The sequence below is a fragment of the Ralstonia insidiosa genome, from assembly GCF_008801405.1.
In the GTDB taxonomy this organism is placed as follows: Bacteria; Pseudomonadota; Gammaproteobacteria; order Burkholderiales; family Burkholderiaceae; genus Ralstonia; species Ralstonia insidiosa.
The window spans coordinates 968,065-1,024,269 of record NZ_VZPV01000002.1; the positions used below are offsets into that span (position 1 = coordinate 968,065).

The window sequence follows — 56,205 nt, forward strand, 5'->3', positions numbered from 1 at the left end:
TTCAGCGAGCGCCTGCGCAATGACACCATCCTGCGTATCGCCACGCTCGATGGCATTCAGCCCAGCGCACTGCGTGAGCTGAACGACGTGCTGACCAAGCTGCTGCAGGGCAACGACCACCGCAAGAAGAACGCGATGGGCGGCGTGCTCACGGCGGCAGAGATTCTCAACCTGGTGCCGAGCGCCGTGGAATCCGCTGTCATCGAAGGCGTGCGCTCGCGCGATCCGGAACTGGCCGACGCCATCGTCGAGAAGATGTTCGTGTTCGACAACCTGATCGACCTGGATGGCCGCGCCCTGCAAACGCTGCTGCGCGAAGTCAGCCAGGAAGTGCTGGTGGTGGCGCTCAAGGGTGCCAAGCAGGAATTCCGCGACAAGGTGTTCGCCAACATGTCGCAGCGTGCCGGCACGATGCTCAAGGAAGAGCTGGAGGTTCTGGGCCCGGTCAAGGTGTCGGAAGTCGAAGCGCAGCAGAAGGAAATCCTGATGATCGCGCGCCGTCTGGCCGACGAGGGCGAGATCAGCATCGGCCGCAAGGCAGAGGACGCGTATGTCTGATCGCGCGCGCTTGGCCGCCTTGTTCGTGATGGAGCGCTGACATGCCGCGCCCGCCGATCATTCCGCGCGATACGCTGGTCGAATACCAGCCGTGGGAGCCGACCGACTTCGAGCGTGAGGCCGAGCGGGCCGCCGCTGAGGCCGCGCCGCCGCCCCCGCCGCCGGAAGCCGAACCCGAAGAGCCGCCGATGTCCGAAGAGGAATGGCAGGCGATGCTGGATGCCGAACTGGCCACTGCCCGCGACGAAGGCCGTCGCGATGGGTTTGCCCAAGGCTTCCAGGATGGTTTCGAGCAAGGTCGTCGCCAGGGCGAGGAAGACTCCAAGCAGATCGCCGCGCTGATGCAATCCGTGCGCGACGCGATCGATCAACTGAACGGCAACGTTGCTGATGAACTGGTGGACTTGGCACTGCAGCTTGCGCAGCAGTTTCTGCGTGGTGCGTTGCATGCGCAGCCCGAGCGTGTGTTGCCGCTCATTCGCGAGGTACTCGGCGATGCGCCCACCGCACCGGCACCCGCCATGCTGCGCGTGCACGCCGAGGATGCCGAGCTGATCCGCCAGATGCTGGGTGCCGAGTTGGCTGCCGCCGGTTGGACCATCATCGTTGACGCCGCCATCGAGCGCGGCGGCTGCCGTGTGCAAACCCGCTTTGGCGAGACCGATGCCACGCTGCAGACCCGCTGGGCAGAACTGACCCGTGCGCTGGGCCGCGATACCGCATGGATCGCCAGCGAGCGCTCTGAAGCTGAACGCGTGGCCGGAGGGGCGCTCCATGTCGCCTGAGACCGTGCAAACGGCCGGCCAATCTGCCGCCAACAACCCCAACGTGCGCGTGTGGCAGGCGCACCTGCGCCAGACTGCGCAGCGTGCCCGCCTGGCCCGCCCGGTGGTGACGTGCGGCAAGCTCACGCGCGTGGCCGGCCTGGTCATGGAGGCCGTGGGTCTGAAGCTGCCCGTGGGCAGCGCCTGCCGTGTGGAATTGCCGAACGGGAGCGGGGCAGCCCGCTACGTGTTGGCCGAAGTGGTGGGCTTTGCCGAAGAGCGCGCCTTCCTGATGCCGCAGACGGATCTGGTGGGCGTGGTGCCCGGTGCGCGCGTGTTCCCGCTGGAGCCGCAGCACGTGCCGACCGACGCGGCTGACCCGACCATCGCGCACAGCAAGTTTCTGCCCGTGGGCCCGCGCCTGCTGGGCCGCGTGGTGGATGCCAACGGCGAGCCGCTGGATGGCAAGGGGCCGCTGGGCCCGCAAGAAGACCTGGCCTGGGGCACGCTGGCCCCGGCACCGTTGAACCCGCTCAAGCGCAAGCCGATCGAGCACGTGCTCGATGTGGGCGTGCGCGCCATCAATGGCTTGCTGACCGTGGGCCAAGGCCAGCGCCTGGGCCTGTTTGCCGGCTCTGGCGTCGGTAAGAGCGTGCTGCTGGGCATGATGGCCCGCTACACGCAGGCCGATGTGGTGGTGGTCGGCCTGATCGGCGAGCGCGGCCGCGAAGTGAAGGAATTCGTTGACGAGATCCTCGGTGAGGAAGGGCTCGCCCGCTCGGCCGTGGTGGCCGCGCCGGCTGACAACTCGCCGCTCATGCGCCTGCAGGGCGCCGCTTACGCACACACCATTGCCGAGTACTTCCGCGACCGTGGCTGCAATGTACTGCTGATCGTTGATTCGCTCACGCGCTATGCGATGGCGCAGCGCGAGATCGCCCTGGCCATTGGCGAGCCGCCGGCCACCAAGGGGTATCCGCCCTCGGCATTTGCCAAGCTGCCGGCGCTGGTGGAGCGTGCCGGCAACGGCATGGTGGATGCCAGCGGCCGCGGCGGCTCGATTACCGCGTTCTACACGGTGCTGGCTGAAGGCGATGACCAGCAAGACCCGATTGCCGACGCCGCGCGCGCGATTCTGGACGGCCACTTTGTGCTCTCGCGCAAGCTGGCCGAGCAGGGGCATTACCCGGCCATCGACATTGAGCAGTCGATCAGCCGCGTGATGTCGGCCATCGTGCCGCGCGAGCAGCTCGATACCGCCCGCCGTTTCAAGCAGTTGTACGCCCGCTACCAGCGCAACCGCGACCTGATTGCCGTGGGTGCCTATGCGCGCGGCAGCGACCCGATGACCGACCAGGCCATCGCCCGCTACCCCGACATGGAGGCGTTTCTGCAGCAAGGCATGTTTGAGAACGAAAGCCGTGAGCACACGCTGGAGAAGATGAACGCGGTGCTTGCTTGACAGTGTGAAGACGTAAGCCTGGCAAAAGCCTCGGGCTAAAGCCGGGCAGCTTGTAACCGATGGGTTGATGTAGTGGAAATCTGGAGGTTCGACCATGACCACCATGAGTAAGCCGTTCCGCCTCAGTACGGTGCTGGAACTGGCCCAGAAGGACACCGAAAAAGCCACGCAGGAAGTCGGCCGCCTGATGAACACGCGCGAGGCTGCCACGCAAAAGCTGGCCCTGTTGTCCGACTACCGCAACAACTATCACCAGCAGATGCTGAACACGGCCAACGCCGAGGGTGGCATCGACATCACGCGCCTGCGCAACTACACCGCGTTCATTGACCGGCTGGGCGCCGCCGTGGACCAGCAGAAGGGCACGATCAACGCACTGGAGAGCCAGCTCGAAGCGAGCCGCGCCAACTGGATCGAGAAGCAGCGCCGCGAGCAGTCGTTCGACATCCTGCGCCAGCGGCACATGGAAGAACTGCGCCTGGATCAGGAGCGCCGCGACCAGCGCGAGAACGACGAACACGCCGCCAAGGTGATCCGCATGCGTGCGGCACAGGGCGGCAACTGAACACGCGTACACGTACGCAGATGGAAGACGGAGCCAACGTGGGTTTGAGTGCTACCCCCAACACCGCCGCGCAAGACCTGAGCGGCATGCTGTCTGCCAGCAACAATGCTGCCGCCGACAAGTCGCAGAGTGCATCGTCGTCCAACGGCGATACGTTCGGCAACCTGCTGTCAGATCGCATGGCGCAGGATGCAGCACGCCGTCGTGCCGATGCACAGTCGGCGGCTGACGACGCGGCCAGCCGCCGCGCAGATATCGCTCGCAAGGACGCTGCAAACGCCGGCGCGCGCAATAGCCAAGACATCAAACCGGCTGCGACGGCGCTTCCTCAAACCGTGTCGGCATCCGGCACGCAGGACGCTGCCCGCGCCAAGCCGACGCAACCTGCCGATGCCAAGGACCTGGATGCCGCTGCGGCGCAAGCCGTTGTGGATCCTGCCGCGCAACTGGCTGCCCAGATTGAGGCCGCCCGCCAGGCGGCTCAACAGGCGGCGCAGCAAGTTGCCCAGCAGACTGCTGCCGCATCGGCAACAACCCAGCCAGCGACACAGCCCGGCACACAGTCGAATACCAATGCCAATACCAATACCGGCACCACGGCCGTACAAGGCGCCGGTAATCCAACTGCAACCGATGCCGCCGCGCTGGCCGCACTGAGCGCTGCCGGCAATGGCGCGCAGGGTGGTGCCGATGCTGCTGCAGATGCCGCCGCAACCACGCCGGCTGGTCAGGCAGCGCTGCAGGCGGCCAAGGGCGCCAAGACGGCCCAGGCCGCTGGTGCCGCTGCCAACGGCAGCACGCCAACGCCACCCGCAACGCCGCTGCCCGATGGCAACACGCTGGCCCAGACTCTGGCGCGCACGCGTGCCGTGTCTGACAATACGCCGCCAGCAGTGCGCCAGCTTGGAAGTGCTGCGTCAACGCAAAACGCCAACGGCGAGCATGGCTTGCCCAAGCGTGCGGAATCCAGCACGCAAAACAACGTCTCGCAAACCGCCGCGGCTGCCGTGGCCGATGCCAACAGCCGCACGGGCAATGGTGGCAACACCGGCACGCAGGCGGATGCACAGGGCAGCGGCACGCAGTTCCAGGGCGTTCTGGCGCGTGCGGATGGCAATGCCATCGCTGCGGCACCGACCTTTGCGGTTGGCACCGCGGGCGCGGCGGGCAATATTGCCGGCGCCGCCATTACGCCGGCGCAGGTTCACACGCTGCCCACGTTTGGCGATGCCGCCTGGCCACAAAGCATGGCGAGCCAGCTTGCCTTCATGCAGGTACACCGTCAGTCGTCGGCCGAACTGCAGTTGAATCCGGCGGAACTGGGCGGGCTGCACGTCAAGCTGGATGTCGACAACGGTGCCGTCAATGCCAGCTTCGTATGCCAGCACCAGGCCGTGGCCGAACTCGTGCAGGACTCCATGCCGCGTCTGCGTGATGCCATGCAGCAAGGCGGCATGCAGCTTGCGCAAACGACCGTCAGCACGGGCGATTTCAGCCAGCAGCAGGGCGCCTGGCAGGGTGCCTCCGCACAGGGCAATGGCTCGGGCAACGGTGGCAACGGCAGCCGCTTTGGCGGCAACGCACAGGGTCGGGCCGATACCACCAGCACCGTGGCCGCTGCACCGCAGCGCGTCTCCAGCCACGACGGTGCCATCGACACGTTTGCATGACAGCAGCGGGGCAACTCCTAAAGTTTTATGAGGACCCGCCGTTACTCCTCAGGAGTGCCATGACAATGGCCAGCCTGAGTGACGAAAGTTAAGGCGACGAAAGCAGAGAAGGACGGGAAATAACAACGCGAATGCCCCAGCAGCAACGGCGGCTTTGCGATGAATAACAAGGGGGTCAAGTCCGACCGGCGAAGACGGGATCAAACGGGGATCACTTCGCCACATCCGCCTTCGGGTGGATGCAGACGGACCGATGCGGCGTGTCCGAGCCGGGGGGCTGGCGCACCGCATGTTTGCCGTACTTACGGGAGAGCGCACTGCAAGGTGCGCTTTTTGTTTTTGTGGCGCCCGAATGTGTGGCGCCACAAGAGGCGCGCACTCAGGTACACACTCAGGCGCGCGCCTCAGCCGCAGTGAGTGTGTCCGGCGATACGGAGACCACGTGCTCCACGCCGTAGCCGCGTTCCACCCACGCATCGATGCCGCCGTGCAGCGGCCGCACGTGCTTGAAGCCCCGGCCGATCAGCGTGCGCGCCACCATGATGGCGGAGGCCTCGTTGGGGCAGGCGCAGTAGATGATGACCTCGCGGTCGGGGCCATCGATCTCGATGGCGTTGTGCTTGCTCGACATGTCGTACAGCATTGCGCCCGGAATGCGCTGCGGCTGCAGTTGCCGCGAGCTGTCGCTGCGTACATCGATGATGACCGGCGCTGAGCCCGATTCGATCAGTGCGTGCAGCTCGTCGGGCGAGATGCGCACCATCTCCAGCATCTTGCGAAAACGCCAGCGCTGCAGCCAGCGCCCGGCCACGTAGAGCGCCGCCAGCACCACGATCAGCAGGATGGCGCGGCTGCCAAGCTGGTCGAGCAACCGCAGCGCCTGGTCGATGCTGTCATGCGCCATGCGCCCGAGCATCAGCCAGATTGCCGCCCAGAGTGCCGAGCCGGCCAGGTTGTACCCTGCGAACACGCTGAATGGCGTGCGCATCGTGCCCAGCAGCGCGGACGACACCGTCGACAGCCCCGGCACAAATTTCGAAATCAGCAGCAGCGGTGCACCCCAGCGCTCGAACTGCGTGCGCGTGCGCCGCACGCACGAGTCAGGCGACAACGACACGCGGCACAGCAGGGCCATCACGTGCCGACCGTAGCGCTTGCCCGCCACGTACCACAGCGCATCACCCAGCAGTGCGCCGGTGATGGCGGCGGGCAGCAACTCCATGAAGTGCAGCGGGCCGATCATGGTAAGCGCGCCGCCCACCAGCAGCGTTGGCACGGCGGGCAGCGGCGCGCCGGCCTGTGTGAGCAGCACGTTCAGGAACACGGCAAACGCACCGTATTCGGCAAGGAGGGGAAACAGGTCGTGCATAGGAGGAAAGCGGAAGGCGCGCGGCAGGCAGATGCGCTTGCCAAGTTACCGCATTCTGGCGTCGTCCGATAGGCATACCTGTATGGACTATTGGGCGGCGTGTCGGGCATGTGAAATTGGCATGACAATAACGCTTTCTCGCACGTATTTGTCGCTATGTCCTCCGCATCCCCCACGAATGCTTCTGACGTTGCCTCCGGCGTTGATGCCGTCAGCATCCGCCCGGCCACGCTGGCAGACCTGCCGGTCATCGTCACCATCTACACGCAGCACGTGCTGTTCGGCTCAGCCAGCTTTGAGGTCGACCCGCCCGATCTGACCGAGATGACGCGACGCTTCCAGGCGCTGCACGACGTCGGCATGCCCTACATCGTGGCCGAGGCCGGCGGCCAACTGCTCGGCTACGCCTACGCAGGCCCACACCGCGCGCGGCCCGCGTATCGCAATACGGTGGAAGACTCGATCTACCTGGACGCGGCCGCGCAAGGGCGGGGCGTCGGTACGTTGCTGCTGCAGACGCTCATTGCGGAATGCCAGGCGCGCGGGTTCAAGCAGATGGTGGCCGTGGTGGGCGGCGGGCGTGAGAACCCTGGGTCTGCCAAGCTGCACGCGCGCTGCGGGTTTCGCGAGGTGGGCGTGCTGGAGAAGGTGGGCTACAAGTTCGGGCGTTGGCTGGATTGCTTGCTGATGCAGCGAGCGTTGTGAGGCACATAGGGCGGCGGCGGGTTGCGTCGCTCGGTGGTGAGGCCCCATGCGTTGCGGGTTGTGCGAAGAATACGGATCAGTGCTTCGTTCATGCAGAAATGTGTGTGTGAGTCGGAGTGTTCAGGCGCCCGCGCGCAGCATTACGGCCAGATATATCACGGCCCCGGCAAGCGTGCCCACGCCGATGACGAGCAGCCAGTCGACAAGGGCGGCATGCTCATCTACCCATTGGGGGGTGTCCTGCCTCATGCCGTGCTTCATTCGGATCTCCATGTCAGAGCAGGTGCCCGAGCGCGCGTAGCGCAACACCAAATAGCGCGATGACGATCAGCAGATCGATGCGCCGATGTTCCAGCCAACCGTGGCGAGCACGCCGCCGCATCACGCCGCCAGTGCGAGTGCGCCGTTGCGGTGCCACGCACGCTCGCCGATGTTGGCTGTGTTGATAGCCGCATCGGCCAGCGCCGCTTCTTCCGCCGCAGCCTGCTTGATGTCGCGCAGGAACTGCTGCAACAGTTCGCGCCCCAGTGAGGCCATGGCCAGGTCGCCCAGGTCCTTGCGCAGCAAGGTGGCGGCAGTCGGCGCCATGTAGATGTGCGTGTCGTCCAGGCCGCGGTCAGCGCAAACCATGTCGTCGGTAATCAGGGTCTGGCAGACCAGGCGCTCCATCGGCGTGCCCGCGTTGACCATTGTGCTCCCCTCGCGCTGTTGGTCTTGATATTTTAGATGTTTCTAATTTAATGTCAAGACAAATCTAACCAATGGCGTTTAGAACGTTGCGAGAGCGCATAAGAAAACCCGCCGAAGCGGGTTTGCAGGTGTTGGGTAAGGGGGTGGGCGCGCTCAAAAATCGCCCATGCCTGACCGGTACTTGACCCGGCCAACGATGTCGATGTGCTCAAGCTGCTCAGGGGGCACCATGAACGGATCGTGCTTCTCCTTGTTGTCGCTCACCACGCGGATCGACCCGTCAGGCAGGCGGAACAAGCGCTTGACCAGCATCTCTCCGCAGTAGACTAGGGCAAACACGCCACCCCCGGTGGGGATGCGTCTGTCGGCCTTGTCGACCACCACGGTGTCGTCGTCAAACAGGCGCGGTTCCATGCTGTCGCCCCGCACCTTGACGGCAACCAGGTTCTTGGGGCTCGCGTCCAGCCGGCGGATGTAGTCGGCCTGGAAGGGCAGCGGCTCTTTCTCTTCGATGTGCCAGGTTTCGCGGCCATTGCCGGCGGACAGCGTCACATCCACGTGCGTGATCAGGATGGTCGACTCGGTGGGCAGTTCATCCAGGCTGTCGTACGTGGTGATGGGGCGGGCAGGAAAGCCCTTGCTCTGCGCCGATACGGGGGCGCCGTCATCCACACCACCCACGGTTTGCGCGGCAGTCTCGGAGAACGGTGCATCCATCGTGCGGTCCGGAAACCCCAGCTTCTTCTCCAGCCGGCGCGCAGCGATATCACCAATGCTGCGGCCGTCCTGGTAGGTGCGCGACAGGAACTGCGCCACCTGCGAGCGGGAGTACCCGTATTGGCGCTCGAACTCGGCGCGATCGCCGTTGACGAGGGTTTGGATCCAGTGGGCAAGCCACTGGCGGCGGTTGTCGTAGATGTCCATGGGGCGCATTAGAGCAAGAAATTTCTAAGCCATGGGTTAGAAGTGTCTTGACATCGTAGTTTAGAATAATCTAAATTACAACCCATCGGCCTGTCTCCCGCCCCTCACCCACTGCGTTACCGGGCCGCCAACGCCCGCACCCGGGCCGATCCGAATCTTGTTCAATCCGCGCGCCGATGTGCGCCGACTGGAGCCTCTTCCCATGACCGTCACCGAAACTTCGATGGATGCCTTTCGACGTGGCCGCACCACGTCAACGGCCAAGCTGCAGTGCGATCGCATTGCCGACTACGTGGCCCGCGTTGGCACCGCCACGATTGCTGAAATTGCGCTGGCGCTGCGCATTGAGAAGTCCAGCGTCTCTGCGCGCCGCAGCGAGCTGATCGCCGCCAAGCGGCTGGAGTTGGCCGAGGAACGCAAATGCAACGCCACGGGCCGCTGGGTGCAATCCGTGCGCATGGCGCCTGCACAGGTGCGCCTGTTCCAGTAGGCGCGAAGCACGTCTTTGCGCTGGCCGTTGCAAACAGCGGCGGCCAAGGCGCACAACGCCCAGCGATATCGACACCAGCAATGGGCACCGCCGCTACCGCGGCAATCAACACACACTGAACAAACGAGGAACAGGGATATGGGAATTGAAGACCGTCTGGAGAATTGGGGCCGCGTGGTGCGTGATCCGAGTTGGCAACCACAGTACTGCGCATCGTGGGCACGCTTGGCCGTCGCCATGCGCGATGCTGACAGCGGTGCACCGCAAGCCATCATCACGATCGACGTGAACGACGGCTGGCTGGTGGAGCGTGCCTGGCAGAAGATTGCCGACCCCGTTGCGAAGCGCTTGCTGCAGTATCACTACGTGCATCGCATGCCGGCGGAGATGGTGTGCCGCATCCTTGTGCGCAAGTACGGCGCCTCGCCGCACACGCTCAGGCACTGGAAGGTACGCCTTGCGAAGGCGCAGTCGATCATGTCGCACGTCATCGATTCAGAGGTTGCGCGCGTGCAGATGGTGAAGGCCGTACGTGCTGCTGCAGCGGCGCCGATGTTCGCCTGAAAATTTTTTTCGCAGACCCCTTGCACCGTTTATATCCCCTTCGTATTCTGTTTCCCAGATGTTCGATTGCCCTCGCGGCGTAACCGGTTCAAACCGAGACATGCACCCCACTGGGGTGCATTGACTTACCCAAACGAAGCGAAGATGCAGTGAAGAAGACAGCCCGCCATGCAGCGGGCTTTTTCGTTTCTGCGCTTCGTTCCTGCACACGCAACACCTGCCTCGATGTCACTGCAAGGTGACGATCCGATTGAGGCGACTCACTCCTTGATGCAACTCACTCGATCGATCGCGCCTCGCTTTGCGCATCGATGAAGGCGCTCGTCTTATGGCAGATCTCTCCGATGTTTCCAACGCACTCGTCACGCTTGTCACGGGTGTGGTCTATCCGAACGGCAGCAGCCAACCGTCGATCACGGGCAACCCCGTGCTGGTGTACAGCGGCTGGCCCAACATGACGCAGCTGAAGACCGACCTGCAGGCCAACAAGGCACATGTGTCGATCTTCCCGACGACGAGCCACCAGCGGCACAGGAGCACGGCGTTCTCAGACTGGACGGTGTCTGTGCCGCCGGCCAATACGCTCGCGCTGAGCCTGGCGGGGCAGACCGTCATGGTGAACGGCACGGTCAGCACGCCGCAGAACGTGGTGTTGCTGGTCGATGGGCGCGCCTATGTGTACGCGGTGCAGGCCAGCGATACGCCCGCGAGCATCGCAACGGCGCTGGCGACGCTGGTGGCAGTGGACCAACCGGCCACTGCGACTGGCGTGTCGATCACCATTCCGGGCGCGACCTATATCTCGCCGCGCGTGGGCGGTATCGGCACCGTGCAGCGCGAGACGCGCCGGCAGGAGCGCACGTTCCTCCTCTCGACGTGGGCGAATGCCGCCGCGCCACGTGACCTGATCGCTGGCAAGGTCGACGCGGTGCTCTCGGGCCTGGTGCGCCTGACGTTGCCGGACCAAGGCGCCGCGCTGCGCTACAAGCGCGGGCTACAGCACGATGACCCGACCAATCTCATCTACCGGCGTGACCTGCGCTATGCCGTCGAGTACTCGACCATCGTGACTGACACGGCCTACCAGATCGCGACGGGTGTGGAGAACGTGACGGCGGGCGCGTCGATGGGCGCGCAGTTTCCTGTACGCACCCTTGTTGAGTAAGTGATGGGCTGAAACAGCCTAGCGTATTTGCAGTAGCAGTTCACCAACCCGTGCCGCCCTTTGGGCGGCTTTTTCATGTGCGGCCGCCTTTGAGCGGTCATTTTTGTTTTCTTTGGAGGCAAGCATGCCGATCGTTCAGCAGGGCAGCATCAATACGACTGCTCTCATCGTTCCGGACCTGTACGTCCAGATTGTTCCGCCGCAGGTCACCCTGCTCAATGGTGTGCCGACCAACGTGCTCGGCGTGGTGGGTACCGCCACGTGGGGCCCGGTCAACTCGCCGACTCTCATCGGCAACATGGCCATGTACGCCCAGGCATTCGGCGCGATCCAGAACCGCACCTATGACATGGGTACCGCCGTGGCTGTGGTGGTCCAGCAAGGCGCCAACAACTTCCGCTGCGTGCGCGTGACCGATGGCACGGATACCGCGGCGACCGTGATTGCGCAGACCAACGGCATCACGTTCACCGCCAAGTACACGGGCTCGCTCGGCAACACCGTCACGGTGGCGCTGTCGGCTGGCTCGGCGGCCAACACGTGGAAGGTGACCGTGGCCGCGCCCGCGCTGGCACCAGAAGTGTTCGACAACATCGGCGCAGGCCAGACCGGCAATGCGCTGTGGGGCGCCATCGCCAACGCCATCAATAACGGCGTGAGCGTCATGCGCGGTGCCTCGCAAATCATCACCGCCAGCGCGGGTGCCGGCACGACTGCACCAACGGCAGCCACGCTCACCCTGACCGGCGGCACTGACGGCGCGGCCACCATCAACGGTGCTGTGCTGCTGGGCCAGGACACCGTGCCGCGCAAGGGTATGTACGCGCTGCGCAACCAGGGCGTGTCGATCGCCATGCTGGCCGACTGCGCCGACGCGACGACCTGGCCGACGCAGGTTGCGTTTGGTCTGTCGGAAGGCACCTACATGATCGGCGTAGGCCCGAGCGGCGACACCATCGCCAACGCCGTCACCGCCAAGAGCACCGCCGGCATCGATTCGTACGCCTTCAAGCTGCTGTTTGGCGATTGGGTGTACTGGCTCGATACCGTGAACGGCGTGACGCGCCTGGTGTCGCCGCAAGGTTTCGTGGCGGGCCTGCTGGCCAACCTGTCGCCGCAGAACAGCAGCCTGAACAAGCCGATCTACGGTGTGGTCGGCACGCAGAAGACGTTCGCCAACCAGAGCTACAGCTCGGCCGAACTGCAGGCGCTGATTCAGGCCGGCATTGACGTGGTGACCAACCCGGTGCCGGGCGGTGCGTACTTCGGCTGCCGCGCGGGCCACAACACCAGCTCGAACGCGCTCACGCAGGGCGACAACTACACGCGCATGACCAACTACATCGCCAGCACCATCAATGCCGGCATGGGCAAGTACGTTGGCCAACTGCAGTCGGCCACGGTGCGTGCGCAGGCGGCGGCCACGCTGTCGAACTTCCTGAGCTCGATGGAGCAGCAGGGCATGATCGGCGCGGTCAACGGCGGCCCGGCGTTCTCGGTACAGATCGATGCGAACAACAACCCGATGAACCGCGTGGCGCTCGGCTACATGCAGGCCGACGTGAAGGTGGTCTACCTGTCGGTCATCGAGAAGTTCCTGGTGAACGTGGAAGGCTCGCAGGCCACGGTGATCCGCACTTCGACCAACAACCAGTAACGCAGCATTCAACCCATCCTCTGGCTCCGCAGTGCGCGGGGCCTTTTCTTTTTGGAGAACAACACCATGCCGATTCAAGGCTACTCCGTCGGTCGCGACTACACGCTGGTCATCCAGACCGCAAACGGCACGCTGCAACCGAACAAGATCACGGCATTCAAGAGCAAGCAGGATGTGACCGACGTGCGCGTCAAGCGCCTGGACGGCATCACTGACCACGTGCGCTTCTTCGACGGCTGGTCGGGCTCGTTTGACGTGGAGCGCCAGGACGCCACGCTCGACAACTACTTCGCCCAGCTCGAAGCTGGCTACTACGCCGGCGTGAACGAAACGCCCGCGCAGATCTACGAAACCATTCAGGAAGCCAACGGCTCGGTTTCGCAGTTCCGCTACGACGGCGTGCTCATGACGCTGGCCGACGCCGGCAACCGTGCGGGCGACGCCACCATCAAGCAATCCGTCAACTTCGTGGCTTCGCGCCGCATCAAGGTGTCCTGATGACGCATGTGACCATCACCCCATCCGAACAGATCATCAAGGCCGCCGCGAAAGAAGTGGTGGTCGACGATGCACTGGGCCGCAAGATCACGCTGCGCAAACCGAGCCCGCTGGCCAACCTGGACTTTGCCAAGGCCGCAGGCGGCAGCGAGCTGAACATGCTCTACCTGGCCGAGGTCGCGCACCTGAAGTTCGTGTCCGCCATTGATGGCGAACCGGTGCCGACGCCGGCCTCCGAAGCGCAACTACGTGCGCTGTATCAGCGTCTGGGTGAGGAGGGCAACGAAGCTGCACAGCGCGGCGTGGCTGCCAGCTTCATCAACGTTGCCACGCCGGAGTCTGAGCTAAAAAACTCCTGACGAACGGCCCGTTTCACGAGGCGATGTGGCTCGTGCATAACGGTGTTCCGTTCGACGTGGCGTTTTCACTGGACGACACCATGCGGCAGGCGATGGCCATCAAATGCAGTGAGTTTCATGGCGCTGAGTTTGATCTGAGGACGATGTCTTTCAAGGAGCGCGAATGAATCTATCGCTTGCAGAGATGGTGCGTCGTTTGGGCGAGCTGGAGGCGCGGGTGCCGGCTGCGTTGTCGCAGGGGCTGGAAGCAGCCGCTGTGGCTATGGAGCAGGCAGCCCGCGCCAAGGCAGTGGAAAGCGCGGCGGCCGCAGGCATCTCCAGTGCCGCACATGTGGCCGCGTTGCTTGACTCGATCAGCCACGAGGTCAAGGCATTGGAGGCGGCCATCGGCTCCAACTCGGATCAGGCGGTTGTCCAGGAGCTCGGCAGTGCGCAGGCGCCACCGCATCCGTTTCTGGGTGCGGTGGCGCTCGAGCGTGCCGACGATGTGCAAAAGAGCGTGGGTGACGCAGTGACGGCGGTGCTGGCGGGCCGCCCCATTGCAACGACCCACTCGTGAGATCGGTGGCCTCAACAGACGAATAAGGATTCCCTATGAGCCTCGATGCTTACAAGATCGGGATACAGATTGCGCTAGTGGATAACGTTTCGCGCGGGTTGATGACCCTGGCGGGACACTTCAATCGCCTCAATCTGGACGCGGACGCGCTGAAAGCGCGGCTCGACAAGATCGGCAAGATGATTGACGCCGGAGGCGTGCTCTCTGGTGCGGGCGCCAAGGGCTTCAAGATGCTTGAAGGTCCGTTGGATGCGGCCAAACAGTACCAGACCGAGCTTCAGCGTTTCAGCCAAGTCATGCCGGGTGACGCGATGGCATCCCAGGCTGACAAATTCGCCAAGAGCATGAATGTCATGGGGCAATCGTCCCTCGACAACTTGAAGCTCTTGCGTGAGACCACGGCGGTGCTTGGTAGCTTTGACCAAGCAAAGCTGGTGATGCCGCAGCTTGCGCAGGCGAAGTCCGGCGTGATGGCGGTCATGAGTGCCGAAGCTGGCGGCAAGTTTGAAGAGAGCGCGCTGTCCGCACTGAAGACCCAGCAGTTGCGTGGCGCCATAACGAACCCGAATACCGGGTTGATCGCCCCGCAGAGGGTGACGGATGTGCTGGACTCGATGCGTCAGACCTACGTCGCTACGAATGGAACGGCGACGTCGGACGACTACATCAAGTCGATCGCATCGCCTAGAACCGCGGCGAGCGCGTCCGGCGCGGGAAAGCCGAGCATGCAGGCCTTGGAATTTGAGTATCAAGCGAAGCTTGCCAACCTTCAGTTGACGCTGGGTGAGCACATCCTTCCGGTGGCGATTGCCGGCTTGGAGAAGCTCAATGCATTGCTTCAGAGCGTGACGCAGTTTGCGAAAGAGCATCCGACTTTGACCAAAGTCTTTCTGGGGTTGGCAGGCTTGCTTTCCGGCATGGCGGTGGTGGCGGGTGTTGCTCTGCAATTTGGCGCGGCAATCAGCGCGTTAAGGGTGATCTTCCCAGCGACTATGTCCGTGATGGGCATGGTGATGAATACGATGGGTACCGTCATCAGTGCAGCACTTAGTGCGGCGCTCCGTGCGGCGCTTAGCGCTGCAATGACTGCGGTAGTGGGCGTGATCGGCGTAATGACGTTACCGGTGACGCTGGCGCTTGCTGCCATCGCCGGCCTCGCGTTCGTGGTCTACAAAAACTGGGACGAGATCAAACCAAGATTGCTCGGCGCTTTCGAGCTATTGAAGGACGGAGCCAAGTGGCTCTGGACGCATCTTCTCTCGCTCTTCGAGAGGGTCAAAACTGTCGCTGCGGGAATCTGGGAGTACGTGCAGCCAGTTCTAGACAGGATCAAATCCGTCGTTGCGATGCTCTGGGAGCATGTGGCGCCGATCTTCGACAAGATCAAAGCTGGAGTGCAAGAGGCGTGGGATTCCATGAGCCGAATCGCAGCGATTCCACTCACCCTCGTCCAGACGTTCATACAGTACGTTGTCGACGCGGTTCGCTCCTTCGCGCAACGATTCAATCTTGGGGGCGTTGTTGATCAGATCGACAATAAGCTTAAGGGTGCCTACACAGACTCCGTCGCTCGTGATCATGCTGCCTCCTATTCAAACGAGGGCCACAACCGCAATCCGGTCGGTAGCGCTGTCAAGGTCCCAGATGCGAAGCCTGTTGTTCTAAAAGGGGATGTGACCATGGACGGACGCTCAGTCGGGCAGGTGGTCTGGAAACAGATGGATGTTCAACTGGCACGTCCTCTTGCAGGGTCCAGCGATTTCAACAACGGCATGCATGTGTCGCCGTCGGGATATAACTATGTCTGACTTCGCTCTCAAGCTTGACAGCTTCCAGTTCAAGGATTTGGAGGTGCCTGAAACGATCCCGTTTGGCGGGACGCAGAAGCTCGCCATGCATGACTTGGTGGGTGGTACGCGCGTAGTCGACTCGATGGGCGCTTTCGGCAGACCCGTTGAATGGTCCGGCTGGCTGCTGGGTGAAGACGCGTTGGCGCGTGCTCGCCAACTCGACGATCTGCGCATCGGTGGCCGGAAGTTGCTGTTGCAGTGGTCCGAGTTGTACTACTGGGTTGTTGTGCGCGAGTTCAATGCGGATTTCCAGCGCTTCTACAAGATCCCGTACAAGATTGCATGCGAGGTTGTGAGTGCGGCACCCAAACCACAGAACGATGACCAAAGTATCGATAGCCAGATCAAGGCCGACGCCGCCACCGCATCCGACTTGGTCAGTTCCATCGGCGACAGCACGCTCACCAGCTTGATGGGCTCGGTCAACTCGGCGATTGACAGCGTGGCAAGCTTTGCCAATGCGGCACAGTCGACGCTCAGCAACGTGGTGCAGCAGATCACAGCGGTTCGGGATCGTGTGCAGAAGCTGGTGGCCTCCACCAACAGCGATCTGATGAAGGTGGCAACGCTGGGCGGCATCTTGCCGAACAACCCGGTCGCGCAGCAGGTGACGAAGCTCAACAACCAGATCAACTCGGCGTTGAGTCTGCCGGTTCTGGTGCAGCTTGATCGGCTCGCGGGCCGCATGCAGACGAATATCGCGTCCGTTTACAAGAGTGCCAAGCATGTGGTCGTAGCGGGTGGCGATCTGATGAAGATGGCGGCCAAGGAGTACGACGACGCAATGGCTTGGACAGCGTTGGTCAAGGCCAATCCAGAGCTTGCGTGGGACCCGTTGGTGCAAGGCATCAAGACGCTGATCGTTCCGCCAAACAAGGACAACGCCGGCGGTTTGCCGAACAAGTAATTCGCTCCACCGTCTTTATCAATCCTACAGCCCCGCATTGCGGGGCTTTTATATATGAGCCTGAACACGCTACCTGTAGTACCCGAGGTGCGCCAGCCGTGCACTGTCGTGAAGGTGGGTGGGGAACGCGCACCCGCCTGTGTGAGTTGGTCGATCCAGAGCAACTCGTACGAGCAGGCGGATACGTTCCAGGTCACCTTCGCGGCCAGTGCCTTGCCGCCTGATCGCGACGCGAACTGGTTCTCCAGTCAGCTGGACTTGCTGGTGGAGATCTTCGCCGGCTTTCCAAAGAACCCGCTTCAGTACGACGAAAGCAACCTGCAAAGCCGGATCTACGGCCGCGTGGATAGCGTCGAGTTTGATCCAGTGTCAGCCCAGCTCACACTGAGCGGCCGAGACCTGACTGCATTGTTCATTGATGAGCAGGTGACATTGCTATTTCAGAACATGACGGCATCGAAGGTTGCTGCAGCACTGGCAACGGCACATGGTTTGCAAACCGTCGGCCCGGAAACGAAGCGACTGATCGGCAAGCAGTACGCGCATGACAACGTGAGCCTCACGACGCAACGCACGGAGTGGGACTTGCTTGCAGCGTTGGCACGTGAAGAGGGATTCGTCTGTTCCGTGAGTGGCAAGACGCTGTACTTCGGTCCGCGACTACAGGGCCCCGTGCTGCCTTACGAGTTGCGTTGGGGGCGCGATGAGAGGGGCAATCCTGCCGCCAATGTGTCAAGCCTGCAGTTGTCACGTGACCTGACCGTGGCGAAGGGCGTAACGGTCGAGGCGAAATCCTGGCACGCGAAGCAAGGGAAATCGTTCGTGGCCCGCTACAGCAACGCACCGGACGGTGGCAAAGGGAAAAAGCCGACGCACACGGTCCAACGCAATGGTCTGGACCAGGCCGGCGTGCAGCGGCTGGCCAAGCAAAAGCACGACGAGGTTGCACAGCACGAGATGAAGCTGCGTGCCCGCCTGCCTGCGGACGAGCTCCTTTCGCCCACCGACATCATCCGCCTGACCGGCACCGGCACGAACTTCGACCAGGACTACCTGATCGACAGCATCACGCGCAGCATGAGCTTGGGCGAGGGTTACGTGATGGACGTTTCCGCCAAGAACATCAACAAGGACACGAGCCAATGATTCAACAACTACGCAATCAGATGGTGCTCGCCGCGATGATGGCGCAGTCGAACCGCGCGGAGAACCGCATGGGCATCGTCACCAGCTACGACGCGGGTACGGCCTCGGCGCGCGTACGCCTTCAACCTGAAGATCCTACCGACCCAGCGCGCTCGCTGACCGGCTGGATGCCTGTTGCCTCTGCCTGGGTCGGCAATGGCTGGGGCATCGATGCGCCGGTCAGTCCGGGCGATCAGGTGGCGGTGCAGTTTCTGGGCGGCGACATCGAGAACGGCTACATCTGCGCGCGCCTGTTCAGTGACCAGGCGCGGCCGACCGGTGCGCAGTCAGGCGAGTTCTTCCTCTCGCATGCATCGGGCTCGAAGCTGCAGTTCCACAACGACGGCACGGTCACGCTCATCAGCGCGGGGACGCTCACCAGCCAGGCGCCGCAGTGGAACCACAGCGGCCCGATGCAGATCGACGGCACGCTACTGGTGACGCAGACCATCACCGGCCAGGCGGGGATGGCAGTGTCCGGCAACAACGGCTCCGGCAACTCGATGAGCATCAGTGGCAATACGCAGTTCAGCGGGCAGGTGTCGGCCAATGGCCACCGCATTGACGACACGCACCGTCACACCGGCGTGCAGTCCGGTTCCAGTAACACGGGGAGCGTGGCATGACACAGCAACTTCTGAACGACGTGAACCATTGGGTGGGGGACGACATCGGTGTCTCACCCACGGGCGATCTCGGCCTTGCCAGCGCGGATCTTCGCACGCAGCAGCGCATCGTGCGGCGTCTGGTGACCAACCCCGGTGACTACATCTTCCACACCGATTACGGCGCGGGCCTGCCGAAAAAGATTGGCGAGACGCTCGACATCCCCGCGCTGCGCGGCCTGATCCGCACGCAGTTGGTGCTGGAAGCCGGTGTTGCACAGTCGCCCGAGCCTCAGGTGGATGTGAGCGCCATCACTGGCGGCGTCAGCGTGCGAATTCTGTACACCAGCTCCGTCACGCGTGAGCCGGTGTCTCTTCAATTCAATGTGAGCAAATGATCCATATGTCCATTCAGACGCAAGACTGGGTAACGCTCGTGCGCAACCAGGTGGCGGCCATCCAGGGCTATGCCAAGGTGCTGGTCGACCTGACGGTCGGCTCCGTGCTGCGCGCTGTCGTTGAAGCCAACGCAGCGGTCACGGTGTGGCTGCAGGGGTTGATCCTGCAAGTCATGGCAATTACGCGGGCCTCTACCTCAAGCGGGGCCCATCTCGATTCGTGGATGGCCGACTTTGGCCTGAGCCGCCTCGCTGCAGTGCCCGCCACCGGCAACGTGACGTTCTCACGTTTCACGACCACGCAGCAGGTACTGGTGCCGCTCACGGCCGTCGTGCAAACCGGTGACGGCACGCAGCAGTTCAACGTGGTGATCGACACAAAAAACCCGGCCTACAACGCTACGCTAGGCGGCTACGTGATTGCAGCAGGCGCGGCCGGCGTGACGGTACCGGTGCGGGCATTGGTGGCGGGCGTGGCCGGCAATGCTGTGGCGGGCGCGGTCTCCACCATCGTGGGTGCCATCTCCGGTGTCGATACGGTCATCAACGCGGCCGCGTTCGTCAACGGTGCCGATGCGGAATCGGACGGTGCGCTGCGCACGCGATTCATCGCGTATGTGGCCAGCTTGTCGAAGGCGACCAAGACCGCCATCGGCGCGGCCATCGCCAGCGTCAAGCAAGGGCTGACGTACGCGATTCTAGAGAACCAGACGTATGCAGGGCTGCAGCAGAACGGTACGTTCATCGTGATCGTGGATGACGGCACGGGCTCACCCCCGTCTACGCTGTTGTCGAGTGTGAGCAATGCAGTGGATGCCGTGCGGCCGTTGACCAGCACGTTCTATGTGTACGGGCCGGTGGTGATTAACGCCACGGTGGCTATGACGATTGCGACCGCGCCGGGATACACGCACCAGACCATCACGGCCCAGGTGCAAACAGCCTTGCTGAACTACATCAACACGCTGCCGTTGGGTACCACGCTCACGTATTCCCGCCTGGTGCAGGTGGCGTATGACGCGTCGCCTGCGGTCATCAACGTCACAGGCACGCTGCTCAACGGCGGTACGTCGGATCTGCCGGCCAGCAGCTTGCAGGTGATCAAGACCACCCTCAACTCCATCACGGTGTCGTAATGGCAACAGGTGACCAACAAGACATCTTCACGCGCCTGCGTGGCTATCTGCCGCGCTGGTTTGGCGACACCGCGCAGTCGCCCGTCATCAATGCCCTGCTGCAAGGGCTGGCGTACAGCGGCGCGTACGTCTACGGCTTGTATGCCTATGCCAAACAGCAGACGCGCATCCTGACGTCGTCGGACGGCTGGCTCGACATGATCGCGGCGGACTTCTTCGGCTTGTCGGTCCAGCGCAAGAGCGGGCAGTCCGATGCGTCGTTTCGCGCCAACATCGTCGCCAACCTGTTCCGCGAACGCGGTACGCGCAATGCCATCGTGCGGGTGCTGGCAGACCTGACAGGCCGTCCTCCGACGATCATCGAGCCGAACCGCCCTGCAGATTGCGGTGCCTACGATGCCCCCAACTGCGGCTATGACCGGGCGGGTGCGTACGGCCAGGTGTCGTTGACCTACCAGGCGTTCGTGCTGGCGTATCGGCCGTTCGGCAGCGGCATCCCCAATGTGGCGGGTTACGACAAGGTTCCGGCTGGCTACAGCGTGCCGTCGCAAGGCGAGTACGCCGACTTGTCGATGAGCAGCAACACCGTGTCCGACGCTGACATCTACGCCGCTATCGAATCCGTGCGACCGGCAGCATCCATCGTCTGGACACGCATCAGTTCCTAGGCGCACGCGCCTTTCTTTCCCACCGACAGCCCGGCAACACGCCGGGCTTTTTCTTTTGGAGAACAGTCTTGGATCGTCAGATTGTCTACAGCGGCCAAGTGCCGCAAACCACGGACCTGCTCAACACCAATCGGCAGGCCATGATCGCGCTGGCAAAGCTGTGTGCCGATCTGTTCGGCACGTCCACCGTGGTCTCGGGCCTGGGCTGCGTGCCAACTTCGCCTGCCTCGATGAGCGTCAACATCAACCCCGGGCAGATCTACCAGCAGGCTAACCTTGACGGCACGCCATACAGCGCGCTGCCGCAAGATACGGCGCACAGCCTGTTGAAGCAGGGCATCTTGATGGACGCACAGTCCTTCACGCTCACCGCACCTGCCACGACCGGCTACAGCCAGAACTACCTGATTCAGGCGGCCTACCTGGATAACGACGTCAACAACGTCGTGCTGCCGTACTACAACAGCGCCAACCCGTCGCAGGCGTTCAACGGCCCTGGCGGTAACGGCACGTCGCAGCCGACTACCCGCGCCGGTCAGGTCTCGCTTCAGTTGGTGGCCGGCACCGCCGCGCCTACCAATACGCAGGTCACGCCGGCGGTGACGGCGGGGTATGTTGGGTTGGCGGTCATTACGGTTGCCAACGGGCAAAGCACGGTTACGAACACCGGCATTGCTCCCTATCCGAATGTGCCTACGGCACCGACGGGCGGCTTCCTGGCAGGGATCGGCGAGCGCTTTTCAAGCATTCAGAACGTTGCAACATCAACCGGGCTAACCACGGCTGCTCTGGGTGCACTGATGAACGTGACGGCCACTGGCCAGACCCTCACGCTGCCGCCGGCAGCCAACTGCCCGAATGGCACGAGTGTTTGTGTTGCCTACATGCAGGCGAGTGGTTCGACCACTGTGACGCGTAGCGGCGCCGACACGCTTGCGTTTGGACAAGGCAGTGGTGCCAACAGCCTGGTGCTCAATCCGGGCGAGGCCGTGCAGTTTGTATCGAACGGCGTGAATGGTTGGGTGAGTGCTGGGCAGACGTTGACCACAGGGGTGACGCCGCCGCTGTTTGATAACAGTACGAAGTTGGCGACGACGGCGTTTGTGCGGTCGGCGGGGTCGTTCTATTCAGGTTTCAAGGGGATTTCCGCTAGTACGACATTGGTTGCCACGGATTTGATGAACTACACTTATATCGGAAATCCTGGCGGTTTTACGATCACGCTACCACCCGCGAATTCTGTTCCCACAGGAACGCGGTTTTTCATCATTTCGAATTCCGGCGGCAACTTTATTCAGCGCGGTAGCTCGTCAGACACCATCTACCTTGGGGCCGCCTCGGGAACGGGGGTTTATGGCTTCACGATGAATGTTGGTGACACCGTGGTGCTCGTTTCCAATTCGGCCGGAGGGTGGTATGCCGAAAGTGGGACGGCAGCCCTTCCGTCTTCAGCGCTGTTTGGCGCATCGCTGCAGACCCCCGGATACCAGAGATTACCGAGTGGTTTGATCTTGCAGTGGGGTGTCGTGTCGACAAGCAGCAGCGGAGACACTGCCGTCACGCTGCCCATTGCATTCCCGAACTCCTCGCTACTCGTCGTCGCTACCTCTGGTCACAATCCAGGCGGAGCGGCCGAGGGATATGTTGCTGCTACGCTCAATGGAAGAACATCACTTCTTCTGCGTGGCACAAATGGTTCACCGACTGGTACCTGGTGGATGGCGCTGGGATATTGAGAACCGCGCTAGCCTTCGCATCCCCAACAATAGGGCAGCTTTATTGCGAATCAGTGCGAAGGCGAAGCAATTGCACACGAAGGAGATTTCATGCTGTATTACGCAAAATCCACTGGCGGTTTCTACGATTCCGCAATTCATGCCGCCAACATTCCTGCTGACTCGGTCGATGAATCAAAATGGTCAGCAACACATGCGCAATTGATGGACGCGCAAACGGCCGGGAAGACGATTACCGCAGATGCCGACGGTACCCCCATTGCTGTTGATCCGGTCTCGCTCATGACGCTGAGCCAAGTGAGCGCTGCGCAAACCATCAAGATCAGCACTGCCTGCGGCGCCTCACTGATTGCCGGCTTTACTTCGTCAGCGCTCGGTACGGAGCATGCCTACCCGTCGCAGGACGACGATCAACGCAACCTGCAGAGCGCAGGCAGTGCAGCCGCTACTGCATCGTCAACCTGGGCCACCCCCATCTGGTGCGCCAGCAACGACGCCTGGTCATTCACGCCACACACCGCAGCCCAAGTCCAGCAAGTCAACGCCGACTGGCTCGCCTACCGCGTCGCCACGCAACAAAAGTACGCCGCCCTGATCGCCAAGATCAACGCCGCAACCAGCATTGAAGAGGTGCAAGCCATCGACTGGTAACCACCGTCATCTCACCAACACAGCCCGCCTTTGTGCGGGCTTTTTTATTTCCGGGGGGGAACCGATGTCCGAACCTATCAGCAGCAGTGCCGCGGCGGGGGCTGCGGGCGCAGCTGCCTTCAAAGCCATCGGCGGGCCTGCGGCCGTGGCGGGCTGCGCTAGCGCGCTCGCCACCATCGTGGTGATGGTGATGACGTTGCCGCGCGCGCGGGGCGAGTGGGCTGTTGCGCTTATCTCCACCGTCATTGCCAGCCTGAGCGGCGGCGCTGCCGTCATCCAGTACTTCGGCATGGCGCACTGGATCGGCACGGTCAACGGCGCCTTGGCGCTTGGCGGCATCTACTTCGCCTGCGGCCTGCCGGGCTGGGCGCTCGTGCGCTGGCTCTTCAACTTCATCAACAAGCGACGCGACGCCGATCTTGCCGAGGTCGTCGACGACGTGCGTGAAACCTTGAGCAAGGTAAACCATGGCTGATCCTCTTCTGACCGCCGCGCAACTGCGCACCGTCATGCCCAACGCCGGCGCGCGTGCCGACGTGTTTGCGCCCATCCTTGCCGATGTTCTTCTGTTCCGTCAGATCAACACGCCCGCGCGTATTGCCGCGTTTCTGGCGCAGGTCGGACACGAGTCCGGGCAGTTGCGGTTCTTGCGTGAGCTGTGGGGGCCAACGCCAGCACAGCGCGGCTATGAGGGCCGCGCAGACCTGGGCAACACGCAGCCGGGAGACGGCAAGCGCTTTCTAGGCCGCGGCCTGGTCCAGATCACTGGCCGCGCCAACTACCGTGCCTGTGGCATCGAATTGGGGCTGGACTTGGAAGCGCAGCCCGAGCTGCTCGAACAGCCCGTGCATGCGGTGGCATCGGCGGCGTGGTTCTGGCTGCGTGGCGGGCTCAATCGCTTTGCCGATCAGGACACCGACGCCGCCTTTGTGGAGCTGACCCGCCGCATCAACGGCGGCACCAATGGCATCGATGACCGACGTGCATTGTGGTCACGCGCACGGGCCGTTCTTGCAACGCATGTGGGAGTCACCACGCCATGACTTTGCTCGATCCCCGTTTTTGGGGTGGCGCCATTCTGGCGTTGGCCCTGGCGTTTGGTCTTGGCTACGGCATGGGCGATCTGCATCGCATGCGCGAGGAGCGTGCGGACGCTCTCAAGCGTCAGCTTGCCGCCGACAAGACCGAGACCCGTCAGGCTGAAGCAACCGCCCAGGTTGCCGACCAGGCCGCGCAGGCGCAGACCCACATCCAGACGGTCTTTCGAGACCGCATCCTTTACCGCGATCGCGAGGTACCCCATGAAGTCGTTGTGCACGACGATGCTGCTTGCCGCATCCCTGGCCGCTTTGTCGGCATGTGGAACTCCGCCAACCGTGCAGAGCTTCCCACCACCATCGGCCTCCTTGATGAAGCCTCCAGTGGCGTTGTCCTCTCTGACGTTGAAGCCCAGCACGAGCGTGAAGCCGAAGCTTTCCACGCCAACGCCCAGCAACTGAAGGATCTGCAGGATTGGGTGGTGCGGCAGGCGGGTATTGCTAAAGCGCAGGAGTGATACGCGGGTGGTCAGTCGATGATGTCCGCACAGGCATCGGTGGGGGCCGCAGCCACGTGCCCCACCAGCGGCACCATCTTTAGCCCGGCCGAGGCGATCCGGCAAGGGGCAGCCACCACACCGCAGCCAGAGAGGAGTGCAGTGCCAAGAAGGGCTGCGGCCAGCAGAATGCGTTTCATCGTGTGTGGGGGTGAAGAAGTCGAAAGCGAATGCCGCGCAGTGTGACACAGGCCCGCCTACAAACCTGTGCGTGTTTGTATCGCGAAATGACAATCTGTGCGGCGTGTGTGTGATTTGTGCATCGCATGAAAGTGAAGCAATCCGAAGCGTTCGGCGGGCGCACAAAGCTGACTTTTGTCGAAAAAGTCACATCTCTGGTTTGCGCAAATAAACCCGCCATGCCTTGCTGTAAGCCACAAAGCCAGCGGTGATGCGGGTTTTCCCGCAATTTCTTATATCGCAACAATAAATTGTCTGTTGCGACATTTATTGTCTGAACAGGCTCACCTACGATGACTCCATCGAATGCGGCGCCGCAGCGAAACAGTCCAAGAGAAGTACCGGATACCTGCCCGACGCGCTGCGCCCATCCCGGAGAAGACATCATGAAAGCCCAACGCACCCTGATCGCTGCCCTGATCGCCCTGGCCACCGTGCCGGCCCTGGCGGCTACCAAGTTCGACGTGTACACCCAAGGCGCCGCAGCCGGCCAACGTTTTGACGTCTACACGCAAGGCGCGAAGGCAGGCAGCAAGTTCGATCCGTACACCGAAGGCGCCAAGGTGGGTGACAAGTTTGATGTCTACAGCCAAGGCGCGCTGGCCCGTGCCGGCAAGTTCGACACCTATACCGAAGGTGCCAAGGCAGGCAGCAAGTTCGATCCGTACACCGAAGGCGCACTGGCCCGCGCCGGCAAGTTCGACACCTACTCGGAAGGTGCCAAGGCAGGCAGCAAGTTTGACCCGTACACCGAAGGCGCACTGGCCCGTGCCGGCAAGTTCGACACCTACACCGAAGGCGCCAAGGTTGGCGACAAGTTCAACACGTTCACCGATGGCGCCAACGCCTAAGGTTGCAGCCGCCGCGAGGGCGGCCTGCCACACCTGAATCACAGAACGCCCGCACGATGCGGGCGTTTTTGTTTTGTTGCGAACCGATATCGTGTCCGCGCGTCTCACTAGCATTTCACGCCTGAAACCCTCTCGATGATCCGTGCCCGCCGCCCCGTTCGCACAGTCCGCTCTACCGTCTGCATCGCTCTGGGCGTGGCGGCCACGATGCTGGCTGGCTGTACCACCTTCGTGACGCCTGGCCCGTTCCAGATCACCGTGCGCGATACGGATGACACGGTGCTCGAGCAATTCGAGTTCCAGGCCGGTTCGTCGGACTCGCTGGATATCGCCATCGTCGGCATGTGCCGCGTCTATCCGGAAGCCATCATCACTGCCGAGCAACTGAAGACGCACGAGCGTGTGAAGGAGAAGTGCAGGCGTTCGTTCGCATCGATGCTCACGTCGTCCTGAAGCGGCCCTGAACCGGCATTGGGCGTTCAAGCCTGAGCAGCTACCATGTCGCCTTGCCAGAACGCACGCACGAGGCCCATGTGAACCCCCAGGACGAGTCCTTTCCGATCCCCCGCTTCGCCTCATCACGGCCGCGCCTGCTGGGCGCATTCGCACTGGGCATCGTTGTTGCTGTGCTGATACCCACACATGGCTGGCTCACGCGCGCGCTGCTCGGCTGGGACGTTGCCGTGTGGACGTATTTGTTGCTGGTCTCGGTGATGATGCTCAAGGCCGATCCGCGGCGCATCCGCGCTGTGGCCCGTCGTGAGGATGAGCGCGCCTCGGCGGTGCTGGCGGTGGTCTGCCTGGGCGTGGTCGCCAGCATGGTGGCGATTGCCTTTGAGCTGGTGACGGCCAAGTCAGCGGGGCACGCACAGGCGTGGCACTACGCGTTGACCGGCGTGACGGTGGTGGGTGCCTGGCTGATGGTGCCGATGATGTTCACCGTGCATTACGCGCATTTGTACTACCACAAGCCGAACGCGCCGACGCTGGTGTTTCCCGACCGGGAGATCGAGCCCGATTACTGGGATTTTCTCTACTTCTCCTTTACGATCGCGGTCGCCAGCCAGACGGCCGACGTCGCTATCCGCTCGCGCACCATGCGGCGGGCGGTGCTGGGGCAGTCGCTGCTGTCGTTCTTTTTTAATACGAGCATCCTCGCGCTCTCCATCAACATTGCTGCCGGTCTGTTTTCATGACGAAGCTTCCTCCGCCCATGCATTCCCGCACCATCGATATCGTCAGCTATGTGCTGGTGGCCGCCATGATCGCGGCCGTGCTGTGGCTGCATCTGCTGCCGGCGGCCATTGCCGGCTTTCTTGTCTATGCGCTCGCGCGCAAGCTGGAGGTGCGCCTGCGTGAGCGGCGCACGCTGTCCAAGAGCGCCAAGGCGATTGCGGTGGGCGGCGTGTTCCTGATCGCCGCACTGATTCTTGCCGGGCTTGGCATCGGGATCGGCCGCCTGGTCGAACACGGCCACGGGCTTGAGGGCATGCTCACGCGCATTGCCGATGTGCTCGACAACCTGCGTGAATCGCTGCCGGCTGCAGTGGTCGACTATGTACCGCAGTCCGTGTCAGAGCTGCGTGTGCAGCTCGTGCAGATGCTCAAGGAGCATGGGCACCAAGTGTCGACCATCGGTATCGACGGGTTGCGCGCCAGCGCATTGATGCTGGTGGGGCTGATCCTGGGGGCGATGGTGGCGTGGTCTGATACGCCGGATCCAGCGCGTCATAAGCCGCTGGCTGCGGCACTGCTGAACCGGTTGGGGCGGCTGACGGCCGCGTTCGAGGCGGTGGTGTTTGCGCAAGTGAAGATCTCCGCGCTCAACACTGCGCTGGCGGCCATCTATCTGCTGGGGGCGCTGCCGTTGTTCGGGCAGCACGTGCCGTATTCCAAGTCGCTGATCCTGCTGACCTTCGTGGCCGGGCTGATTCCGGTGGCAGGCAACCTGATCTCCAACACGGCCATCGTGCTGATGAGCGTGACGGCATCGCTGGAGCTGGCGGTGGCGTCGCTCGTCTTCCTGGTGGTGGTGCACAAGCTGGAGTACTTCGTGAATGCGCGCATCATCGGCAGCCGCATCGATGCGCGTGCGTGGGAGTTGATTCTCGCGCTGATCGTGATGGAAGCCCTGTTCGGGGTGGGCGGCGTGATTGCCGCGCCGGTGCTGTATGCCTACATGAAACGCGAACTGACGGACGCCGGGCTGATCGGCTGAAGCGTCGGTTCCGGGGTGATCCGCCAGCGCCCCCGCGCTGACGGCATCGGCAGAAAAGAGCGCGCCCTACGGGACGAGGGGCGCGCAATAACTCGCTGACCGAGAGACGTCAGCGAGCCGAGGGTCGGTACACGGGGAGGCGGTGGCGGGCGACGGATGCATGGCGTTGCCGGTCACGTCCACGGCTTCGGAGGTTACGAAGCAGCAGATGACACGGTCGTCGAGCAAGGCCTGATAGAAGAGGTCTCCCATCGCGCGGTAGTGCGTTCCCGTTATCAGGATCTTCATGGCTCCCCTCCCATGACTGGCCGGTGTGCGGCGGCCAAGTCTCTGGGGCGCCGGTCACCGATTCGGTGTGCAGATCGTGCACATGTGCTGGCTGGTGGGGCCGCGCATGCGCCGGGTCCGTCTGGCTGTCGGTGCTGGCGCTGTTTGCGTTGCTGGCGTCGTACCGCAGTCCATGCTGGCGAGTATAGAAAGCGCCTCCTGGCGAGCCATGCTACGAACGGACGAGCCTCGTGCACGAAAATGGCTAACAGGTTAGCTGTCTGCCAAGGCAAGTGCGGTGCGGGTTTGCGGGGGGTTGAGGGAGGGATTCTGGTGAAACGGCGCGGTATATGGTGACGCTTCTGCCTGGACAATAATTTGTCTGGTTTGCGCTAATCATTGTCGAATTTACGGCAACAAGCCTGCACCGTTTGAGCGCATGATTGAGCGTTCCTCGCTTGAATTCCTTTCTCCACAAAAACCATCATGCAAACCACCGCAAATGGCCCAGCCGCGGATTTGGCCAACCCCGCAGCAACCCCAGCCCCAGCCGCGCAGGCAGACAAGACCGGCTTTGGCGTGATCGGCGCCATCAGCTTCGCGCACTTCCTCAACGACATGATGCAGTCGTTGATCCTGGCGATCTATCCGCTGCTCAAGGGCAACTTCCATCTCGATTTCTCGCAGATCGGGCTGATCACGCTCGTGTATCAGATTACGGCGTCGCTGCTGCAGCCGATGGTCGGCCTCTATACCGACAAGCATCCGAAGCCGTATTCGTTGTCGGTGGGCATGGGCTTTACGCTGGTGGGGCTGCTGCTGATGTCGGTGGCGCCCAACTTTGGCACGTTGCTGCTGGCGGCAGCGCTGGTGGGGACGGGCTCGTCGATCTTCCATCCGGAATCGTCACGCGTGGCGCGCATGGCTTCGGGCGGCCGGCACGGTCTGGCGCAATCGCTGTTCCAGGTGGGCGGCAACGCGGGCAGCGCAATGGGCCCGTTGTTGGCGGCGCTCATCATCATGCCGTATGGCCAGCACAGTCTGGCGTGGTTCTCGATTGCTGCGCTCATCGCCATCTTCGTGCTGTATCACGTGGGCGGCTGGTACAAGCGTGAACGTGCTGCAGGGCATGGTCGCAAGGCGGGTGGCCGCGCGCATGCGGCGGTCAAGCTGTCGGGCCGTCAGGTGGCGTTTGCGATGACGCTGCTGGTCGTGCTGTTGTTCTCCAAGTACTTCTACCTGGCAAGCCTGAACAGCTACTACACGTTCTACCTGATCACCAAGTTCCACCTGTCGGCGCAGACCTCGCAACTGTTCCTGTTCCTCTTCCTGTTCTCGGTGGCGGTGGGCACGATCGTGGGCGGCCCGATTGGCGACCGCGTGGGCCGCAAGGTCGTGATCTGGGTGTCGATCCTGGGTGTGGCGCCGTTCACGCTGATGCTGCCGTACGCCAACCTGTTCTGGACGGCGGTGCTGACGGTCATCATCGGGCTGGTGCTGGCCTCGGCGTTCTCGGCCATCCTCGTGTATGCGCAGGAGCTGATTCCCGGCAAGGTGGGGATGGTGTCGGGCATGTTCTTCGGGTTTGCGTTCGGGCTGGGCGGGATCGGCGCTGCCGTGCTCGGCAAGCTGGCAGACGCCACCGACATCTACAACGTCTACCACCTCTGCTCGTTCCTGCCGCTCATCGGCCTGCTGACGGTGTTCCTGCCGGACATCGAGCGCAAGCGGCGTTTGCAGACGGCATGATGGGCTAGTGATGGTGTTGCCGGGCATTGGCCAGCAACGCCATCACTTCACTGTCTTCGGTCTGATCGAAATTGTCGTAGTACTGCCCGACGGCCTGGAAGCTGAAGTCAGGGGGAGCGATGAGGCACACGCCGTCATCCACCTCGGTGCGCAACGCCTGCCAAGTGGTCTTGGGCGCGGTGGGAACCGCCAGCACAAGGCGCCCGGGTTTGGCACGGCGCACCGCAGCCAGTGCTGCACGCACGGTTGCCCCGGTTGCAATGCCGTCGTCTGTCACGATGACGGTCACGCCCGCCAGCGGCAAAGGCACGACGCCGTAGCGTGTGCGGCGGCGTTCCAGTTCTGTCAGCTCTTGCGCCGTCACCTTGTCCAGATACGCCTGCGAAGGTGCGATGGCATCGAGCAGTTCAGTGTTCCACTCGATATGCGGCGGTAGACCCGCACCGCAATCGGCCAGCGCGCCGAGTGCCAGCTCGGGCTGCCACGGTGCACCGAGCTTGCGCACCAGCAGCACGCCGAGCGTTGCGTTCAACGCGCGCGCAATCGCATAGCCGACCGGCACACCGCCGCGCGGCAGTGCCAGCACGATGCGCGGTGCGGGCAGATCAAGCGTTGCGAGCGCAGCGGCGAGTTGCCGGCCGGCATCTGCGCGATCACGGAATCGATCACAAAAAGGCGCGCGCATGATGGCACGGCGCTAAGCGAAGGCGCGTGCTGAGCCGCTGCGGCCCCACTTGCGCACACGCAGCGCTGCAAAGATCAGCGTGATACCCCACACGATGGCCCATGCGCCAATCCACCACAGTACGGCCAGCACACCTGCTTCGGGGCGCCACAGCAGGACGCCCGCCAACAGCACGCTGGCGATGCCGCCAAGGATCAACCACCATTCGCCGTGCAGTTCTTCACGCAGGCGCATGGCCACCACGATTTGCAGCACGCCCTGGGCGAGCAACCACGCGGCGATGTACAGCAGCAGCCCCAGCGCGGTGACGGCCGGATTGAATAGCGTTAGCACACCCACCGCCACGCCCAACGACCCCTGCAGCAAGGTGGGCCAGCGATCATGGCTGCGGTGCTGGCCGCCGAAGGCTGTTGCCAGCAGCAGGCAACCCTCCACCAGCGCATAGACACCAAACACCAGAACCAGCGCAGCCAGCGTTGCCGCCGGCACCACAAACGCGCCAACCCCGATGGCCAACGCACATAGCCCGCGCAGCGCGAGCACCCACCACAACTTAGAAAGCATATGCAGCATGAACAACACTCCTTGGTCGAAAACGAAAAGCGACCGCGCGCCGGGCGCGGCGAGCGATCGCTGATGGTTCCAAGGTAGTGCAGAGTGTTGCGAGCCTCAATGCAGGCGCGGTGATTTTGTGCGCCTACGGGGTCACATTTGGCGAATTCCCTCGCGCAATGTGCACGCGGCGCAATACCGCGCTACATCTTGATGCTCACGCGTGCCCACGCGGTGCGCCCCGGCTCGGGGATGGGCGTGCGTGCCGGAAAGCCGAAGCCCGCATCGCCGGCCAGGTTCAGGTGCTCGGTGTAAGCCTTGTTCAGCACGTTGTCGACGCCCACCGCCACGCGCACGGTCTTGCTGACGGCATAGCCTGCATGCAGCGACAACACACCAAAGCCAGCACTCGGCCCGAAGTCCTGGCCGACCACGTTGCCTTGGTTCAACGCGTAGCGGTGCTGCGCCGCCGCCACGCGCCACAAGCCACCGGCCGACCACGGTCCGCGCTCATATTCGACGCCCAGGCGCAGATCGAGCGGCGGCATTTGCGGCAGCGGTTGTCCGGTGCTGCTGTTGCGTCCCCACGCATACGCGAGCGCACCATCCACGCGCCATGCATTGCTCACGCGCCATGTTCCGCCGATCTCGCCGCCGGCAATGCGAGCATCTACGTTGGTGGCTTGTGACATCGGCCCCATCATGCCGGGGCGGTAGTTGAAGAGGATGAAGTCGTTGACCACACCTGCATACGCCGACACCCACGCATCAAAGCGCGCGCTCTTGTACTGCGCCCCGATATCGAGCTGCGTGGTCTTCTCTGGCCGAATAGCGGAGAACGCGTTGACGGAGCCCGTGGGCCCCATGCTCGGCGAGATCAGCTCCCAGTAATCCGGAAAGCGCTCCGCATGACCAACGCCTGCGTACAGCGTGGCGGGCACGCCAGACACATCGTGCTCGTAGCGAACAAAGCCACTGGGCAGTGTGCGTGAGCGGTCTTGGCCCGCGGTCGGGTTGGGGCGGCTGCCCATCATGCTGTTGATCGATGCGCGATCATCGCGCGCGCTGGCCTGGTCGATGCGCGCGCCGGCAATCACGCGCTGGTGCTCGGCTGCAAACCAGGTCAGCTCACCAAAGGCGCCGGTGTTGAAGAAGCTGGCGCTGGGCACCCACGATTGGCTGCTGTACGACACCATCTCTGTGCCGCTGCGTGAGCGCAGACGGCTCGTCTGCATGTCCAGGCCGGTGACGAGCTGCAGCGCATCGGCCCAACGCAGCGTGGCGGCCACGCGCCCACCGACCGTGCGCCGGCCCACGTCGGCAGCCATGCCCATCGGCATGCTGCTCATCGGGTCGGGTTTGCGCAGCGTGAAGTTGTCCATCACGTGGTCGGCATCGTTGTAGTAGACCTGCGCCTCGATGCGCTGCAGGACTTCACCGATGTGCGATTTGTCAAAGCGCAGGCCCACGCTCTCGCGGCGGAAGTGTGCGCCGTCCATGCCGCGTCCGGCATAGCGCGCGTAGCCATCGCCGGTGCCGGCGGTCAGCTCCAGGCGCGTGTGGTCGTCGGGCGTGAGGCCGAGCGCGGCGTCGACGTTCCACTTGTCCCATTGCGAGGGGATGGTGTTGCCGTTGCCGTCTTTGTAGTCCTGCTGGTGCGCGTGGTTGGCGGTGATGCGCGCGTAGGCGTCGGGTGTGCCGGCCGTGAAATCGGCGTTTTGGTCATTGCGGCCGAAGGACCCGCCGACCACGCTGCCGTCAAAGCGCGTGCCGGGCTCGGTAAAGCGTTTGGTATTGCGCTCGAACAGCACGGTGCCCGCCGAGCCGACCGGCCCGTAGATCACCGATTCCGGCCCTTTGATGACGGTCAGCTTGTCGTAGCTCTCGGGTGAGATATACGACGTGGGCGCATCCATGCGGTTGGGGCACGCGCCCAGCATTGATGTGCCGTTGGTGAGGATGTTCAGCCGCGAGCCAAACATGCCGCGCAGCACCGGGTCGCCATTGGTGCCGCCGCTGCGGATGGAGGTAAAGCCGGGGATGGTCTTGAGGTAGTCCGCACCGTCGCTGGCGGGCAGCGGCTGGCGTGGCGATTTCGGGTCGGTGACGATGGTCAGCGGCGACGATGGCGGCGGTGCAATCACCATCGTGGTCGCCAGGTCGATTTCAGGTGGCGTGGGCTCCGCCGCGTGGGCGACGGACATGGACGACAGCGCGGCAACCGCCAGGGCAACAGCGTGCCGCCCGGAGTGTGGGTGATCCAGCTTCATGAGAAAGACAAAGACGAAATGGGTGAAGCCCGCCGCCGCAACTACGCGGCGCGGGCGAAGGTGTCTTGAGATGGGGTGGATCAACCCAGCGGTGGGCCGCGGGCGCGCCGTTGCGGCGCAGGTGTGGCAAGGCGAGGTGTGAGGATGTCCGTTGCGCTGACACTGCCCAGCAAGGCCGGCGCGTTGGGTGTATCGATATCGAGCGTGGGCGCGATGTCTGCCATGACGACGCACGCGCCACAGCACGCCGGCGCCGACATGGATTGCTCGACACGCTTGCGCTCGCCCGGATCGGACAGCGGGATGATCATCACGCCCGTGCCGTGCGCGGAGCACAGCACCACGGGCAATTGCTCGGCATGCGCGCGTGCGGCATGCGCCAGCGGCATCCATGCGGTGGCCAGCAGGTAAGCCCACAGCAGTACCCACGCAACCGCGCGCCCGCCGGCAAGATGCAGGCGGGGCAAAGGTTTCCAGACGAGGTGGCGGGCGGGCATCGCGCGAGGATACTGCCGGCTCAGCAATCGGTAACTTTGCTGCGACCCCGTGCCGCAGGTACTACGCCAGCCGTGCGAACCCCAGTGCCAGGCCTAGCCCGATCAGGATCACGCCGATTACGCGATCGACCATCTGCTGCCGTGCCAGCAGCGAGCGCCGCAACGCACCCGACGCAAACACTGTTGCCACCAATGCAAACCACGCCGCGTGCGCAACCGACATGAAGAGCCCGTAGCCGAACTGTGCCGCCAGCGGTGTGCCTGGGTGAACAACCTGCGTGTACGTACTGACGACGAACAATGTCGTCTTCGGGTTGAGCGCATTCGTGAGAAAACCCATGCGCAGCGCCGCGCCGGCCGACAGCGTGTGGTTGCCCGTGCCGTCATCCGCTGTCTTGCCCACGGACATCGGTTTGGCCGACAACGTCTTCCAACCGATCCACACCAGATACGCCGCGCCAATCAGTTTGATGCCATGCAAGAGCGCTGGTGCATGCGCAATCAGCAGACCCACGCCAAACATCGTGTAGAACACGTGCACCTGCACGCCCAACGCAATGCCCAGTGCGCAAAGCACGCCAGCACGCCGGCCGTACAGCACGCTGTTGCGCGTGACCATGGCGAAATCCGCCCCGGGGCTGATGACGGCCAAGATGGTGATGACGGCAACGGCAAAGAGTTCGGCCATGTCAGGCGCTCGAAGGAAAGTGGGGATGCGCCGATTCTGGGCGAATGGGACATCCCTGAAAATCGATTTATGATGCCGTTTTTCAGTGAGAAAAACTGACAGATGGCACTTCCGCCGCTCAATACCTTGCGTGTGTTCGAAGCCGCAGCGCGACACGGCAGCTTCGTGCGCGCCGCGCAGGAATTGCACGTGACACATGGCGCCATTAGCCGCCAGATACGGCAGTTGGAGGAATCGCTGGGGGTTGACTTGTTCGAGCGGCGCAACCGGGCCGTCTTCCTGACGCCTGCGGGAGAACAACTGCGCTTGGCGGCAGTCGATGCGTTCTCCATCCTCACAGAAAGCCTTGACCGGATTGCACGCCGTGCAACGTCTTCCGCGCTGGTGGTTTCGTGCGAACCGACGCTGGCGATGCGGTGGTTGATTCCGCGCCTGTCACGCTTTCAGGCGCGGCATCCATCCATCCAGGTGCACTTGTTCGCGGCAGGTGGCCCGATCGATTTCGCGCGCACGGGTGTCGACGTTGCCCTGCGCCGCAATGACTTTGCATGGCCAGCACACGTGCACGCCGAGCCCATCTGCGAGGAGTGGATTGGCCCCGTGCATGCGCCGCATGCCGATGCCGCCGCACGCAAACGGCTGTTGCACACCGCCACGCGCCCCGACGCCTGGCAGACGTGGTGGCGCATCAGCGGCATGCCGCGCCCGCGTGGGCGGTTGCCCGAGGCGCGCTATGAACACTTCTATTTGAGCTTGCAGGCCGCGTTGGCCGGGCAAGGCACCGCTATCGCATCAAAGCTGATGGCGGGTGACGACCTGAAAGATGGGCGACTGGTGGCGCCGGACGGCTTCCGGCGTGATGGGTCTGCGTACTGCCTGCTGTCGAGCGTGCCGATTACGCCCGACAGCCCGGCTGCTGCATGGCTCGCTTGGCTGCGTGAAGAGACTGCCGCCTCGTTGTCAGACTGACGCTGCCGTTATGCCGCCGCGTGCCGGCCCGTGCCGAGGATGCCGCGGATAGTGGCGAGATACGCTTCGCCAACGGCACGGTTGAGTGGCCGTGCGCGCGAGACTCGTTGATATGGCGGACGCGTCACACCTAGCGTGCGGCACACCTCTGACACATACGGGCGACCGTGTCCTTCCATGCGCATGACGACTTCGCACAGGGCTTGATCGCCCAGGCGATTGCGCAGCCACGCCACGGTTTGGCGGTCGTACTCGTTTTCGATGCGGATCAGGTCGTCCATGGTGGATAGCTGTATGAATGTACAGGTACTGTAAATATATACAGTTATTTGCAGAATTCAAGGACGGTGTTGTATCGGGTGACTCAATTCATGAGATGGGCGACTTAATGCCCGGCGCTGGTGGACACATCAGACGGCGCCGTAAAAATCCGCGCATGCAACCCGTGAGCTTTATTCACCGGCGTTTGCGCCTTCCGATATGCCACGCCGCCGATTTGCAAACGACAATAGCGGCAACCGTAGCGAGCCGCCTGCACAAGAGAGGTGGCTTGGCAGCGCCTTGCATCGTTGATCAGGCAATCAGAATCCGCGGCTGCAAGCACGACGCGCCGGGTGTCTGAATGTCGATGCCGGCGCTATTCTTTCTACAGATTGACTTCATGTGCTCGCGCGATGGCGGACGACAATCTTCCTCATGTGCTGGTCGTCGATGACGATCCCGCAATCCGCGAACTGCTTACCGGATACCTTGGCGAAAACGACATTCGGGTCACTGCAGCATCCAGCGGAAAAGAGATGAATGCGGCGCTCGAGATGTTCGCCATTGACCTCGTGATTCTGGATCTGCGCATGCCTGGCGAGGATGGCGTGCAGATTGCGCGCGCACTGCGTGAGCAGTCAAACCTTCCCATCATGATCGTCTCGGGCAAACGCGATGAAGCCGACCGCGTGATGGCCCTCGAACTGGGTGCGGACGACTATCTGACCAAGCCGTTCAGTTCTCGTGAGCTGCTGGCACGTGTGCGTGCGCTGCTCAGACGCGCCAGTGCGATGGCGCCGTCGGTCGGAAGAACCACCGATGCGAGGGCCTATCGGTTTGCAGGGTGGGAGCTCAATATCGGTACCCGAAAGCTGACCGATCCAGCAGGTGCCGCTGTCGAGCTGACCAACGGCGAGTTCTGCCTGCTGAACGCGTTTCTCGCTGCGCCGGGGCATGTGCTGTCCCGAGACCAGCTTCTGGAATCGAGCCGGCTCTACGATGACGTTTATGACCGTTCGATCGACGTTCAGATTTTGCGTTTGCGGCGAAAGATCGAGCCCGACCCCGCGCATCCCTCGTTCATCCGCACGATCCGCGGCGCAGGCTACGTGTTTAGCGTTCCCGTAGACAAGTTGACAGGAGCTGCTATCCGAACGGCGGCCAAGGAGCTGGGTTGACGGTATGGCTACCGCTGCGGTTGTTGAGCCTGTCTAACCGTCACAAGCGCGGCAACCAAAGCGGCAAGCGCATCAGACGTGAAGGGTTTGCCCAACACGCCGTCGGCTCCTAGCATGTCAGCCAATTGCAGATGACCTGCGGCATGGGCTGGAAAGTAACCAGAGATTGCGATGAACGAGGCAAACGGAAACTGTGCACGTAGGCGCCCAATTTGGGCACGCGATGCGGCTTTGCCCGGTAGGTTGCAATCGACGACCACGAGCGACACAGCGCGTCCATCGACCGAATCCTTAACGTTGAGCGCAGTGCGTTCAATGACGTGATGCCCTGCGTCGCGCAAAGACATCGCAATCAGTTCGCGTATCGAAGGATCGTCTTCAACGACCAAGATGTTCAGGCGGTTTGGAAGGGCCACAGGTCAGTCCAGCAAGTTGGGAGCGCGGACGGTATCCGCTGTGGCTTCGATTGCAGCGTTGGCCGATTGCCCAAGCGTTTCGTGCTGGCCCGTGAACATTACATTTGAAATGTCGGCCTGACGTTCAGGTCATCACGCTACCGTCAACATGTCCGATCCAGACGTGCTTGCTCGCGCAGGATTCCGCGCGCAACCGCTGTGGCGCTTCATCATCGCAGGGTGGCTTTTTGTGGCGGTGCTGGCAGGTGCTGCCGGAATGGAGATGTGGCGTTCACGCGCCCGAGCGCTCGACGTGGGGGACCGGGAGCTTGCGCTGCTGGCGACTGCTGCAGCCGAGCATGTTGCGGGCGCGATGCAAGTGGGGCAGCGGATCCTGGTGTTGCTTGAGTCGACGCATGTGCTGACCGCCCAGGACGCGAACCGCGCCGCGATGGTTTTACTACAGCGGCAGATGGCTGACGCGCCGCAACTCGAGACACTCCTTCTTTACGATGCATCGGGCCACCTAGTGGCAAGTTCCTGGGAAAAGGGCGCCGCTTCCGGTCACGATGACGCATCCATTTCGGAACTTCCCAGCAACGTAACCCACGGAGCAAACGCGTCGTTTGTCATCCTTCTGCATGGCCGGCCAGCATTGGCAATGGGTCGTGTGCTGCATGCGGAAGACGGACAGGTGCTGGGCACGGGCGTTGCCGTTCTGGATACGTTGGAATTCGACCGCGCTTTCCATGCGATGGCCGGAGCCACTGGGGCAACCCTGGCCATTCTCGACGCTGGCGGCGCGACGATTGCTGCCGAGGATGGTGGGCATGCGGCTCCGGCTTCCAAAAAAATGCGGTCGGCCTTGCATGCTGTCGAACGGAGTCCCCTGCAAGTACGCGTCACGCGGAGCGAGGAAGCAATGCTGGCTGCGCGGCGCCGGACAGCTACCGACGTATTGCTACGAACGGCGTTGCTTTCCGTGTTGGCTGTGTTGCTCATGACCGGTGCGGTGGCGTGGTTGCGGCGGCTGGAGGCAGTCAATCGTTCCATGCGAGCCAGCGAGCTACGCTGGCGGACGGTTTTTGAGAACGCGCCCGTCGGCATTCTTGTCCTGCACGCCCACGGCCGCTATTTGATGGCCAACCCGGCCTTCCAGAACATGGTCGGATACAGCAACCAGGAGTTGGCGGAACGGCGTGCCTTTGACATTACGCATCCGGACGATAGGTTGCTCACCCAGGAGCACATTGATCTGCTCGTGCGCGGTGACCGTGACAAGGTGCGCTTCCAGAAGCGCTATGTGGATCGCAGCGGCAAGGTCGTCTGGACAGACATGAGCGTCGCCCGTGTGTTCGCGCGGCATCAGCCTTCAGAAGCGGGGTCTGAGGATCTGATCATTGCAACGGTTGAGGACATCACGCAGCGTCTTGCAGACGAACAGGACAGGCGGCGCCTGGAGAGCCAACTGCGGCAATCGCAGAAGTTGGAAGCGCTTGGCACATTTGCCGGTGGGGTGGCGCACGATTTCAACAATATTCTGGGGGCGATTCTTGGGTTTGGAGAGCGTTCCCTCGTCGCTGTGGAGCAAAACCGGCCTGCGCGCCAGTACATCGAGCAAGTCATGAGAGCGGGGGAGCGGGCCCGGCTGCTTGTGGAGCGCATCCTGACGTTCAGCCGGAGCGGGCTGACGGCACAACTGCCCGTTGATGTGCGCGCAGTGGTGGAGGAAACCGCTGAGTTGCTGAAAGCCACGCTGCCCACCAACGTCACACTGAACCTGCGGATCACGCAACAAGAGGCCTATGTACTTGGCGATGCAACCCATCTGCACCAGGTCGTCATGAACTTATGCAGCAACGCCGTGCATGCGATGCCGCAAGGCGGGACGTTGGGCTTGGAAGTCGAGCGTATTGCGCTGACCGAGTTGCGAGCCTTCTCACACGGTGCACTCGATGCCGGAAACTATGTCCGCCTGGGGGTGGCGGATGACGGCGTCGGCATTGCGCCCGACGTTCTCGAGCGGATGTTCAATCCTTTCTTCACAACACGGCGCGCCGGAGAGGGCACAGGGTTGGGGCTATCGCTGGTGGACGGCATCGTGCGGGAGCACGGTGGCGCTGTGCACGTGGCGTCCAAACTGGGACATGGAAGCCGGTTCGACATCTATCTGCCTGTCACCGACGCACGCCCAGTGCCATCTCAAGAGAGCGTTGCCAGCCTTCCGCATGGCAGCGGGCAAGTCATCCTGTTGGTCGACGACGAAGAGGCGCTCTTGCGGCTAGGTGAAGAGGTACTGGCAGAACTCGGCTACGAACCGGTCGGCTTTTCCTCAAGCGAGGCAGCGTGGGAGGCGCTTCAGGCCGCTCCGGAGCGCTTTGACGCCGTCATTAGCGACCACACCATGCCCGGCCTGACCGGGGTGGAGCTGGCCGCTCGCATTGCGGGCGCCCATCCTCGGTTGCCGGTCATTTTGTGTAGCGGGTTCAGCACGCCGGCACTCGAACGTGAGGCCGCAGCGATCGGCGTGAAGGCCGTGCTCCGAAAACCAGTCAGAACAGCGGACCTGGCCACCGCGCTGGCGCAAGCATTGCCATGACAAGGACACGCTCCGAAGCGTAGTCGGGGCCTAGCCTCTTCGCCAAGCCGGCGCTCACGTTACGGGTGTAACACAACGCGCCGTTATCGCAACGCCCGGGAAACAGCTGGCGCCGAGACTTCACCGTGACGCAAACAATCAATGGGGCGTATACGTGGAAGCAACAGCGCTGGTGTTGTCGCGAATACAGTTCGCGGCAACGGTCTCGTTTCACATCATCTTTCCGTCATTCACGATTGGTTTGGCAGCTTGGCTCGCCGTGCTCGAAGCCATGTCGCTGTCCACCGGAAACAGGGTGTATCGCCAGGTCTTCGATTTCTGGCTGAAGATCTTCGGTGTGGCGTTTGGCATGGGTGTCGTGTCGGGCATCGTCATGGCGTTTCAGTTCGGCACCAACTGGAGCGAGCTTTCGCGCGCCAGCGGGCCGATCCAGGGGCCGCTGCTCACCTACGAGTCATTCACGGCCTTTGCGCTGGAGGCCACGTTCTTCGGCGTGATGCTGTTTGGCCGCAGCCGTGTGCGCCCTTGGTTCTACCTGATGTCGTGCATTCTCGTTGCGGCAGGAACCACCATGTCGGCGTTCTGGATACTGGTCAATAACTCCTGGATGCAGCATCCAGTGGGGTTTGTCGTCCAGGATGGCGTGTATGTGCCGACGGATTGGCCTGCCATCATCTTCAACCACGTCGTATGGGTACGTTTTCCACACATGCTGCTCGGTGCGTATCTGACCACGGCATTCTGTGTGGCGGCAGTCGGAGCGGGGTATCTCCTCAAGCGTCGCTATCGCGTCGAAGCGATGGTCATGGTGCGCATGTCGCTCGGGCTTGCGGCGGTGCTGGTACCCCTACAGATTCTGTTCGGCCATTTGACTGGGGACTATGTCCACGATGACCAACCGGCCAAGTTTGCCGCCATCGAAGGGCGTTGGACAGACGAACAGCCTGCCGCCGAAGTCATTTTTGCTGTTCCCGATGTCGCCGCACAGCGCAACCGGCTCGAATGGAAGATCCCTGTGCTCGGCAGCGTGGTCGCGTCGGGCACGCTCGACTCGCGCGAAGTGGGTCTTGCAGATTTTGCTACCGCCGACAGACCTCCCATCCTGATTCCCTTCTTTGCGTTTCGCATCATGGCTGGCTGCGGGTTTGTGATGCTCGCGCTGTCGTGGCTGGCTACGGCGTATTCGCGACGCGGCAGCCTCGAAAGGCAGCGTTGGCTGCTATGGCCGGTGGCCTTGAGTTTTCCGCTCGGTTTCATCGCCGTCCTGGCGGGGTGGTTTGTGGCCGAAGTCGGGAGACAGCCCTGGACGGTTTGGGGTGTGCTGCGAACCGCTGATGCCCTCACACCGGGCTTGTCCACGCACTTCGCGGCTGCTTCGCTCGCCATGTATGTGCTCGTCTACACGTTCATCTTCTTGTTTGGCGTCTATTACATCGTGCGCATCGTGCGGCACGGGGTGTTCAGCGGTGCCGTCCTGACCGTGTGGAACGGCCATGTCATTCCGTTGACGTACCTCGGCCCGCAGCCACAACCACAGCCACAACCGGTGAAGGCCGTGCGCCGTCAACCGAATGCGTAACAGGAGCGAATAGCATGTTGAACTGGTTCTGGTTTGCCGAGTTGGCGTTCGCCCTCGTGGCCTACGTGGTGCTCGGAGGGTTTGATATCGGCGTGGGAATGCTGACCGCGTTCGCGGGTAGCAAACGCGACGAAATGGTGGCCTCCATCTCCCCCGTCTGGGACGGTAACGGTACGTGGCTTGTCATCGCAGGCACGATCCTCTTCGGTGCGTTTCCGCTCGTCTATTCCATCGCACTGCCGGCGCTGTATGTGCCGCTCTCGGCAATGCTTGCTGGGCTGGTCATGCGGGGCGTAGCGCTGGAGTTTCGTCACAAGGCCGTCAGTTCGCGCTGGGTGTGGGATCTGTTGCTGTTCGTCGGTTCGCTGTTGACTGCGTTGACGCAAGGTATCTGCGTGGGGACGTATGCACGCGGACTGCCAGTCGAACACCTGCACTACGCGGGGAACGGGTTTGAGTGGTGCGCTGTGTTCCCCGTCCTGTGCGGTGTCGGTCTGGCACTGGGGTACCTGCTGCTGGGCGCTGGTTGGCTGGTCCTGAAGGGGCGGGGCGATCTGCATTACATCGGGCAGCGTTCGATGCGTGATCTCACGCCGCTGGCACTGCTCGTCGCTGCATTGATTCTTGCTTTGACGCTGTTGACAGAGCCCACAGTGCAGACCCGCTGGATTGCCCATCCGGTGCTGTTCGTTCTGCCCGTGATTGGCTTGTTGGCCCTGGCACGTGCGCCCTACGCAGCCAAGCATGGTGGTCGTGCCGCCTACATCTGGGTGGGCCTGGGTTGCATCTCGATGGTGCTCATGCTGGCCGCGTCGTATCTCCCTTACATCGTGCCCTTTGACGTCACGTTGAGTGCCGCTGCAGCGCCGGCGGCAAGCCAGTCGTTCATGTTCTGGGGCGCCGGGCTCTTCGTGTTGCCTGTCATCGTGCTCTACACCTATGTCGCGTATGCGGTGTTTCGCGGCAAGGTCTCACAAGACCATTTCTACCACTAGCCCTTGTTTCTACAGAGAACCCCATAGGAGTTCCAATGAAAGTCGCCCTGTTTGTTCCGTGTTTCATCGATGCCTTCTTTCCGGATGTCGGCATCGCCACGCTCGAGCTGCTCGAACGCGTCGGCTGTGAGGTGGACTATCCACTCGATCAGACCTGCTGTGGCCAGCCCATGGGTAACAGCGGTTGCGAAAAGGACGCCGCCGCGACCGAGAACCTGTTCGTTCGCAACTTTGCCGGTTACGACTACATCGTCGCCCCCAGCGGCAGTTGCGTGCACCACGTACGCGACCACCTCACCGCCGCAGATCAGACCAGTGAAGCGCGGGCCGTACGCGCCAATACCTATGAGCTCGTGGAGTTTCTGCACGATGTGCTGGAGGTTCGTGATTTTCCATGGGCGGAGTTCCCGCACAAGGTCGGTCTGCATAACAGTTGCGGCACGCTGCGCGCGCTGCGCACCGCCAAGATGTCGGAGATCGACGAGCCGTTCTTCTCAAAACCGATGACCCTGTTGAAGGGGGTCAAGGGGATCGAGTTCATCCAGCCCGATCGTCCAGATGAGTGCTGCGGCTTTGGCGGTACGTTCTGCGTTTCTGAAGAGCCGGTGTCGGCGCGCATGGGTGCCGACAAGGTGCGTGATCACAAGCGCAACGGCGCGGAGTACATCGTCTCAGCCGATTCATCCTGCCTCATGCACCAGAAGGGCTGTTCGGACCGGCTCGGTCTGGGCCTGAAGTTCATCCATATCGCACAAATCCTGAATGGAGCACGAGCATGAAGCGCGTCGACCATGTCGGTGCTTCCGAGAAGTTCATTGCCGACGAGAAACATATCCAGTTCCACGACAAACGCCTGTGGGGGCTGCGCACCGCCCGGGATAGCGAAGTGCACGGCATACGTGAATGGGAGGAACTAAGGTCTCTTGCCTCGGGCATCAAAGAACACACGCTCACGCATCTCCCGGAGTACCTGGAACAGTTTGAACGCAATGCCACGGCCAATGGGGTCGTCGTTCATTGGGCAAAAGATGCTGAGGAGCACAACCGCATCGTCTACGAGATCCTCAGCGGGCGGAAAGCGAAGGTCTTGGTGAAGAGCAAGTCGATGCTTACGGAAGAGTGCGAGATGCGGCCGTATCTGGAGGCACGCGGCATCACCGTGGTGGAGACCGATCTGGGTGAACAGATTCAACAACTCGACGACGAGTTGCCTTCCCATATTGTCGTGCCGGCTGTGCATAAGCTTGCCACTGACGTTGCCAAGATCTTTGCCGAAAAAATCGGCACTGACCCGAACGAGAGCAGTATTCCGAAGCTGGCCGAGGCACAGCGCAATGCAACGCGACCGCTGATCCTCAATGCCGATGCCGGCATGACGGGCTGCAACTTTGCGGTGGCCGAAACGGGCGGTATCACGGTCTGCACGAATGAGGGCAACGCGGACTTGAGCGCGAACGTTCCGTCGCTGCATATCGCGTCAATCGGTATCGAAAAGCTCATTCCGCGCCTGGAGCACCTGGGCGTGTTTATCCGCATGCTGTCGCGCAATGCCATCGGATCGCCGATCACGCAGTACACATCGCATTTCCGTGGCCCGCGCAAGGGCGGCGAGATGCATTTTGTGCTGGTAGACAACGGCCGGTCCGAGCGCCTTGGCATGGACGACTTCTGGTACTCCCTGAAGTGCATCCGTTGTGGCGCTTGCATGAACACATGTCCGGTGTACCGGCGCAGCAGTGGGCTGAGTTACGGCGGTGTCTACTCTGGCCCGATCGGCGCCATCATCAATCCGACCTTCAATCTCAAGAAGTACAGCGCGCTGCCATTCGCCTCGACCATGAACGGTAGCTGCACGAGCGTATGTCCCGTCAAGATCAACATTCATGAGCAGATCTATAAGTGGCGTCAGATCGTGGCGGAACAGCACGAACTCCCGTTCGTTAAGAAGGAGGCCATGAAGGTGGCCGGCAAGGTGCTGTCTCGGCCGGCGCTGTACCGGGCCGCTGTCAAGACAGCGGGGACGGCGGTGTCAGTGCTGCCGCGGGCGGTGCTCTACAACCCGCTCAACGTTTGGGGCAAACATCGGGAGGTGCCGGACGCCCCGAAGCAAACGTTCCGTGACTGGTATCTGAAGAGGAAAGTGAAATGAACAGCCGAGATTTGATTTTGTCGCGCCTGCGCGAAGTGCGTCCGGAGCGTCGTGCGCTGCCTACCGTGCCGATGTTCGATGCTGAACTGCCCCCTGCGGTGCAGACCTTCCGGAAATCGCTGGACCAGCTAGGTGGCCAATGGTGCGAATTGCCCGCGGGAGCGAACCTTGAGCAGTTCATCCGCGCGCGTTTTCCCACTGCAACGGTGTGGTGTTCGGCGACGCCGGAATTCAACGGCACGCGCGATATCGCCTCAGTCAGCGACCCGCGTACGCTCAACGATGTCGATGTCGGGATCGTGCGGCCGGCATTTGCCGTCGCGGAGACGGGATCGATCTGGTTGAGTGAGACCCAGTATCACGTGAACGCGCTGGGGTATCTGTCGCAGCATCTGGTGGCGTTGCTTGATCCGGCGGATATCGTAGGCAATTTGCATCATGCCTATCATCGGCCGGAGTTCTTTGGGGCCAATTATGCTGTGCTGATGAGCGGACCCTCCGCCACCGCAGACATCGAAGGTGTGCTGATCCGAGGCGCGCAGGGCATTCGCTCGCTGACCGTGATCCCGGTCCCGCGCACGGACGCTTCCCGCCAGGAGTGAAGGCATGTCAGTGACAGGGGGGCTGGTCAACCGTGAAGCGCTGATGCGCGTATTGCGGCAGGGCCGACATCATTTGCCTGTGTCGGAAGCGCTACGCAGCGGGCTCATCTGTGCGGCCCCAGCTGTGCTCGCGGCTGTCCTGCACGAACCGCTACTGTGCTGGACGGCAATCGCAACGTTCTGGACGTGCCTGTCCGACGAGCAGAATCAGACCACGCTCGCGCGCGTGCGCAGTGGTCTTGCGTTCGGCATGCTTGGAGCGCTGCTATCAGCATGCGCCATCGCCGCTGCCCGAGTGCCCTGGGCTGCCGTCACGTTGACTGGGGTCGTTGCGTATGTCGGTGCGCTGATTCGGACGCGCGGTGCGGGTTCTGGCTTGTGGGCGCTGCTATTGGTCACCGCCTGCGCGGTATCGGCGTCGTTTCCTGTTCACCCGTGGCCTGCGCCGCTGGAGTACGCGGCCTGTTTCTTTGGCGGAAGCATCTGGGCCGTGGTGTGCATGGTCGGACTGTGGCAGTACAGCGATGCGCATCGTGCCAGGCGCGCGACATTCGCCTATCTATACGCCGTGAGTTCGTTCCTGCGTCGTCTTGGCGACGTGGCGGACCAGTATGCCTCCGGTGAAAGCCTTGGCCGGTCGGGACTGCGTAGCCGGCTGGATGTGATGAAGCAGGTTGTTGACAGTGTCCCGGCATCACATGACACATGCGGCGTATGGCGTGCAAATGGCGAGCGCATCGTTGCCCTCCTTGCCGGCTTGGAGACACTGCTAACCGGGAACACGCTTGGCAAAGCCCGCGCGGCAGGCCCGCTGTTGGCGCCGACATTGCGTCATCTTGCCGAGCTCTTTGACTTGCACGCCGACGCAGTCCGAAGGGGGCTTCCTTCATCGACTTCGATGGGTGGCACGCTGGGTAGCTTGATTGGGCAAGTTCGCCGGGGATTGCGCCGTGCGGCAGCAGAGCCGCTCGCGCAAGACGATTCGGCGTGGGTCCGCGCATGCGAGACGCTGGTGCTGTCCCTTGTCCGCCTCACTAGGAGGCCGGGCGCGACGGCGAGCGTGGCGGTCACAGGGGTGCAACCTGCCAGGGGCGACGCTCCCGTCATCGGAAGAAAGGGCCTCGCAGCGTCTGTCGTGGAGGAGATGCGTGCCGGCGGGAGCATCGCTCGCTACGCTTGTCGCTTGTCTGTTGCTGCCATGGTGGCGGTTGCCACAGTGCATTTCAAAAACATCGAGCAAGGCTACTGGCTTGTGTTGACAGCACTGTTTGTCGTGCAGCCGACGGTGTCGCAGACGGTGAAGGTGTCGGCCCTTCGTGTCACCGGAACTGTTCTTGGTGCGGTGGCGGCCTCGCTGGTTGCGTTGATCTTCCGCAACCCGGTCCTGGAAGCACTCTCCATCATTCCGCTTGCGACGGGCACGTTTGTCGCTCGCGGGCTGAGCTATGTGTCTTACATCCTGTTTCTGACCCCGCACTTCATTCTGGTCGCGCATCTGGGCATGCCCACAGGGTCGCCTTGGACGTTGGCGGCCTTGCGCATTGGAAATAGCTTGGCCGGTGCCATCGTGGCGGTGCTTATCAGCCTCATCGCTTGGCCGGAGTGGGAAGCGCGCAAACTGACGCCGATGACCAGTGCGGCAATCGATGCCGTGTGCGCTTACCTGGATGCCGTACGTAACGCGGCATCAGAAGAGCGAGCCGGAGCGTGGCAGGTTGAGGCCGCCCGGCGCAACGCCTGCGTTGCAATTGACAAACTGGATGCACTGGCCTCGGCGATGCGTCGGGAGCTCATATGGTCGCGTCGGCGTGGTCAACGCGTTAGCGAACTGGTGTGGCACCTGAGGCGTCTTGTCGGTATTGCGGCCCCCTTCGAATGCATCGCAGCCACGCTGCCAGAGCAGGAGCGGCGGCGCATTGCATTGCTCGCTTCCTCGTGCATGCGGTGGCTACGCGGCTCGCGTGCCATGTACCGATTCCTGGAGCCGACAGCCCGCGTGGCAGGCACGCCGTCGCACCACTTCCTGCACGTGTCCGAACGCCGCGCAGCCGAAAGCGCGAAATTCGCGGGTGCCATGTACGCAGAACTCGCTCAGTCGAGGTTGCGGCGCAACGGGCTTGCTGCTGGTTGACTGGCGTCCCGGGGGGGGCGTGCCGCACGCAAGCAACACGCCCCCTCCTTTACGCCGAAGCGTCAAAACACCTTGACGACTCGAATCTGCGTGAAATCCCGGGCATTGGTGTGGTGTGACGCGACTGTCCGGATTTACTGGATCGTGACCGCGGCGTCGATGGCAGGCATCGAGATGTAGCGGAGCTAGTTCCAGTCTGCGATCAGCGACCCGATTTCGCCGATTGGACGTCAGCGCTTCGGATTTGGTTGATCACTGCTCGCAGCCCGAATGTTTGCAACTATGCTCGCGCAAGCGTCCAGCGCGTCGGTCTTCCCTGATGCATTGGCAAGATTTCTCCGGCTTGCAGCGTGATGCTGGCTTGCAAATCATGTTCAGCCAGCCAGCGGCCCGTTTGCGGTGCTGGCTGTCCACTCTCTGCCCAGATGAGCGGATCCTGCATAACAGACCCGATAGACGACGCGTCTTCTTTTGTTGATTCAGGTTTTAGGAAAACGTAGTCGCGCTCCTCGTCCGGAATGGTGCCGTCCTCGTAGCGGGTGTCGCGCCAAAGGAGTCGCCATGTAGTCGGCAAACCTCGTTCTTCAGCGTAGGCGGCCATGTTCGGGGCGTTGGAGCCGCCGTGCAGATAGCTCATGGTGCCGACGATGGGGAAGGGGCCCTTGGGCTGTTCGTTGGTTTGGAACAAACTGAACAATTTGGGCTTGGGTGCGTCGATGGGTTCCCAGATACCCGAATATGGGGTCATCTTCCCGCTACGGATCAGTATGTCCTCTTTAGGGTTCGGCACATCAGGCAAGGGATTCGGAAACACCATCTGATTTAGCTTTGCTCTCAGGTAGTCATTGCAGAAGGTGTAGGTTTCCGTATCGAGGTAGCGAGGTTCCAGAATGTCGGGAGCGCACTCACCCCAAGCCGCACACAGGTTCACCAGCGTTTGATGGAATTGCGTCCAGCCAGGGGTGTTGCTTTCATCCCGTTGCAGCGTTTCTCCGTCTTCCATGCGGAATAGCATCTTCTCCCAATAAGTAGGAAGACGGTCGGCCATGGCCAGTTCGCCATTCGCATCGAATTTGAAGATACGTTTGTCGCCTTTCTTGAGGCGAAGCACGGCTTCTTCGCAATGCGCCAGCCCGTTTAGGATGAGCCTGTAGTCACCGGCTGGGCCGCCCGGTCCTGTTGTTTGCCGTGCACAGTTTTCGGTAGCTTGAGCCCAAGCCTGATAGAACCCAAAAATACGGTTCCATGCGGTATAGGAACTGATCTGCTTGAGCCAGTAGAAGATCTGCTTGCGCTCGGGCTCGGTTGGCAGCGTGACGCTGGTGTTTGAGGCGTTGCTTGTGCTCATGGGGTAACGACGACTTCGTGGTTGTCTTTGGAGGCTTCTTCGTGTTCAGCCACCTTGGCAGTATGCACGGTGCCGTTGCCGGGACTGCGCAGATAGCCCCAGATGCCATTGGCATCCGTCCAGCCGGTGGGCTGTATGTGAAAAGTCATGCCACTGACCGGATCGACCAGTTTTGCGGGCTTTCCGGTAGCGACAACTTTGTCGCCATAGGCCACGAGTTGCTCGGCGAGCGCTTTGTCGAGATAGAAATAGGCCTGCGTGGCACCGCCCGGAAGATACTGGCCGGGAAGCTTGGTGCCAGTCTGCTCCGATACAGTGCCGACAGCGGCTTTAGGTCCGCCTTTTCCTTCGACTCTGCTGGTCACAAAGAAGCCGTCTCGGTTGAACTCATCAAGCACCGCAGCTTTTTCTCGCCATTCCTTGGCGGTTTTAGGGGCGGACCCTAGTCCCCACCATGCACCACTGGCTTTGCTGGGGTCGATATCGACGCCATGGGTGGCGCCGCCGGGCCCAAAGAACCGGAAGATCTCTTCTCCTTGTTTCAATTCCCGATTGACGATGCGACCGCTGTAGGCGGCGACCTGCTCCAGTTGGCCATTCTTGTCGACGCGCTTAGTAAGGTCCGGGTAACCGGGTTCGGGCTTATAGATGTGAGCGTACTTGTCAGGGCGTCCGGCAGGAGCCTCATTCTGCTTCCACCCCCCACGGGCTGAACGAGTCGGCAACGTCCCATCCTCCACCAACCTGGCTTCGTCCGCCTTTGTTGCGACGCGCTCGCCGGTCGCAGCTTCATGCAATGCAACGCGGCTGGTGGTTTCTCCGCCTGAACGGACGTAGGCCTGCAACTCGCGCAACTGCTGATCCAATTCCTTGATAGCTTTGGGGATCATCTCGTTCCCCTTGGCTTTGACCAGTGCAAGGCCATTACGCAGGGCATCAATTCGCTGGGCGAGGCTCGCCGGAATCATGGAAGCGGCCTTGGCCTTGATGAGCTGCAACGCGATCTCGAGCACATCCATCAGCGCACCAAAGCGGTCCATGATCTGTGCTAGGTAGTCTGAAAACCGGAGCTTTAGCAGCCACTGCTCCGCGTTCTTGACACCGATACGATTCAGGAAGGCAATGATTTCCTGCGCTCCCTCCATGAGCTTCGCTGCGCGTGCAGCACCGGTCAGCAAAGCGGCTTCCTTGAACACCTTGACCACGATTCGGCCAACGCCTTTGACCACGCCACCGATGACCGGTATCAGCGCGAAGACGAGCACGACCAGCAGCACCCACTCGAAGACTTCGTCGCGCTTCTTGGGGTCGTTGACCAAGCCCATGATGACAGCGATCAGGTCACGCACCGCAGTGCCATCGCCCACCAGGGGAATCATGCCAATTACGGCATCGACGAGGATTTGCGAGAAGCTCGCCTTTTCGTTGAAGGCGCCTTGGACCGTACCCCAGGTCCAATCACCGACGTCGGCGCAAATGGATTTGAACTTGCTCCAGGTCAGGCCACCCGGTGCCTGGGCCGTATCAGAAGAAGACATGACGTGCGGATTAGAGAGGGCTTAGGCGGAAGGAGGCGGCGTGTTGTCGGTCGACAGGTATTTGTCGACAAGCTTGGAGATCTTGGCGTCCGATGGATTCGGATCGTGGTTTGGCATCGGCGTTTTGTCCTTGCGTTCAAAGGCACCAGGCATTGGGCCGTAGCTGACTTGTACGCTGCCTGGGGGAACGTTCTCCAATGTGGCTCGACCTTGGCTATCGAGAACGCCTTGTCGCTCTGATCCGTCAGCAAACTTGGCGAAATACTTGGCCCCCGCCAAGCCCTGACCGTCGTGGTAGGTGTGCTTCAGCAGGACGGTTGTTGGAGGAAGCACCCCCACCGGCAACGCAGGCAATGCCGCCGCCTGCCCACCCGGCCCGATAAGCGGATGCCCCGCCCCCTTCACCGACAGAAGACCCGACGTCTCAAACGTAACCGCATTCCCCTCCAGCCGAATCATCGAATCTCCGCCATGCAGCACGATGTTCTGCTGCGCAAGGATCTCGACCGAATCCGCGGAGGACGTCACGGTGACAGCCTTGTCCGCCAGCACCGCCAGCGCATCGGTATGCGCTTGAATCGACACCGGTCCGCCTTCTGCAATCGCGCGAATGCCATTGCGCTGCGCAAACAAGCTCACGCCCTTGGCGGCAGCGGCTGCGACGACGTTGCCGACAGCCACGTGCCAATCGGCCTGCGCGGTGCCATGCAGATGGCGCCCCGCATAAACCGTAGTGGTGGCCTGCGAGGCCAGTGCAATGCTCGAAGGCGATTCCGCCACCAGCAGTGGCTGCCCAAACTTGTCGACCGGCTGCTTCGAGTCTTGCCCGTTGACGTTGCTGGCGTAGTGCCCGTCCTGCGTCGGGTCGAGCGCCTTGTCTATCGGCTCAAACGCCTCATTGGCCGCCAGCGGCAGCGCTTGCTGGCTGGCCGCGGCATCGGAAAGACGTTGCGCGGTCTTCTGCGCAGCGGTGAGTTGTCCGCGCGCCTCATGTGCGTCAAGCAGCGTGCCTGCCGCTTGCGCCCGCGCGGTGGTCGAGAGCAGCAGGCCTGCGCCCGCACGCACTACAGCCCACGCATCGGTACGCAACTCGGCGCCGGTGCCGCGCCAGCTGCCGCGGTCTCCACCCGTGGCGCCGTGCGAGGTCACGTAGCCGAGGTTGAGCTGGCTGTTGGCGGTGGAACTGGCCAGGCGTGTGCGCAGCTGGCCCGGATGATCGTCGACCACCCACTGGTTGTAGCCGTCGCCGCCCAGGCCTTGCGAGTGCCAGCCAGACAACGCTTGCCCGAGCGGCGCATCGGCGGCAGGCCAGGGCAGGGCGTCCTGCGTGTTGTGCAGTTGCATGGCGATCATCGGCCGGTCGATGTCGCCGTCGATGAAAGTGAGCAGCACTTGCGTGCCGGCGCGCGGCAGGTGGTTGCCGCCCCAGTTGGGGCCGGCGCTGGCGGTGGCCACGCGCACCCAGGCGGTGACTTGCGTGCGATCGCTGCTGCTGGGGTCGGAAAAGGCGTTGACCTCCGGCGCGCGCAGCCACGGAAAGCGCACGCGCACGCGGTGGTCGCGATCGGTAGTGAGCGGTGCGCCGTCATCGGCAATGACCACGGCGGCCTGGCCTTCAGGCGCGGTCGGGCGGCGGCGGTACGCGGGCACGATGGGCGCTTCGGCGGGCACGGCAATGAAACGATTGCGGTAGCTGCCCGATTCGATTGATGTGGTGCCCAGCAGGCGCGCGATGTCGGTGCCGAGGTTGTTGGCGGCCTCATGCTCGACCTGCAGCGTAACGAATTCGCTGTGCTTGCTGTCGAAGTGCTGCGTGAGTTTGAAGCGCTGGCCGGCACCCAACTGACGCACGCTGCCCTGGCCTTGGTAGCGCAGGAAGGCACCCTCATGGGCTTGCATGCGCAGGCGCGCAGCCTGGCTGGCGCCTTGCGCGTCGGTGAATTGATACGGGCCGGAGGCTTCAAAGCTCTCCAGTGTGGGCAGTTCGCCGCCGGTGTCGTTGGCCGTGGCCTGGCCGGTGGTGGCGGCCAATGCCTTGTAATCCCACGACGCCAGGGTCACGGCATTGGTGCCCACGCTGTGGGTGTTCGAGAAGCGCTCGATGGCGTCTTCGCTCTCCGTGGCGTCGACACGGTGGAAGCGGATGTCGGACTGCGCGCAGGCGGGCCGCTCGGCGTCGTTGTCGAAGATGACGACGGTGTGGCGTGACTGGGCGTTGTCCTGCTGTTTGTCCTCGCTCTGCTGATGCTCAATGCGGAACGACAGCCCCTCTTCAGCCAGCAGGCGCATCACGAACGCGTAGTCGGTCTCGCGGTACTGGCAGCAGATCGAGCGCTTGGCGCACGGCTGGCTGGCGGCAATCTTGTAGTGCGCGACCGGGTACTCGGCAAAGACCTCTTCGATGATCTCCAGCGCGGTCTTGTTCTGGTAGACGAAGCAATCACTGCGCGTGCGCAGGCGGTCGAGCCACGGCACGATGCGCAATCGATAGCGCGCCAGTCCGCCGTCACCGCCCAGCGATGCGCAGTCCGCCACGTAGCCGTGCCAAGCACGCCAGCGGCCATCGGCCTGCATCAGCCGCAGCGTGGCTTCTTGCGAGGCCAGCTTGACCGTATCCAGGTGGGCAGACGGGCTCAGGCAATCGACTTGCAGCACGAACGAGGCCGAGACCGCCTCGGTGGCGGTAAAGCGCTCCACGACGAGGTTGTCGGAGGCGAGTGCCGTCTCGATGGTGATCTGGCGGGTTTGCTGGCCGAGCAGTGCGCCCAGGGCAGCTTGCGGCATGTTGGCCGACAGGGTGGACAAAGGCTTCATCGGAGCGGTGTCGCGATGGATGCGTAAGCGGGGTCAGCAGGCTGGCACGGGTGTTGGCCGCGCCAGGGCGGCAAGCAAGGGGGCAATCAGGGCAACGAAATCGTCAGGTGCGAGAAACGCGGCCCGAGCTTGATGACCTGCGAATAGCCTTCCAGTGTTTCGTTGGTCTTGGTGCGCAGCGTGTGCGACAGCCCGAGAAAGGCCAGCAACGCCATCAACGCAAACACCGCGCCGAAGATCCACAACGGCGTTTCGCGCTTGAGCGTGTGTGCGACCTTGTCGGGCAGCGGCCAGTGCGGTGCGAAGGCGGCGCGCTTGCCTTTGATGGCGGAAATCTCATCGCCCAGGCGTGCCGTCAGGTAGGCGAGCTTCTCTGGCCCTTCGAGGATGTACTTGCCGCGGAAGCCCAGCAGCAGGCACATGTGAAAGACTTCGAGCGCCTGCAGGCGCGGGGCACCGTGGGCACGCAGTTCTTCCAGCTTGACGAAGAAGGTCTCACCGGCAAGCTGCTCACCAAACAGCACGAGCTGCAGCGGGCGGCGCTCCCACGCCGTGCGGATCGAGAAGTTGGACGACAGGATGGTCTCGTCCACGGCCGCACAGAAGGCGTACTTGGCGTCGAACACATCTTCGGCCGACACGTTCAGGCGCTTGGCGCCGCGGTCGAACTCATCCAGGAACGTGCGTACACGCGCGAGAAAATCTTCCGCACTGGCGGGTTGCTGGCCATTGCGCAACTGAAACAGCATGAAGAAGCCGTCATAGAGCAAGTCCAGCAGCGTGCGCGCATGCGAGTTGGCTTCACGGGCATCGGCCCCGGCATTGCCGGGTGCGGGTGCCGAACCGCCAAACAGCGAAGGGGTGGTGGTAGCGCTCATGAAGTCACCGCAATCAGTTCAAGTTTGAGTTCCCGGATGCCAGCCGGGGCGTAGATGGTGATGGTCTGGGCCTGGAGCATGCGGTCGTACAGCATGCCGCGTGCTTCAATGGTGAAGTAGCACGCGCCCGGGCGCACCGGAATGGCCGGTGGCACCTGCGGGGTGTAGGTGATCGGCACGCCGGGCATGGAGGAGAGCACGAGCTTCTCCACGTCGTCCGGCGCGCCCAGCTTGAAGCGGGCAGGAATGGCCTCCACCAGTTCCGCCACCGGCATATCTGCCGAGACCGACAGGTAGAAGCTGGTCTTGTCGTCGATCTTGCCGGAGTCGATGCGGCCGAGATGGAACGACGGGCGTGTCTCTTCCAGCGCAATTGCAAAGTAGCGCGTGGAGATGACCGTATCGAGCAGCTCGCGCACGATGGTGTCCAGCTTGGCGAACACGGGGCCGGGTTGGTCGTGGTCGTAGGCGGGCAGGTCGGTCAGCGTGTAGCTCTTGGTGAACGTCATCAGCGCGCCGGCCAGGCGCAGCATCTCCTGGAACAGCCGCTCGGGGTGCAGGTCCGGATGGTGATACAGGTGCGAGAGCGCTGCAAAGGCCGCGTTGGCCGTATGCAGCAGCCAGAACGAAGCGATGTCGCCCGAGCGGAATTCGATGATGTTCTTGGTCGGCTCGCGGTGGAAGCCGTACAGCGCATTGACCTTGGCCTGCAGCGCGTCGAGCAGCCGGCGCAGCCGCTGGTAGAGCACAGCCGAAGCGTTGATCGACAGGCTGGGCGCCACGAAGCTCTCATCCAGCTCGAACCCGCCGGTGCCGGTGCGGCGCACGCGCACCACGGGCAGCGAGATGAACTGGTCGCGCGGCTCGGTCTCTGCCACCAGCTTGACCGACTTCTTCAGGAAGGTGATGGCAGCGGGCTCGGCCTCGGTATAGAGATCGGCCGTTTCTTCCTCTGCGCCCACAAAGCGCGAGACCGATGCGCCCTCGACCGGCTCGCGATAGTTGCCGCCGTTTTCCTGCAGCGGGTAGAGCGCGATATGGAATGTCAGCTCCGACACACCGGCCGGAACGGCATCCAGCACAAGCGGGGGGGGCAGTGCATCTGCCTGCGGCGCGAAGTAAAGCTCGCCATCCGGAAAGAACAGCGAAAGCTCCGTCACGCGCAGCACGCCGCTGGCGAGTGCATCAGTATCAAAGCGCGCGTGGCGCACGCCCCAGCTGTAGGGCTGGATGACTTGCGCCATCGCATGCAGGCGTGACTCGTGGTACGCGTCCTGGCGCTGGAAATGCTGCGGACGCAGGAACAGCCCTTCGCCCCAGAGAATCTTTGCGGAATAGCTCACGTTGGCCCTTCTAGTAACGGGGTCTGCTCAACTGCCGCAGATTGCGGGCGAAAGCAGGTTCAGATCGGATTGCGGTGTGCTGCCGGCCGGCGTGGTCGGCGTGCCCGCGGTCAAGGTCATGGCGCAGGCGTGCAGGCCGATCACGATGCCGTTCTTCTCGTTCTTCTCGGTGTTGAAGGCGAACTTCCAGCGCTGGGCTGCCGGGCTGCGGAACAGCGCCACCACGCCGAGTGTCGTCGCCTCGCGCGAGACCTTTTCCGTGAAGTCGTAGCGCTGGCCTGGGATCAGCGTCATTTCACGAACCTGCACGAGATCGGCGCCGAGGGTTTGCTTCTCGCGTGCCGGATCGATGAAGGTGTCATACGGTGCCTGCAGGAAGCTGGTCGGATCCTTGAGCGAGTACAGGCGCACCACCAATGCCACGGGCCGCTTGTCATTGGCGGCATTCAGGTTGCTACCGGCGGTGAGCTTGAGCGGCACCTCGCGCGGCGGTTTTTGCGCGTCCGGCAGGTTTGACGACTTCAGCCCCATCGCTTCCAGTGCGCCATTGGCGGCGCCGGCCAGCACGCTGGCGCCCGTGGAGCAGGCAGCGAGGGCCACCATGCTCCCCCCGGCCAGTATCAGCTTGAGCACCGTCGCGACGCGGCGCCTGGGGGTGCTGCCGCAGCCCGACAGCCTCCTTGCTGCATCGAATTTCATAGTCTTCATGCCTGATTTTTGTACTGTTTAATTCTATTGAT

General features: G+C 62.6%; 57 protein-coding genes (1 of these 57 only partly in view). 39 read left to right on the plus strand and 18 right to left on the minus strand.

The genetic code is table 11. The features are described 5' to 3' along the window. From fliG to F7R11_RS21245, 5 genes are all read left to right on the plus strand, one after another. A protein-coding gene (fliG, locus tag F7R11_RS21225; protein ID WP_021193507.1) for a flagellar motor switch protein FliG crosses the window boundary here: on the plus strand, positions 1 to 558 show its 3' portion. Its footprint begins 435 nt before the window's first position; only the last 558 of its 993 coding nucleotides appear in the window; the start codon falls outside the window, past its left edge; the stop codon is at positions 556 to 558. Between the two features lie 41 nt (positions 559 to 599). Continuing rightward, positions 600 to 1,343 (plus strand): flagellar assembly protein FliH, encoded by a 744-nt coding sequence (gene fliH, locus F7R11_RS21230; protein WP_064808081.1) that lies wholly within the window; start codon positions 600 to 602, stop codon positions 1,341 to 1,343. Further along, entirely contained in the window at positions 1,333 to 2,784 is a 1,452-nt protein-coding gene (gene fliI / locus F7R11_RS21235) for a flagellar protein export ATPase FliI (protein ID WP_064808079.1), read from the plus strand. Before fliH ends, fliI begins: the two co-directional genes overlap by 11 nt. Before the next feature lie 94 nt (positions 2,785 to 2,878). Next, positions 2,879 to 3,349, plus strand: coding sequence for a flagellar export protein FliJ (gene fliJ / locus F7R11_RS21240; protein ID WP_021193510.1), 471 nt, complete (start codon positions 2,879 to 2,881; stop codon positions 3,347 to 3,349). A gap of 38 nt (positions 3,350 to 3,387) precedes the next feature. Further along, on the plus strand, positions 3,388 to 5,019 hold the full coding sequence (locus F7R11_RS21245; RefSeq protein ID WP_064809087.1) for a flagellar hook-length control protein FliK: 1,632 nt from the start codon (positions 3,388 to 3,390) through the stop codon (positions 5,017 to 5,019). 391 nt (positions 5,020 to 5,410) lie between these two features. Here the strand turns inward: F7R11_RS21245 and F7R11_RS21250 are convergent, their stop codons facing one another. Continuing rightward, positions 5,411 to 6,388, minus strand: coding sequence for a DedA family protein/thiosulfate sulfurtransferase GlpE (locus tag F7R11_RS21250; RefSeq protein ID WP_021193512.1), 978 nt, complete (start codon positions 6,386 to 6,388; stop codon positions 5,411 to 5,413). Between the two features lie 156 nt (positions 6,389 to 6,544). Between F7R11_RS21250 and F7R11_RS21255 the strand changes: the two genes are divergently transcribed. Further along, a complete protein-coding gene (locus F7R11_RS21255) occupies positions 6,545 to 7,093 on the plus strand; it encodes a GNAT family N-acetyltransferase (RefSeq protein ID WP_064808076.1) in 549 nt (182 codons plus the stop codon). A gap of 120 nt (positions 7,094 to 7,213) precedes the next feature. Here F7R11_RS21255 and F7R11_RS27100 read toward each other — a convergent pair whose 3' ends face one another. The 3 genes from F7R11_RS27100 to F7R11_RS21265 all read right to left on the minus strand — a co-directional run bounded on the left by F7R11_RS27100 (position 7,214) and on the right by F7R11_RS21265 (position 8,707). Beyond that, positions 7,214 to 7,354 carry a hypothetical protein gene (locus F7R11_RS27100; protein ID WP_156669034.1) on the minus strand — a complete coding sequence of 47 codons (141 nt, stop codon included), beginning with the start codon at positions 7,352 to 7,354 and terminating at the stop codon, positions 7,214 to 7,216. Between the two features lie 120 nt (positions 7,355 to 7,474). Beyond that, positions 7,475 to 7,783, minus strand: coding sequence for a hypothetical protein (locus F7R11_RS21260; protein ID WP_064808073.1), 309 nt, complete (start codon positions 7,781 to 7,783; stop codon positions 7,475 to 7,477). A gap of 153 nt (positions 7,784 to 7,936) precedes the next feature. Further along, positions 7,937 to 8,707 carry a S24 family peptidase gene (locus F7R11_RS21265; protein ID WP_064808071.1) on the minus strand — a complete coding sequence of 257 codons (771 nt, stop codon included), beginning with the start codon at positions 8,705 to 8,707 and terminating at the stop codon, positions 7,937 to 7,939. A gap of 202 nt (positions 8,708 to 8,909) precedes the next feature. Between F7R11_RS21265 and F7R11_RS21270 the strand changes: the two genes are divergently transcribed. The 19 genes from F7R11_RS21270 to F7R11_RS21360 all read left to right on the plus strand — a co-directional run bounded on the left by F7R11_RS21270 (position 8,910) and on the right by F7R11_RS21360 (position 24,690). Further along, positions 8,910 to 9,197: a hypothetical protein gene (locus tag F7R11_RS21270; protein ID WP_064808069.1), complete on the plus strand. Its 288-nt coding sequence runs from the start codon at positions 8,910 to 8,912 to the stop codon at positions 9,195 to 9,197. A gap of 138 nt (positions 9,198 to 9,335) precedes the next feature. Further along, a complete protein-coding gene (locus F7R11_RS21275) occupies positions 9,336 to 9,761 on the plus strand; it encodes a hypothetical protein (protein WP_064808067.1) in 426 nt (141 codons plus the stop codon). Positions 9,762 to 10,089: 328 nt separating this feature from the next. Then, positions 10,090 to 10,926 (plus strand): hypothetical protein, encoded by an 837-nt coding sequence (locus F7R11_RS21280; protein ID WP_064808065.1) that lies wholly within the window; start codon positions 10,090 to 10,092, stop codon positions 10,924 to 10,926. 124 nt (positions 10,927 to 11,050) lie between these two features. Continuing rightward, the gene (locus F7R11_RS21285) at positions 11,051 to 12,583 is read left to right on the plus strand and encodes a phage tail protein (RefSeq protein ID WP_064808063.1); all 1,533 of its coding nucleotides are present in this window, start codon (positions 11,051 to 11,053) and stop codon (positions 12,581 to 12,583) included. A gap of 66 nt (positions 12,584 to 12,649) precedes the next feature. Further along, positions 12,650 to 13,081, plus strand: a complete 432-nt coding sequence (locus F7R11_RS21290) for a hypothetical protein (protein WP_064808060.1) — start codon at positions 12,650 to 12,652, stop codon at positions 13,079 to 13,081. Next, positions 13,081 to 13,440, plus strand: a complete 360-nt coding sequence (locus F7R11_RS21295; protein ID WP_064808058.1) for a hypothetical protein — start codon at positions 13,081 to 13,083, stop codon at positions 13,438 to 13,440. Before F7R11_RS21290 ends, F7R11_RS21295 begins: the two co-directional genes overlap by 1 nt. A 163-nt stretch (positions 13,441 to 13,603) precedes the next feature. Further along, complete coding sequence (locus F7R11_RS21300) at positions 13,604 to 13,999, plus strand: hypothetical protein (RefSeq protein WP_064808056.1); 396 nt, start codon at positions 13,604 to 13,606, stop codon at positions 13,997 to 13,999. Positions 14,000 to 14,034: 35 nt separating this feature from the next. Further along, complete coding sequence (locus tag F7R11_RS21305) at positions 14,035 to 15,807, plus strand: phage tail tape measure protein (RefSeq protein WP_064808054.1); 1,773 nt, start codon at positions 14,035 to 14,037, stop codon at positions 15,805 to 15,807. Next, positions 15,800 to 16,756 carry a hypothetical protein gene (locus F7R11_RS21310; RefSeq protein WP_064808052.1) on the plus strand — a complete coding sequence of 319 codons (957 nt, stop codon included), beginning with the start codon at positions 15,800 to 15,802 and terminating at the stop codon, positions 16,754 to 16,756. The genes F7R11_RS21305 and F7R11_RS21310 overlap by 8 nt, the downstream gene beginning before the upstream one ends. 54 nt (positions 16,757 to 16,810) lie before the next feature. Then, positions 16,811 to 17,902 (plus strand): phage late control D family protein, encoded by a 1,092-nt coding sequence (locus F7R11_RS21315; protein WP_064808050.1) that lies wholly within the window; start codon positions 16,811 to 16,813, stop codon positions 17,900 to 17,902. Then, entirely contained in the window at positions 17,899 to 18,567 is a 669-nt protein-coding gene (locus F7R11_RS21320; protein WP_064808048.1) for a phage baseplate assembly protein V, read from the plus strand. Before F7R11_RS21315 ends, F7R11_RS21320 begins: the two co-directional genes overlap by 4 nt. Next, positions 18,564 to 18,944, plus strand: a complete 381-nt coding sequence (locus tag F7R11_RS21325; protein ID WP_082932949.1) for a phage tail protein — start codon at positions 18,564 to 18,566, stop codon at positions 18,942 to 18,944. The genes F7R11_RS21320 and F7R11_RS21325 overlap by 4 nt, the downstream gene beginning before the upstream one ends. A gap of 5 nt (positions 18,945 to 18,949) precedes the next feature. Further along, the gene (locus F7R11_RS21330; protein WP_064808046.1) at positions 18,950 to 20,080 is read left to right on the plus strand and encodes a baseplate J/gp47 family protein; all 1,131 of its coding nucleotides are present in this window, start codon (positions 18,950 to 18,952) and stop codon (positions 20,078 to 20,080) included. After that, the gene (locus F7R11_RS21335; protein WP_064808044.1) at positions 20,080 to 20,748 is read left to right on the plus strand and encodes a hypothetical protein; all 669 of its coding nucleotides are present in this window, start codon (positions 20,080 to 20,082) and stop codon (positions 20,746 to 20,748) included. Before F7R11_RS21330 ends, F7R11_RS21335 begins: the two co-directional genes overlap by 1 nt. Before the next feature lie 68 nt (positions 20,749 to 20,816). After that, positions 20,817 to 22,484: a gp53-like domain-containing protein gene (locus tag F7R11_RS21340; protein ID WP_064808043.1), complete on the plus strand. Its 1,668-nt coding sequence runs from the start codon at positions 20,817 to 20,819 to the stop codon at positions 22,482 to 22,484. A gap of 90 nt (positions 22,485 to 22,574) precedes the next feature. Further along, complete coding sequence (locus F7R11_RS21345; RefSeq protein WP_064808042.1) at positions 22,575 to 23,135, plus strand: DUF4376 domain-containing protein; 561 nt, start codon at positions 22,575 to 22,577, stop codon at positions 23,133 to 23,135. 64 nt (positions 23,136 to 23,199) lie between these two features. Then, entirely contained in the window at positions 23,200 to 23,610 is a 411-nt protein-coding gene (locus F7R11_RS21350) for a hypothetical protein (RefSeq protein WP_064808041.1), read from the plus strand. Continuing rightward, a complete protein-coding gene (locus tag F7R11_RS21355; protein ID WP_064808040.1) occupies positions 23,603 to 24,178 on the plus strand; it encodes a glycoside hydrolase family 19 protein in 576 nt (191 codons plus the stop codon). Before F7R11_RS21350 ends, F7R11_RS21355 begins: the two co-directional genes overlap by 8 nt. After that, positions 24,175 to 24,690 carry a hypothetical protein gene (locus F7R11_RS21360; RefSeq protein WP_064808039.1) on the plus strand — a complete coding sequence of 172 codons (516 nt, stop codon included), beginning with the start codon at positions 24,175 to 24,177 and terminating at the stop codon, positions 24,688 to 24,690. The genes F7R11_RS21355 and F7R11_RS21360 overlap by 4 nt, the downstream gene beginning before the upstream one ends. An 11-nt stretch (positions 24,691 to 24,701) precedes the next feature. Here the strand turns inward: F7R11_RS21360 and F7R11_RS27105 are convergent, their stop codons facing one another. Continuing rightward, on the minus strand, positions 24,702 to 24,869 hold the full coding sequence (locus F7R11_RS27105) for a DUF6726 family protein (protein WP_021193514.1): 168 nt from the start codon (positions 24,867 to 24,869) through the stop codon (positions 24,702 to 24,704). 426 nt (positions 24,870 to 25,295) lie between these two features. Here F7R11_RS27105 and F7R11_RS21365 point away from each other — a divergent pair, with 426 nt between their 5' ends. The 5 genes from F7R11_RS21365 (at position 25,296) to F7R11_RS21390 (ending at position 29,994) form a co-directional block, all read left to right on the plus strand. Further along, complete coding sequence (locus F7R11_RS21365; protein WP_064808037.1) at positions 25,296 to 25,760, plus strand: hypothetical protein; 465 nt, start codon at positions 25,296 to 25,298, stop codon at positions 25,758 to 25,760. Positions 25,761 to 25,955: 195 nt separating this feature from the next. Then, on the plus strand, positions 25,956 to 26,213 hold the full coding sequence (locus F7R11_RS21370; RefSeq protein WP_390624394.1) for a protein kinase family protein: 258 nt from the start codon (positions 25,956 to 25,958) through the stop codon (positions 26,211 to 26,213). 80 nt (positions 26,214 to 26,293) lie between these two features. Next, on the plus strand, positions 26,294 to 26,956 hold the full coding sequence (locus F7R11_RS21375) for a DUF1345 domain-containing protein (protein ID WP_031328894.1): 663 nt from the start codon (positions 26,294 to 26,296) through the stop codon (positions 26,954 to 26,956). Then, positions 26,953 to 27,978, plus strand: a complete 1,026-nt coding sequence (locus F7R11_RS21380) for an AI-2E family transporter (RefSeq protein ID WP_021193518.1) — start codon at positions 26,953 to 26,955, stop codon at positions 27,976 to 27,978. The genes F7R11_RS21375 and F7R11_RS21380 overlap by 4 nt, the downstream gene beginning before the upstream one ends. A 753-nt stretch (positions 27,979 to 28,731) precedes the next feature. Then, on the plus strand, positions 28,732 to 29,994 hold the full coding sequence (locus tag F7R11_RS21390) for an MFS transporter (protein WP_064808033.1): 1,263 nt from the start codon (positions 28,732 to 28,734) through the stop codon (positions 29,992 to 29,994). Between the two features lie 4 nt (positions 29,995 to 29,998). On the opposite strand, the gene F7R11_RS21395 is transcribed toward F7R11_RS21390, so the two are convergent. The 5 genes from F7R11_RS21395 to F7R11_RS21415 form a co-directional block, all read right to left on the minus strand. Next, positions 29,999 to 30,679 carry a phosphoribosyltransferase gene (locus F7R11_RS21395; protein ID WP_064808031.1) on the minus strand — a complete coding sequence of 227 codons (681 nt, stop codon included), beginning with the start codon at positions 30,677 to 30,679 and terminating at the stop codon, positions 29,999 to 30,001. A gap of 12 nt (positions 30,680 to 30,691) precedes the next feature. Beyond that, positions 30,692 to 31,252 carry an HdeD family acid-resistance protein gene (locus F7R11_RS21400; protein WP_021193522.1) on the minus strand — a complete coding sequence of 187 codons (561 nt, stop codon included), beginning with the start codon at positions 31,250 to 31,252 and terminating at the stop codon, positions 30,692 to 30,694. 182 nt (positions 31,253 to 31,434) lie between these two features. After that, entirely contained in the window at positions 31,435 to 33,501 is a 2,067-nt protein-coding gene (locus tag F7R11_RS21405; protein WP_064808029.1) for a TonB-dependent copper receptor, read from the minus strand. Between the two features lie 80 nt (positions 33,502 to 33,581). Next, positions 33,582 to 33,968 (minus strand): DUF2946 family protein, encoded by a 387-nt coding sequence (locus tag F7R11_RS21410; protein WP_064808027.1) that lies wholly within the window; start codon positions 33,966 to 33,968, stop codon positions 33,582 to 33,584. Positions 33,969 to 34,059: 91 nt separating this feature from the next. Further along, entirely contained in the window at positions 34,060 to 34,686 is a 627-nt protein-coding gene (locus F7R11_RS21415) for a LysE family transporter (RefSeq protein ID WP_064808025.1), read from the minus strand. A 102-nt stretch (positions 34,687 to 34,788) separates the two neighbouring features. Here F7R11_RS21415 and F7R11_RS21420 point away from each other — a divergent pair, with 102 nt between their 5' ends. Next, positions 34,789 to 35,655: a LysR family transcriptional regulator gene (locus F7R11_RS21420; protein WP_064808023.1), complete on the plus strand. Its 867-nt coding sequence runs from the start codon at positions 34,789 to 34,791 to the stop codon at positions 35,653 to 35,655. A gap of 8 nt (positions 35,656 to 35,663) precedes the next feature. Here F7R11_RS21420 and F7R11_RS21425 read toward each other — a convergent pair whose 3' ends face one another. Continuing rightward, positions 35,664 to 35,936 (minus strand): CppA family protein, encoded by a 273-nt coding sequence (locus F7R11_RS21425; protein WP_064808021.1) that lies wholly within the window; start codon positions 35,934 to 35,936, stop codon positions 35,664 to 35,666. Between the two features lie 393 nt (positions 35,937 to 36,329). Here F7R11_RS21425 and F7R11_RS21430 point away from each other — a divergent pair, with 393 nt between their 5' ends. Then, positions 36,330 to 37,094: a response regulator gene (locus F7R11_RS21430; protein WP_064808019.1), complete on the plus strand. Its 765-nt coding sequence runs from the start codon at positions 36,330 to 36,332 to the stop codon at positions 37,092 to 37,094. Between the two features lie 8 nt (positions 37,095 to 37,102). On the opposite strand, the gene F7R11_RS21435 is transcribed toward F7R11_RS21430, so the two are convergent. After that, positions 37,103 to 37,510: a response regulator gene (locus F7R11_RS21435; protein WP_064808017.1), complete on the minus strand. Its 408-nt coding sequence runs from the start codon at positions 37,508 to 37,510 to the stop codon at positions 37,103 to 37,105. Positions 37,511 to 37,658: 148 nt separating this feature from the next. On the opposite strand from F7R11_RS21435, the gene F7R11_RS21440 reads away from it, so the two are divergent. From F7R11_RS21440 to F7R11_RS21470, 7 genes are all read left to right on the plus strand, one after another. Then, on the plus strand, positions 37,659 to 40,088 hold the full coding sequence (locus F7R11_RS21440) for an ATP-binding protein (RefSeq protein WP_064808015.1): 2,430 nt from the start codon (positions 37,659 to 37,661) through the stop codon (positions 40,086 to 40,088). A gap of 172 nt (positions 40,089 to 40,260) precedes the next feature. Further along, a complete protein-coding gene (locus tag F7R11_RS21445; protein WP_238500884.1) occupies positions 40,261 to 41,667 on the plus strand; it encodes a cytochrome ubiquinol oxidase subunit I in 1,407 nt (468 codons plus the stop codon). 14 nt (positions 41,668 to 41,681) lie between these two features. Beyond that, complete coding sequence (gene cydB, locus F7R11_RS21450; RefSeq protein ID WP_064808012.1) at positions 41,682 to 42,662, plus strand: cytochrome d ubiquinol oxidase subunit II; 981 nt, start codon at positions 41,682 to 41,684, stop codon at positions 42,660 to 42,662. Between the two features lie 35 nt (positions 42,663 to 42,697). Beyond that, positions 42,698 to 43,441: a (Fe-S)-binding protein gene (locus F7R11_RS21455; protein WP_064808010.1), complete on the plus strand. Its 744-nt coding sequence runs from the start codon at positions 42,698 to 42,700 to the stop codon at positions 43,439 to 43,441. Then, positions 43,438 to 44,811 carry a lactate utilization protein B gene (locus F7R11_RS21460; protein WP_064808008.1) on the plus strand — a complete coding sequence of 458 codons (1,374 nt, stop codon included), beginning with the start codon at positions 43,438 to 43,440 and terminating at the stop codon, positions 44,809 to 44,811. Before F7R11_RS21455 ends, F7R11_RS21460 begins: the two co-directional genes overlap by 4 nt. After that, positions 44,808 to 45,413: a LutC/YkgG family protein gene (locus F7R11_RS21465; RefSeq protein WP_064808006.1), complete on the plus strand. Its 606-nt coding sequence runs from the start codon at positions 44,808 to 44,810 to the stop codon at positions 45,411 to 45,413. The genes F7R11_RS21460 and F7R11_RS21465 overlap by 4 nt, the downstream gene beginning before the upstream one ends. A 124-nt stretch (positions 45,414 to 45,537) precedes the next feature. Then, positions 45,538 to 47,544, plus strand: a complete 2,007-nt coding sequence (locus tag F7R11_RS21470; RefSeq protein WP_170288733.1) for an FUSC family protein — start codon at positions 45,538 to 45,540, stop codon at positions 47,542 to 47,544. A gap of 280 nt (positions 47,545 to 47,824) precedes the next feature. Here the strand turns inward: F7R11_RS21470 and F7R11_RS21475 are convergent, their stop codons facing one another. From F7R11_RS21475 to tssJ, 6 genes are all read right to left on the minus strand, one after another. Then, on the minus strand, positions 47,825 to 48,892 hold the full coding sequence (locus F7R11_RS21475; RefSeq protein WP_064808001.1) for an Imm71 family immunity protein: 1,068 nt from the start codon (positions 48,890 to 48,892) through the stop codon (positions 47,825 to 47,827). Next, a complete protein-coding gene (locus F7R11_RS21480; RefSeq protein ID WP_064807999.1) occupies positions 48,889 to 50,430 on the minus strand; it encodes a hypothetical protein in 1,542 nt (513 codons plus the stop codon). The genes F7R11_RS21475 and F7R11_RS21480 overlap by 4 nt, the downstream gene beginning before the upstream one ends. Positions 50,431 to 50,451: 21 nt before the next feature. Further along, positions 50,452 to 53,244, minus strand: coding sequence for a type VI secretion system Vgr family protein (locus F7R11_RS21485; protein ID WP_064807997.1), 2,793 nt, complete (start codon positions 53,242 to 53,244; stop codon positions 50,452 to 50,454). Positions 53,245 to 53,330: 86 nt separating this feature from the next. Further along, positions 53,331 to 54,122, minus strand: coding sequence for a type IVB secretion system protein IcmH/DotU (icmH, locus tag F7R11_RS21490; RefSeq protein ID WP_048936033.1), 792 nt, complete (start codon positions 54,120 to 54,122; stop codon positions 53,331 to 53,333). Further along, entirely contained in the window at positions 54,119 to 55,465 is a 1,347-nt protein-coding gene (tssK, locus tag F7R11_RS21495; RefSeq protein ID WP_021193536.1) for a type VI secretion system baseplate subunit TssK, read from the minus strand. The genes icmH and tssK overlap by 4 nt, the downstream gene beginning before the upstream one ends. Positions 55,466 to 55,492: 27 nt before the next feature. Further along, entirely contained in the window at positions 55,493 to 56,164 is a 672-nt protein-coding gene (gene tssJ, locus F7R11_RS21500) for a type VI secretion system lipoprotein TssJ (RefSeq protein WP_390624413.1), read from the minus strand. Between the last annotated feature and the right edge of the window lie 41 nt (positions 56,165 to 56,205).

Excerpts from the sequence above, each read along its gene's own strand:
- fliH (WP_064808081.1), top strand. The coding sequence starts at position 600 with ATGCCGCGCCCGCCGATCATTCCGCGCGATACGCTGGTCGAATACCAG.
- fliI (WP_064808079.1), top strand. The coding sequence starts at position 1,333 with ATGTCGCCTGAGACCGTGCAAACGGCCGGCCAATCTGCCGCCAACAAC.
- fliJ (WP_021193510.1), top strand. The coding sequence starts at position 2,879 with ATGACCACCATGAGTAAGCCGTTCCGCCTCAGTACGGTGCTGGAACTG.
- F7R11_RS21250 (WP_021193512.1), bottom strand. The coding sequence starts at position 6,388 with ATGCACGACCTGTTTCCCCTCCTTGCCGAATACGGTGCGTTTGCCGTG.
- F7R11_RS21255 (WP_064808076.1), top strand. The coding sequence starts at position 6,545 with ATGTCCTCCGCATCCCCCACGAATGCTTCTGACGTTGCCTCCGGCGTT.
- F7R11_RS27100 (WP_156669034.1), bottom strand. The coding sequence starts at position 7,354 with ATGAAGCACGGCATGAGGCAGGACACCCCCCAATGGGTAGATGAGCAT.
- F7R11_RS21260 (WP_064808073.1), bottom strand. The coding sequence starts at position 7,783 with ATGGTCAACGCGGGCACGCCGATGGAGCGCCTGGTCTGCCAGACCCTG.
- F7R11_RS21265 (WP_064808071.1), bottom strand. The coding sequence starts at position 8,707 with ATGGACATCTACGACAACCGCCGCCAGTGGCTTGCCCACTGGATCCAA.
- F7R11_RS21270 (WP_064808069.1), top strand. The coding sequence starts at position 8,910 with ATGACCGTCACCGAAACTTCGATGGATGCCTTTCGACGTGGCCGCACC.
- F7R11_RS21275 (WP_064808067.1), top strand. The coding sequence starts at position 9,336 with ATGGGAATTGAAGACCGTCTGGAGAATTGGGGCCGCGTGGTGCGTGAT.
- F7R11_RS21280 (WP_064808065.1), top strand. The coding sequence starts at position 10,090 with ATGGCAGATCTCTCCGATGTTTCCAACGCACTCGTCACGCTTGTCACG.
- F7R11_RS21285 (WP_064808063.1), top strand. The coding sequence starts at position 11,051 with ATGCCGATCGTTCAGCAGGGCAGCATCAATACGACTGCTCTCATCGTT.
- F7R11_RS21290 (WP_064808060.1), top strand. The coding sequence starts at position 12,650 with ATGCCGATTCAAGGCTACTCCGTCGGTCGCGACTACACGCTGGTCATC.
- F7R11_RS21295 (WP_064808058.1), top strand. The coding sequence starts at position 13,081 with ATGACGCATGTGACCATCACCCCATCCGAACAGATCATCAAGGCCGCC.
- F7R11_RS21300 (WP_064808056.1), top strand. The coding sequence starts at position 13,604 with ATGAATCTATCGCTTGCAGAGATGGTGCGTCGTTTGGGCGAGCTGGAG.
- F7R11_RS21305 (WP_064808054.1), top strand. The coding sequence starts at position 14,035 with ATGAGCCTCGATGCTTACAAGATCGGGATACAGATTGCGCTAGTGGAT.
- F7R11_RS21310 (WP_064808052.1), top strand. The coding sequence starts at position 15,800 with ATGTCTGACTTCGCTCTCAAGCTTGACAGCTTCCAGTTCAAGGATTTG.
- F7R11_RS21315 (WP_064808050.1), top strand. The coding sequence starts at position 16,811 with ATGAGCCTGAACACGCTACCTGTAGTACCCGAGGTGCGCCAGCCGTGC.
- F7R11_RS21320 (WP_064808048.1), top strand. The coding sequence starts at position 17,899 with ATGATTCAACAACTACGCAATCAGATGGTGCTCGCCGCGATGATGGCG.
- F7R11_RS21325 (WP_082932949.1), top strand. The coding sequence starts at position 18,564 with ATGACACAGCAACTTCTGAACGACGTGAACCATTGGGTGGGGGACGAC.
- F7R11_RS21330 (WP_064808046.1), top strand. The coding sequence starts at position 18,950 with ATGTCCATTCAGACGCAAGACTGGGTAACGCTCGTGCGCAACCAGGTG.
- F7R11_RS21335 (WP_064808044.1), top strand. The coding sequence starts at position 20,080 with ATGGCAACAGGTGACCAACAAGACATCTTCACGCGCCTGCGTGGCTAT.
- F7R11_RS21345 (WP_064808042.1), top strand. The coding sequence starts at position 22,575 with ATGCTGTATTACGCAAAATCCACTGGCGGTTTCTACGATTCCGCAATT.
- F7R11_RS21350 (WP_064808041.1), top strand. The coding sequence starts at position 23,200 with ATGTCCGAACCTATCAGCAGCAGTGCCGCGGCGGGGGCTGCGGGCGCA.
- F7R11_RS21355 (WP_064808040.1), top strand. The coding sequence starts at position 23,603 with ATGGCTGATCCTCTTCTGACCGCCGCGCAACTGCGCACCGTCATGCCC.
- F7R11_RS21360 (WP_064808039.1), top strand. The coding sequence starts at position 24,175 with ATGACTTTGCTCGATCCCCGTTTTTGGGGTGGCGCCATTCTGGCGTTG.
- F7R11_RS27105 (WP_021193514.1), bottom strand. The coding sequence starts at position 24,869 with ATGAAACGCATTCTGCTGGCCGCAGCCCTTCTTGGCACTGCACTCCTC.
- F7R11_RS21365 (WP_064808037.1), top strand. The coding sequence starts at position 25,296 with ATGAAAGCCCAACGCACCCTGATCGCTGCCCTGATCGCCCTGGCCACC.
- F7R11_RS21380 (WP_021193518.1), top strand. The coding sequence starts at position 26,953 with ATGACGAAGCTTCCTCCGCCCATGCATTCCCGCACCATCGATATCGTC.
- F7R11_RS21390 (WP_064808033.1), top strand. The coding sequence starts at position 28,732 with ATGCAAACCACCGCAAATGGCCCAGCCGCGGATTTGGCCAACCCCGCA.
- F7R11_RS21395 (WP_064808031.1), bottom strand. The coding sequence starts at position 30,679 with ATGCGCGCGCCTTTTTGTGATCGATTCCGTGATCGCGCAGATGCCGGC.
- F7R11_RS21400 (WP_021193522.1), bottom strand. The coding sequence starts at position 31,252 with ATGCTGCATATGCTTTCTAAGTTGTGGTGGGTGCTCGCGCTGCGCGGG.
- F7R11_RS21405 (WP_064808029.1), bottom strand. The coding sequence starts at position 33,501 with ATGAAGCTGGATCACCCACACTCCGGGCGGCACGCTGTTGCCCTGGCG.
- F7R11_RS21415 (WP_064808025.1), bottom strand. The coding sequence starts at position 34,686 with ATGGCCGAACTCTTTGCCGTTGCCGTCATCACCATCTTGGCCGTCATC.
- F7R11_RS21420 (WP_064808023.1), top strand. The coding sequence starts at position 34,789 with ATGGCACTTCCGCCGCTCAATACCTTGCGTGTGTTCGAAGCCGCAGCG.
- F7R11_RS21425 (WP_064808021.1), bottom strand. The coding sequence starts at position 35,936 with ATGGACGACCTGATCCGCATCGAAAACGAGTACGACCGCCAAACCGTG.
- F7R11_RS21430 (WP_064808019.1), top strand. The coding sequence starts at position 36,330 with ATGGCGGACGACAATCTTCCTCATGTGCTGGTCGTCGATGACGATCCC.
- F7R11_RS21440 (WP_064808015.1), top strand. The coding sequence starts at position 37,659 with ATGTCCGATCCAGACGTGCTTGCTCGCGCAGGATTCCGCGCGCAACCG.
- cydB (WP_064808012.1), top strand. The coding sequence starts at position 41,682 with ATGTTGAACTGGTTCTGGTTTGCCGAGTTGGCGTTCGCCCTCGTGGCC.
- F7R11_RS21455 (WP_064808010.1), top strand. The coding sequence starts at position 42,698 with ATGAAAGTCGCCCTGTTTGTTCCGTGTTTCATCGATGCCTTCTTTCCG.
- F7R11_RS21460 (WP_064808008.1), top strand. The coding sequence starts at position 43,438 with ATGAAGCGCGTCGACCATGTCGGTGCTTCCGAGAAGTTCATTGCCGAC.
- F7R11_RS21465 (WP_064808006.1), top strand. The coding sequence starts at position 44,808 with ATGAACAGCCGAGATTTGATTTTGTCGCGCCTGCGCGAAGTGCGTCCG.
- F7R11_RS21475 (WP_064808001.1), bottom strand. The coding sequence starts at position 48,892 with ATGAGCACAAGCAACGCCTCAAACACCAGCGTCACGCTGCCAACCGAG.
- F7R11_RS21480 (WP_064807999.1), bottom strand. The coding sequence starts at position 50,430 with ATGTCTTCTTCTGATACGGCCCAGGCACCGGGTGGCCTGACCTGGAGC.
- F7R11_RS21485 (WP_064807997.1), bottom strand. The coding sequence starts at position 53,244 with ATGAAGCCTTTGTCCACCCTGTCGGCCAACATGCCGCAAGCTGCCCTG.
- icmH (WP_048936033.1), bottom strand. The coding sequence starts at position 54,122 with ATGAGCGCTACCACCACCCCTTCGCTGTTTGGCGGTTCGGCACCCGCA.
- tssJ (WP_390624413.1), bottom strand. The coding sequence starts at position 56,164 with ATGAAATTCGATGCAGCAAGGAGGCTGTCGGGCTGCGGCAGCACCCCC.